Here is a 57,671-nt window from a genome sequence, read left to right on the forward strand (position 1 = left end):
AGCGCCTACGGTTTGCTTCGCTGCACCTCCTCTCGCTGTGTTTGGCTTCGCCAAACGGTCGCTGCGCTCCCCCCCCGGATCAACCCCTCCACTCAGCCTTCCGACGTCGCCCGTGGATCAAGATCAAGAGCTGCAGCCGAGCTAACGCTCATCCTGTTGAGTGGGGCGGCATGCGCCGCGTGCGGGTTGTACTTAATTTTCCCTTTAGGAGCTGCCGCAGGCTGCGATCTTTTGATCTTGATTTTGTGGGAGCTGGCTTGCCAGCGATGGCGGCCTGACAGCCGGCCATGTTCTGGCTGAATGCACTCAATTGACCTGTGGGAGCGAGCCTGCTCGCGAAAGCGGTGGGTCAGGCACCTTAAATATTGAATGTGCTGGCGCCTTCGCGAGCGGGCTCGCTCCCACAGGGGATTAGTTGTGTGTTGGAGATTGCGAGATTTCGTGGTTATCCAGCACTCGGTTCACCGCCAGTTCGGCGAGCATGATGATTTGCTGAATGGCCAGAATCGTCCGGCGCTGCGGGATGTCGATGTACGCGGCGATGTCGCTGGTCATGAGGCTGGCTTGGGCCAGTGATTCGCAGGCGTGGACCAGCAGGCTTTCGTTGTCCATGTCCGGGGCGACCTGGAACATGCTGCTGGGTTTGTGGAATCTCACCGCGGCGACGGAGGGTTTCAGGTAGTGATCCAGCGCACGCTCGGCGGCGTCGTGGAGTTTTCTAGAATCGAGGGATTCGTAGGGGGAGGTTTCGGGGGGATTGGGTGTGGGTTTGATCATGGTGAAGCTCCGAATGAGAAGTGGGGCTGTCACTCTCAATCGCCGCGACGCGACTGAGGGTGGCAGCTGTACGCGGGTTCGCGGACCGAGCCATTCGGCAATCTCGGCATACCCGAAGGTATCCCGCGCACAGCCACCATCAAACCAAACGAAAGCACCTGAGCGCTCCAGTTCGGGCCGGCGATTATGCATTAAATCGAATGAACTGCTCGGGCCGCGACGCCCGGCCGCTGAATTTCCAGCGACCACCAGAGCCTATCCAGCCAACTTCCGAGGCACAACCGACGCGACCTGTCGGAAAACTCCGCGCAATCACCAGCATTTGTAGGACGAACACATTTCCCATAGACCAGCACATTTTCCTGTAGGAGCTGCCGAAGGCTGCGATCTTTTGATCTGGCTTTTAAAAATCAAAGTCAAAAGATCGCAGCCTTCGGCAGCTCCTACAGGGATATTGGGTGGGCACAAAAAAGGCGATGCCCCTCACGGAGCATCGCCTTTCTATTACCGCCGCTAAAACTTATTCCGGCAGTTTGTACGCAATCACGTAGTCACCCATTTTGGTGCCCAGCGAGCCGTGACCGCCCACCACGAGCAGGACGTATTGCTTGCCGTCCTTGCCGGTGTAGGTCATCGGAGTCGCTTGGCCGCCAGCCGGCAGACGCGATTTCCACAGTTCTTTACCGGTGTTCACGTCGTAGGCGCGCAGGTACTGGTCGAGGGTGCCGCTGAGGAAGCCGACGCCGCCCGCGGTGACCATCGAGCCGCCCATGCTTGGCACGCCCAGGGTGAAACCGATCGGGATTGGCGAGCTGTCGCGGCTGGTGCCGTTCTTGCGTTTCCACACGACTTTGCCGGTGGTCAGGTCGATACCGGCAACGTAGCCCCAGGCTGGGGCCTGGCACGGTACGCCCAGTGGCGACATGAACGGGTGCATGATCACCGCGTAGGGCGCGCCAGTGTTCGGCTGCACGCCAGCGGTTTCGCTTTCGCGTTTGCTGCCGGCGGCGACTTTCTCGCGTGGCACCATTTTCGAAACGAAGGCCATGTAGTTCGGGCTGGTGAACAGCATCTGGCGAACCGGGTCGACCGAGACGCCGCCCCAGTTGAACACGCCGACGTTACCCGGGTAGATCAGGCTGCCCTGTTCCGACGGAGGCGTGTATTGGCCTTCGTAGCGCAGTTCCTTGAACTGGATGCGGCACAGCATCTGGTCGAACGGGCTGGCGCCCCACATGGCTTTTTCGGTCAGTTCCGGGGCCAGCAGGTTGAGGTCCGAACGGGCCTGGGTCGGTGCGGTGTGGTCGCCTTTCACGGCGCCTTGCGGAACCGGGATTTCCTTGATCGGGATGATCGGCGTGCCGTCACGACGGTCGAGGACGTACAGGCTGCCCTGTTTGGTCGGAGCGATCAGCGCCGGTTTCACGCCGTCGGCGGTTTTCATGTCGAGCAGGGTTGGCTGGCTGCCAACGTCCATGTCCCACAGGTCGTGGTGGGTGAACTGGTAGTTCCAGCGCACTTTACCGGTGGCCAGGTCGAGGGCAACGATGCCGGCGCTGAATTTCTCGGCGCCTGGGGTGCGGTCAGCGCCCCACTGGTCGGGAGTCTGGTTGCCCAGTGGCAGGAAGACCATGCCGAGTTTTTCGTCGACGCTGGCCAGCGACCACATGTTGGCCGAGTTGCGGCTGTAGATTTCGCCCGGGGCCAATGGCTCGGTGGCGTCCGGCTTGTCGCTGTCCCAGTTCCACACGAGGTGACCGTCGCGCACGTCGAAAGCGCGGATCACGCCCGATGGCTCGTTGGTCGATTCGTTGTCGGTAACGTGACCGCCCATGATCACCAGATCACGGGTAATCGCCGCCGGCGAGGTGGAGTAGTAGCCACCGGCGGTGAACGGGCCGATGCCTTGGGTCAGGTCGACCACGCCGTTGTTGCCGAAGCCTTCGCAGATCTTGCCGGTGTCGGCGTTCAGAGCGATCAGACGGGCATCGGCGGTTGGCAGGTACAGGCGACGCGGACAGGCCTGAGCAACGGCTTTGCCGGCTTCGGAGATGACGGCGGACGCGGCGTTTTCAGACTTGGCGTAAGCCGCTTCGTCGTAGTACGACACGCCACGGCAGGTCATGTGGGCGAAGCCCTTGAAGCCCACCGGGCTCTTGATTTGCGGGTCGAAGCGCCAGATTTCCTTGCCGGTATCCGGATCCAGCGCCAGCACTTTGCTGTGCGCGGTGCACGCATAGAGCATGCCGTTGGCTTTGAGCGGGGTGTTTTCGTTGGTCAGCTCGACCGGGTCATCGGCCGTCGGCAGGTCGCCGGTCTGGATGCGCCAGGCTTCTTGCAGCTTGCCGACGTTGGCCGGGGTGATCTGCTTCAGCGGCGAGTAGCGGTCACCGAATTCGGTGCGGCCATAGGCCTGCCAGTCGCCGTCAGGCATTTGCGGCGCGGTGCTGGTCATGTCCGCGGTGTCGCGGCCCAGTTCGCCGAAGGTTTCCCCCGGGTGGGTGAACAGGCTGGCCAGAGCGGTGACACCGGCCAGAACCACGGCCACGCTCAGGCCACCCGTGCCCATCGGCGCAGGGCCATCGAGCAGCAGCGGACGACGGAACCACGGCAGCAACATCACGATGCCGAGGACGAACCACAGCGCCAGACGCGGCACCAGTTGCCACCAGTCCAGACCGACTTCCCACAGGGCCCAGACCGTGCTGGCGAACAGCACGATAGCGTACAGGCCCAGCGCTGCACGGCGGCGCAGCAGCAACAGAATGCCGCTCAGCGCAATGCCGATACCGGCCAGCAGGTAGTACAGCGAGCCGCCGAGCATGCTCAGCTTGACCCCTCCGGCCAGCATGGCCAGGCCCATCAGTAGAAGCAGAATGCCGAGCAGGCTCGGTAGCAGACGGCCCCGACTCGAAGCACTTTCGGTGCTCATAGTGTGATTCTCCGTGACGTTTATGTAGTCCCGCGCTGTAGTCACTTTAGATGACGATTGGGCGCGGGTATGGTTCAGATAAAAACTTGTCTAGCTAACGAATTTTTCCCGATCCCTGTGGGAGCTGGCTTGCCAGCGATGGCGGAGTGTCAGCCGACGATAATGGCGAATGTGAAATCGCATCGCTGGCGAGCCAGCTCCCACAGGTTTCTTCAGTGTTTTTTAGAATGACGACTGGATCTTGATCCCCGCGATCAGCGCGTCATCGACGTCGTTCACGCCACCGGGATGGCGGATGTATTGCAGGTTCGGGCGCACGGTCAGCCAGTTGGCGAGGTGCACGCCGTAATACAGTTCGGCACTGTATTCGGTGTCCTGCGGTGGCAGAAAGGACGGGTCGTCGTAGTCGTAGACCGCCTGCGCCTGATTGCTCGCTTCGGCGTTTTTGCGCAAGGCCGGGTTGACGTGGACGCGGGCCAGGGCGAAACCGATGTCGTCTTTGGCGCGGGCATCGAACGGGCCTTTGTAGACGACGCCGGCCTGCACGTAGTTGTCGATCGCGTTGGTCTTCTTGTCGTGCATCGTCGCGTTGGCGAACACGCTCAAGCCGCGCGAATGATCGCTGGCAATGCTGGTGACTTGCTGCTGCGCGCCGAACCACACGCCGTGTTTGCTCGACGCGCTGCGGTAGGCTTCGCCGCTCAGCGCGGCAGGCTGGCCGTTCTGGTCTTTATAGACGTCAGAGGCCTTGGCGCTGCTGTAGTAGTAACCGGCGCGGTATTCGCCCGGCAGGCCATTGAGCTTTGGCGTCCACACCAGCTCCACCGGCAGCACGGCGCCCTGAGTGCCGCTGCCGCTGAGTTTGAAACCGTTGCCGCGATCGAGGTTCGACGGGTTCTGCTCGTAAGCGCCGACCTGCGCGTACAACTCTGGGGTCAGGTGATATTTGACCCGCAGCGCCCACTGGCTGACCGGCCAGTTGTACCAGATGCCGCCGACCCAGTTGCCGACCTGCGAGCCGCAGAACGCCAGATTCTGGAAGTCGCACGGGAAGCTGTTGAAGTCTTCGCCTTCACCGAAACGGCCGACCTTGATGTCGAGCTTCTGATCGAAGAATTTCTGCTGGTACCACATCTGCGTCAGGCGCGTGGTCTGGCCACGGCCCCAGACTTCCTGGGCCGAGGTGAAGCCGCCCACGCGCGGATCGTTGATCCGGTCGTTGCTGATGTTGTTGCCGCTGCGTTTGGTGATGGTCAGCTGAAACTCGGCGTCGTCCCAGCCAAGGATTTTTTGCAGGTCCAGGTGCGTGCCCAGACCGAACTGATCGCTGTAACGCGCGGTGCGATCGTGGTCGTAGCCGCCGTGCAGGTTGCTGCCCATTTCGCCGGTGTAATCGAGTTTGAAGTCGTAGCCTTTTTCCGCGAGTTCGGTACGCGTGCCGTTCCAGTCACCGAGCATCCACGGTGAGTCGCTGTCGAAGGCGGGGGCTGCCTGGGCGTAAGTGGCGAAGCCGAGCGCGGTGCAGCCGCCGAGCAGGCGCAAGGCTGAGATAGCGCTGTCTCGGGAGAAGGAAAAATCAGGCATGGGTCAGTCTTTTTTTGGTGTTTTACGGGGGTAAACCGAGCGCTTCAATTTGACGCAGGCAGTGAAGCGATTCAGCTGAAGGGCGGCAGGATAATGATCTGTAACAAAAAGACAAAGGGCTTTTGCAGACATGCAGCATTTCGGATTCGGTAACAGTGCGTCAAACGGGCGCATTGTGGCGCGGACCACAGGCTGAGATCTTCTCGGGTTGGCCTACATTTGATGCAAGGCCTTCCACCTGACCGGCCCCTCGGCTAAGGTGCGCGGCTTGTGCATTTTCACTCCGTCCAAAGGCTTGGCATGAACGACCACTCTCCTGATCCGCTGCATGGCGTCACCCTCGAACAGATCCTCAATGCGCTGGTGGCGCATTACGAGTGGTCGGGGTTGGCCGAGCGTATCGATATCCGCTGCTTCAAGAGCGATCCGAGCATCAAGTCGAGCCTGACGTTCCTGCGCAAAACGCCTTGGGCACGGGAGAAGGTCGAGCGCTTGTACGTGAAACTGATGCGCACCAAGCGACCGCTCTGAGATGGACGCCGTTATGCGGCGACGCCTGATCACGGTCATCGCCAGCCTCGGTTGGGTCGGGCTGAGCATTCAGCTGTACCTGATTTTCCTCGCACGGCTGAGTGTCGACGCCAGCCTGCTGGGTGGGCTGGTGAGTTTCTTCAGCTACTTCACCGTACTGACCAACACCCTGGTGGCGACCGTGCTGACCTGCGCGGTCACCCGGCGTGAATCCGCCGCGCAACGCTGGTTTCTGCAGCCGTGGGTCAGCAGCGGGATTGCCGTGAGCATCGCCGTGGTCGGTCTCGCCTACAGCATTCTGCTGCGGCATTTGTGGCATCCGCAGGGCTGGCAGTTTATCGCTGACGAACTGCTGCACGACGTGATGCCGCTGCTGTTTCTCGGCTACTGGTGGTTTTGCGTACCCAAAGGCACGTTGCGCCTTTGGCACCTGCCGCTGTGGCTGATTTACCCGTTGGTGTATTTCATTTACGCGTTGCTGCGCGGGCATCAGCTCGGCGCGTACGCGTATCCGTTCATTGATGTGGCACTGCTCGGTTATGCACAGGTGTTCATCAATGCCGGGGGGATATTGGTGGGGTTTGTGCTGATTGGCTTGCTGGTGATCGGCCTGGATCGCTGGCGTGAGGCTGAAAAATAGCGTGTAAACCTGTGGCGAGGGAGCTTGCTCCTGCTGGGTTGCGAAGCAACCCTCAACCCGGACAACAAGATGCGTCAGGCACATCGCGACCACAGGTTTTGCGACTGCTTCGCAGCCGAGCGGGAGCAAGCTCCCTCGCCACAAAGGTGTTCATCTTAACGGTGGAGTGAACGTCATTCCTCTTCAGAAGAACCCTCGACCCGCCAGTAGCCCACGGCTTTGACGAACTGTTCATTGAGCCCATGCTCATCCAGCAGCACTCGGCGGATCTGCCGCGAGACTTTGGTCTCGGTCGCTACCCACGCATACAAATTGCCCTTGGGCACCTGCAGCTGTTTGACGGTGGTCAGCAGGTTGTCCTTGCCACCTTCACGCAGCACCCAGATCACGTTGACCTGCGCCGCGCTCTCCAGCACCTGTTGCTCGGCACCGTTCTCCACTTCGATCACCACCAGCGCCTTGCGATTGGCCGCCAGACCTTCGAGGCGCCGGGCGATGGCGGGCAGGGCGGTTTCGTCGCCGATCAGCAGGTAGCTGTCGAAGATGTCCGGCACGATCATCGAGCCGCGCGGGCCGCCGATGTGCAGGAATTGCCCAGGCTGGGCCTGTTCGGCCCAAGTCGAGGCAGGGCCATCGCCGTGCAGGACGAAGTCGATGTCCAGCTCGAGTTTTTCCAGGTCGTAGCGACGCGGGGTGTAGTCGCGCATCTCGGGCATCGGGCCATTGTCCTTGCCCGCGCCGAGCACCATGGTTTCCAGCGCTGCAGCCTGTTCGGCGTTCTGCGGGAACAGCAGTTTGACGTGATCGTCGGTGCCCAGGCTGATGAACCCGGCCAGCTCCGGGCCGCCAAGGGTGATGCGGCGCATGCGCGGGGTCAGGTCGACCACGCGCAGCACTTCGAGCTTGCGGCGTTTGATGTCGTGCATCACGCGGTGAATGGTTTGGGTATCGACTGCAGTCATTCGGCTTTCTCCGGGGCAGATTGAACGGCGGGGCCGTCGACGATGGCTTTGGCGGTGTCGTTGAGCAGGTCACGCACACGCAGGATTTCTTCGGCGCTCCAGCGCCCGTGGTGCATTTGCAGGGCATGGCGCAGGTTGTGCACGGCCTCGTGGATTTCCGGCGGCCGGTCATGGCCGCGCAACGAACGTTTGCTGACGTCGATGCGCATGCGCACACCGTCCAGTGCGACGGCTTGCTCGCTTAACGACAGACGACCGGTGTCGGTCACGCTGTAGCGTTTTTTGCCAGCCTCGGCGTCGCCACTGATCAGGTCGCTTTCTTCGAGGAAAGTCAGGGTCGGGTAGATCACCCCGGGGCTTGGGCTGTACGCGCCGTCGAACATGCCTTCGATCTGGCGGATCAGGTCGTAGCCGTGGCAGGGCTGTTCGGCGATCAGCGCCAGCAGTAACAATTTCAGGTCGCCCGGGGCAAACACCCGTGGGCCGCGTCCGCCGCGTTCACGGCCGGGGCGTTTTTCGAAGCCGTCACGGCCGTCGCCGTGTTCGCGGTGGTGATGGGGGGCATGATGGTCTCTCATTTTCCTTCTCTCTCGTCGTGTTTAGATACAACTTAAGATATATCTTATCGCTCATGCAAGGGGGCCTGACCAACGGTGCACACCTGATCGATCGAATCTGCGGCCAAAAAAACCGGAAAATGATCAAGAAAACGCAGTATTAAATCCCCCGACAAAGGCGCAGATTAGTGCTGAGTCTCTAATGTTCTGTTTCGCCCTTTATTTCCGGCAAAGTGTCGTACATGTCTGACGGAAGTTGCTGCAAAGTTGTGGCGCGTACAGTCACTCGGGTGGCGCGCTGTAGCCTGTATCTTACAGTCGGACAGGAACTTTCCTGAATTTCGCGGTTTTTTCTTTCTCATCTAATGGCGTCCAGGCTACAAGGTCGCAGGACGTTGCCTGCTTACTTTGAAGATAAATTGGTTGAACATGCTTCGGCGTTGAAAGTTAACGGTGAATACGGACTGCTCGTGACTGTTCTGTTCGCCTTGACGGGTCGACGACTCAACTAATTTATATAAGACAGGTATTCAATGATGTTCAAGAAACTCGCCTTTGCCGCCCCTCTGACTGTATTGGCCATGAGCGCCTCGATGGCGTTTGCCGCGACCGAAGCCAAGCACTCGATCAGCATCGTGGCGCACGTACCGGCTGACGACTTTTATGCGGTGCCGGTGGATGCCGATCTGGTCAACAAGGATCAGGACATGAGCTACAACCCGGCGACCGCTTCGATGCGCGAAGTCAATGGCCACTTCGATGTGCTGCATACCGCAGGCAAGGTTCATGCGCGTCTGGAAGGTGTACCGAAGCTCATCGCCGGCAACCAGACCATCGATCTGAAGGTTGAACTCAACGGCAAGACACTGACCACCACTTCGCAGGAAGTGGTGGGTGATACCGAGTCCAATACCCGTTATCGCGCACCGTTCAAGATCAGCGCCACCGGTGCCAAACCGGCCGCAGGCGACTACACCGGTGTGGTCATGCTGGTCGTCGAACCTTCGGTTTAAGTAAGAACGGCAATACCTGACGTTACTTGTTCAAGTGGCGTAACCGGTCGGCGATTTGCAACTTGCAAGTTGCCCGGCCGGGCTTTTACTTCCGGTAATCAGAGTATTAATTCATGTATCCGATGACGCCCATCGCGACTGCGCTTGCGTTGCTTTTGAGCAGCAGCGTACTGGCGGCGCCGCCTCCAGTCGATAATACCCCGCGAAGTTTGCTGGCTCAGGCGAAAGGTCTACCGGCGGACTTCGAAGAGCATTTCTTTGATGTGCCTTTGGCGGTTCGTGTCGAACTTGATCAACAACCGCTGGGCGAGGCAATGATTGTGTTGTCACGCGATGATCGCATTACCTTGCTCGACTTCACTGACACCAGTGACAGCCGTTTCAGCGCGATCGAACAGCAAACGTGGGCCAGCATTCTCAAACCCGGTGTGGCCCTCGGCAAATGCAGCGGACAGTGCCCCGAGCAATTGCTGGAGTTGCATTACAACCTGCAAAACTCGCTGCTGTCGATCGCCACTGCGAACGCCGAGCGCGATCTGCAGGTCCAGCGTTTTCATGAACAGCCGGAAGGTGGCAGCCATGGCTTGATGTTGCGCAATCAACTGAACCTCAACGGCGGCCAGGATCAGGATCTGGGCGGACGTTTCGGTCTGGAAGCCAGTGCCAGTCTCGGCAACTGGAGCCAGTCCTTCAATATGCAACTGGCGCGCCTCGGCGGGCCGGACACCAAGACCTATCACGCGGTGCACGAGCTCTACACCCAGCGCGAACTGCAGGGCAGTTTTTTCCGTCTGGGCTATTTCACCCCCAATTCCGAAGGCCTGACCCGCCAGCCCCGTTCGTTCGGCACCAGCCCGGACACGGCGGTCGGCGTGATGTATGGCAGCTCCGACAGTCTGGCGGTCGATAGCCCGCGGCCCAGCGTCTACCCGATTTTCGTCACGGCCAATCGCCAGGCATCGGTGGAGATCTATCGCGATGGACTGTTGATCAACACCCAGTCAGTCACTGCCGGTCTGCAGACCCTCGACACCCGGCCGCTGCCCGGTGGCATTTATGAGGTGGAAGTGCGTCTGATCGAGGATGGCCAGACCACCTCGACCACTCAGGAGCTGGTCTACAAACCGGTCAACTGGCAAAACCTCGACGAGCGCTGGCGCTACAACGTGTTCGCCGGGCAGGAAAGCAAACTGCTGAGCAATTGGGAGCAACAGCAAAGCGGCGATCTCACCGCCGGCGCCGCGCTCAACTATTTGTTGCACCCGCGAGTGATCCTCGGCCTGTCGGCGCGCCAGGTCCGCGATACGTTGCAGTACGGCAGCTCGATCGACTGGAGCCTGGCGGACAGCATCAGCCTCTACGCCAACCTTTACCAGACCGAAGATCACGGCACCGGCGCCGATGTGCAGGGCTTGTACAACTATGGCGCCGGCAGTCTGGTGGTCAGCCACAACCGCAGCTGGCTCGACACCCGCAACAGCTACGACACGCTGCCCGATGGCACCCGCGTACGCCAGCGCAACGTGTTCACCGGCGAAACCAGCAACTCGTCGCTGGCGCTCAACCATCGCATCAGTCGCAAGAACTCCCTGAGTGCGCGGGTCTCGCACAGCGAAGGTAACGTCGAAGGCGTGGGCATGGACCTGGGCTGGACGCAACGCACCGAACTGTTTGGCAGCGACGCCAATTGGCGCCTGTCGCTGTTCGATCGGCCGGGCAGTTACAGCAGCGGCGATGCACGCAATCGCGGGATCGACCTGAGTATCAACATGGCGCTGGGCGGGCCGAGCCAGCAATTGTCCGCCAGTATCGGCAGCCGTACCGCCCGTGATGGCAGCCGCGACAACAACGGCTCGTTCGGCTATCGCAAAGACCTGCAGGACCATGTTCTGCAAAGCGTGTCGGTCACCGCGCTGACCGACACGTACGGTGTCGGCCTGGCGAGTCTGGCCAACTTTCGCACCGATCAGGTCAATGGCGACGGCTTTCTTCAGCGCTCGTCCTACAACGGCAACTTCACTGGCGGCCTCAATCTCGACAGCACGATTGTCATGGGAGGCCAGCAACTGGTCATGACCAGCCAGCATCTGGGGCGCGGCGCCGGGATGATCGTCGATGTCGAGTCAGACATCGACGACATTGCCTTGCGTGCCGACGATCTCGGCGCAGGCAGCGCGGCGTTGCGGGTGGGGCGCAATTTCATCCCGTTGACGGCCTACAAGAACAGCTCGGTGAGCTTTGACTTCGAAGGCAATCACGCCCCCGCCGCGAATATCGAACCGGCATGCACCCGCTACCACCTGAACAAGGGCGGCGTGGAGTACCGCAAGGTGCGCGTGATGAAAACCGTGACCGTGCTTGGACGCTTGCTCGATCCGCAGGGGCGGCCGCTCAAGGGCCACCACGTGATCAACCACGCCAGCCGTGGGGTGAGCGAGGTCGACGGGTTCTTCTCGATGGAAATGCATGTTGGCTCACCGACCCTGGAAGTGCGCTACGCCGACCAGTTGTTGTGCCAGTTCCGGCTCGATACCGCCAAACACCGCAGTGAAAGCAACGTGCTGATGATCGGCGATCTGCGCTGCTCGCCGGATACGTTGGCGGATGTCTCCGTGAATCGACAGGAGGCTGGTTGAGTGGTGAATCTCAAGACATTTCTACCGCGATACTTTTGCTGGTTGGTGCTGTTTCTGGCGCCCACGATCGAGGCGGCGACACAGGACATCAGGGCGCTGTTCATCCCTGATCCAGATAATCCGCAGAGCAACAAATTCGTCAACAAGACGCCCTCCAGCGGCTATTGCGTGAGTTATCCCGAGCAGTGTCAGGCCTACAACATGTTCAGCATCCGGGTGCCGCTGCGTTTCAACTCGGTCAAGGCTCTGGAGCCCAATGCAAGTGCACGTGACACTGCAATGTTCAGGGTTCCGTCGGATTGGCGCGGGCTCAACGTGACCAACGCTGAAACGGGAGAAACGGAAAGGGTTGAAGTGCGGATCGCCGGCATTGGTTCGCAATACCGGCTCAGTGATACGGCCGTCAGACTGACGGGGGCTGACAGTGTACTCGAAGGGCATCAGGCCCTGTGGTCGGGTGGCAGTTGGGTCTATGCACCGTCGCCGTGCGAAATCAGTGGCGTGGGTGCCTATTCGGATGATTTCTACCGGTTCTTCTGGAAGACCCCGCGTCAGGGTAACTGCGTCAAACCGGCCATGTTTCGAATCCCGGCCATGACCTACGAGTATCTGGACTTCGCCTATGAACTGCGCACGCCCAATCCGTTGCACATGTCCACCGGGCTTTATACCGGCCAGGTCCTCTACACGCTTGGTCCTGGTGCCGATTTCGACATGGGGGACGTCATGGTGCCCGACGACACCTTCCTGGCGCTGCATTTCACTCTGGATGTACAGCACGCCCTCAAGGTCGAGATCCCGCCAGGTGGCGAGAAGGTTCAGTTAGTACCGGCCGGTGGTTGGCAGAGCTGGCTGCAGGCCGGTCGCCGGCCCGTGAGCCTGTTCCGTGACCAGATCTTCAATATCTCGGCGTCATCGCGATTCAAGATGCAATTGAGGTGCGAAATGAACCTGGCGCCCGACTGTGCGCTGGAGAATCGAGAAACCCATCGGCGAGTTCAGATAAACGTCAGCGTCAGTCTGCCTCCTGGCTTGACGGACATGGCCGGGCAACCGGTCAGGCACAGGCGATTGAGTCCGGGGGCGGAGAACGCGCTGTATTTCCAGCCTGGTTTTTATGTGGACCGTGCGCCGGCCACGCTGCATTTCGAGATACCGCCACACCAGATGGAATTCATGCTGCAACCCGGTGTTGCCGGCACTTACGCCGGCGCGGTCTACGTGATCTGGGATTCGGAAATCTGATGCGCCGCCGAGCGAAGCTTCGAGCCGGCACTGTGTTCAACGACCAAGGATTCAAGGTAATGAAACGTCTGTTGTTATTGATGGGTTTGAGCGGTTTTTCCTTCGGCCTACATGCCGGCCCGCAGATCAACGTCGGTACCGTCTACGACTATCTCGACAGTGACAAAAGTACCTACCTGAAACGGGTATTCAACAGCGGCGACAGCACCGCGTTCGTCAAGGTCGACATTCTCGAGATCGTCTACGACGCCGACGGCAGCGCCCGGGAAATCGAGGTCAAGAGTCAGACGGACATCAGCCGTCGTGATGGTCTGATAGCCAGCCCCGCACGGTTGATCGTCCCGGCCAACGGCATGCAGGGCACTCGCTTGCTGCTGATGGGCAACCGTGACACCGAGCGTTACTTCCGCGTGCGCTTCATTCCCGTGGTCCCGGAGAAAGAGGACGAGTTCGCGATTTCCGCCGAGGAACGCGACGAATACAAAAACACCCTGTCGGCCGGGGTCAACGTCATGACCGGCTTCGGCACGGTGTTCTTCGTACGTCCGAAAGACAGTCGCTTCGACAGCGTGATCGAGGACCAATCGAGCACGTATCGCATACGCAACAACGGCAACACCGTGGTGTTGATCGACGAGTTCCGCAATTGTGCCCTGAAAGAGGAAACCGCCTGCGAGCCGATCACCAAACACCACATCCGCGGCGGCGGCAGTTTCGAGTTCGTCAAGCAGCCCGGGCGCGAGTACCGCTTCAATCTGGTCGAGGGCGACAGCAAGAAAGCCTTGCGAGTTGTCGGCAACTAATCACGGGATGACCTGAGATGATCAAGCAATCGTTGATTGCCGTGGGCGCGGGTGCGCTGACGTTGTGCAGTGCTGCGCTGTTTGCGGCGCGTGAAGAGCACCGATTCGAGGTGTCGGTGGATATTCCGACCCTCGGTTTTTACGTGATTCCGGCCGAGACGGACTGGATTCATCGCCCGCAGATTCTGCCGTGGAACGTGACAACAAAGAGCCTGGGCGGATTACGCAAACAGTTCGACGTCAAGCACGACACCAGTGCCATCGAGGCCCGCCTGGACAGCGAGCCGTATCTGTCCAATGGCCGCGACGAACAGAACATTTATCTGCGCGTGAGCTTTGCCGGCACCCAACTGACGCATGAAACGCCGCCACGGCAGGTGGTCACGGCGGAGCAGGCGAGGGTCGGCGGGCGTTATGCCTTGGACATCCAGCCGATCGTGCCTGCCGGTGGTTACAAACCGGGGAGTTACTACGGCAACGTGCACCTGATATTCAATGCGGTAGCGCCGCAATGAGCAGCGTTGGGAAGCCATTCATGATAGTCATCCGTTGGCTATGCGGTGCTCTGTTGCTGGGTTTGTCGGCCGAGCGTACGAGTGCCGAACAGGTCGAGATCACGGCGCTGTTCAAGCCTGACTCGGCACAGCCGCAAAGAAACCGGTTTATCAATACCACGCCGTTGAGCGGCTATTGTGCGAACAATCCGGGGCAGTGTGCAGATAACGAAATGTTCAGTTTGCGCGTTCCGATCCAGTTTGAATCGCGGGGGCCCATTCGTGCCAATCATGATTCACCGCGCCAGGGTGCGATGCTCAAGGTGCCGGCGCAGTGGCGCGAGTTGACGGTCTATCACGAACACACCGGCAAGCCGGAAAAGGTGAAGGTACGGATTGCCGGCATTGGCTCCGAATACATCACTGAAGATGTCATGAAGCTGGTAGGCGGCGCCGCAGACTATCGCGTCGCGCACAATCTTTTATGGGGATTGAGCTGGGTCTATGCCCCGTCACCTTGCCAGTACAGTGGCGTCGGTTGGTTTATCCCCACCGCTTACAGTTTTTTCTGGAAAACCCCGTCGCAGGAAGCGTGTGCCAAGCAGGCAAAGTTCGACATCCCGTGGTTGCGCCTGGGCTACCTCGACTTCGCCTATGAACTGGAGACTCCGGATCCTTTGGGCATGTCGTCGGGCAGGTACCTTGGCTCGCTGACGTATACCGTCGGTCCCAATGGCGATTTCGATTTTGGCGATGTCATGCTGCCGAGCAGTTCGACACTGGCGCTGAGTTTCAATCTCGACGTGCAGCACACCCTCAAGGTCGATATCCCTCCCGGTGGTGACAAGGTCCGACTGGTGCCCGAGGGCGGCTGGCAGAGCTGGCTGCATTCAGGACGTCGGCCGGTGCGCTTGATCCGCGATCAGACGTTCAATATCTCGGCATCGTCGCGGTTCAAGATGCTCATGAGCTGCGGGCCCGGGCTGAATGGCGAATGTGCTCTGGAAAACCGGGAAGAGAATCGTCGAGTCGAGCTGTACATCAGCGTCAGTATGCCCAACGGCATCACCGACCTGTCCGGTCAGCCCGTGCGGGATTTACGACTGCGGCCCGGGACGGGGAACGAGCAATATTTCAAACCTGGTTTCTATGTCGATCAGGCACCGGGAACGCTGCATTTCGAGGTTCCGCCACATTCAATGGTCAGCATGCTGCGGCCCGGTGCAGGCGGCACCTATTCCGGGGTTGTCATTGTGATCTGGGATTCCGAGGTGTAAGGCGCGAGGCCGTCAGGTGTCTTGTGTCATGCCGTCATTACAAACCGGCGCGTCTCATGGCATCACGAGTCAAGCGTCTGGACAGACCCTTTTCCTCATCCACCAAATCGATCAGCACGCGGTTATAGGTCGCTTCGCTGATCGGTGTATCAGCGAACAGCACGGTGTCGGGGATCGGCAGATCGGCAGCGAGTTCGCGCAGTCGGCTGCGCCGCTCGGCGCGCTGTTGATCCGTGGTCGAAGCCAGCCATTCCTGCTGCACTTCGCGTAAGGTTTCCAGTTGTTCGAACAGCTTCAGGTAGCGATGCTTGTTCGAGGCCAGGCGCGCTGGAAACTGTTCTTGCAGGTAGTTCTGCCAGAAGTCCTGTTCGAGCATCTTGTCCACCAGACCATCGCCTTCACCCAGTGCCAGCACCGTGTCGTACGCCGTATCAATCATCGCGTCAGTCACGCCCGACACCGGTCGGAACAACATGGACTCGGTCTGCCAGGGCAGGCCCAGGCGTCTGGCCAGGCCGGTCTGATACGCCAGATAGACTTCGACATCGTCAGGATTGCCGCCGCGACTGTCGACGTCCGCACGGGCAATGTCGTTCACCTGTTCCAGGCGCGCCGCGCCCTGGGCCAGGGTGACCAGTCTGTTTTCCAGTTCCCGGGGGCCGATCGCGTAGGCATAGGCCTCGGAAGCCAGCACGTTGATGCCCATGTGGTTGAACAACTGAGCGCCGGCGTCCGCGCAGTCCACCGGAGCGACCACCATGGTGAAGAGTTTTTCCCGCAGCCGACTGTCGTGGTGCACGGCATCGAGCATGCGCCACACACGCTGCATCAGTTGCTGGCGCAGTTCACCGCCGGCGCGGTAGTCGGCGAATTCGCGTACACCGAGCAGCGTCGCCATGAACGGTTGCGCGGCCGGTTCCTCCACCAGCTCCGACCAAGGCGTTTCACGGTTGATGCCCCAACCGGGCACGTCGCTCCAATAATCGGCGCCAAACGCGGAAATGATCGAGAAGTTGCGCGTGGGATCGGCCGGCAGAACCGTCTCCTCGGGCAGGCCCACTGCGCGTCGATGGGTCTGATAGATCACCTGATTGACCTCAGACAGGCTGGCCACGTCCAGGCGCGTACGTGCCACCAGCCACTGTGCCTCGGAGCCGCTGACCACCTCCGGAATTGTCGTCAGCGGATTGCCGCGCAGGTCAAGTAATAAGCCACGGGGACGAGGTCTGGCCAGAATGCCTTCAGGCCAGGCGGTCAGCCCGGTGTTCTTCAGGCCCACCACCTTGAGCCTGGGCATGCGTGACAGGTTCGGCGACAGCCCCAGCGGGTTGTCATCGAGTTTCAGCACTTCCAGGTACGTCAGGCTGCGTAAACGCTCGACGGTGGCGGCATCCAGCACAATCTTGTTATCGCTCAGACGCAAACGTTCGAGCCGGCGCAAGGACGTGCCGATGCGCTCTGGCAAACGGGGCAGGTCGCAGCCTTTGGCGCTCAGTTCGATCAGGTGCGGGAAGTCCTTGAGCAAGCCGCTGGAATCAGTGGCAAAGCGTGTGTTATCGAGTTTGAGCACGGTGACCTTGTCGAGGAATTTTTTCAGCTCCGGGCGTTTGGCCCACCAGGTTTCCAGGTTCAGGGAAAGCATCTCGCGCGACAGATCCAGCGCGTAAGAGGATGGATCGCTGCGTTGTCCCAAGTGTTCGGTCTTGCGTTCAAAACAAGCCAGCAGACGTTCGTGAATGTGTAATCCGCCGCCATCGCGAAAGCCATGGCTGCCCGGTCCCCAGGTGTCCGGTTGCTGATAGCGCCAGCGATTGACCGTTTCACGCAGTTCATCCAGATCGTTCTCCATCGCCTCGATGGCTTTGAGCGGTTCGCCCTGTTCGGTCAAGGCCTGGGCGAAGGCATCGACCTCGCGCGCAGTGAAGTGCGGATGCAGATCTTCGATGCGTTCGTGCAGGCTCGCGCCGTCTCGGCTCAAACCGCCTCCGCGCACCAACAGTTGGGTGTCGAATTGAACAACGGGGCGGATCGGCGGTTCGGCCAGCACCGTGCGCCGTTCGCTCGGGGCGGTGGTTTTGGCAATGATCCATTGCTTGAGCTGCTCGGCATCGCGGGTGCTGTAACCCAGTACGCTTCGGCCCTGATGTTCGCTCGCGTAGAGAATCGCTTCATACAGACCGCAAGCCCGGCGCAGCAGTTGATTCGAGCCATCGCGCACCTGATAAAGGTTCTCGCCAGTGCGCACCAGCACCCGGACCCGCTCGGCCGACTCGGCGCCGGCACTGCTGCGCAGGGGGCCGTCGAATGTTCCGTCACGGATGACGATCCGCAGCGCGCCAAAGGCATCGCTGTGATGACGCAACGCGCCCAAGGCCAGGCGTTCGCTCTCGACCGTGATCAGCGCTTCGCGTTGCAGCCCTTGCGCCGCTCGAACCGACTGCACCTCAAACTCCAGCTCGCGGGCCAGGGTTTTCAGACGCAACGGCACCTGCCGTCGCAGGGTAACCCGCTGCATCTCCAGCGGACTGGCCTGGCTAATAACACGTTCGGCCAGCACCGGCGTCAGTTGCGGGCAGTCACGCAGTACCCGGGCGGCCGGGGTAGAAAGAGCCGGCGCCGCGTCCTCCGGTGCCGGCTGGCTTGCCAGGCGCAGCAGGGTATCGGCCAGCAGAGGCGGGGGCGGCGCGTTTTCCACATGCATGCGCCGCAGGATGTTCTCATCGGTGCCGGTCAACTGGCGAATCTGTTCCAGTTGCGTATCGCTGAATCCATCGGTGGCGTGGCCGATTCGGCGCATCAACTGCGGGCCTTGCCACTGGCGCGGGTTTTCCGATTCACAGACCCATGCGCCATGGCTGTTGTGCCTGAGCGTCGGCGCGTAGGCGTCGGGGCGGCGTGGATGACGAATCCGGTGTTCACCGCTCAGCGGATCCCGGGTCACCTCGAACACCTGCTGATCCAGCTTCACCAGGTGCTTGCTGCCCAGCGGGTGCAAGCCTTGCGCATCGGGACGGGTGGTGGCGGGCAGTATCTGGTCGGTCACGCGATACGGAGTGAGGTCGGGGTTCCAGAGGCGCGTCTGGCCGTCGCTGAGTTTTACCGGCTTCAGGCTTTCAAAAAACGGCGAGAGCCTGACCAGTGCCGCGCTGCCCAGCTTGGCACCGGCAGCGAAAATCCCCAGTTGCACGATACTTTCCAGCACACCGATGGCTTGAGCACCGGCTTGTGCCAAGTGACCTTCGGCCAGGTCGACGATTCCTTCAACAATCTGATCGGTGACCTGATACGCGGTATAGGCCAGCATCAACACGCCCAGCTCGGGAACGAAGGGCACGGCCACCAGCATCGCCAGATTGAGCATGTCCGTCAGGATTTTTTCCAGGTTGTCCCACCATGCCCAGCGGGCCATGCGGTCGGCGTACTCGGTGGATATGGCGATATCACGGGCATCGCTGAGAATCTTGTTGAGTTTCTGTTGGTAGAGGTACTGCCACAGGTCACCGGTAAAGCGTGTTTCGCGATCCTGTTGAACCGGCGCCACGCGAAATTGCAAGTTGGGATGATCCACAGGCGTATCGCGCCAGTTGGGCAAGTTCGACCCGGAGGGCGTCGCCTGCCATGTCACATGGCTGAGGCGCTCGTTCAGTCGGGCGAAGAAATAGCCTCGCTGGCGCTGCGGGACAAACTGACTGAAAAACCGCTGGTAAGACGAGGACGGAGAGGTGTCGCGCAACTGGCGGGTCAGCTCGGCCATGAACGCCAGTGAATCGGGATATTGCTTGAGTGGGTGTTCCGGATCGTGGGGCACATAGGCCAGAACGGGGACGGGCCGCGTGGCGGCAAGCGGGTCGACGCTGATCAGTACAATGCCTGTCAGCGGTGTGTCCATCATCGTCAGCGTGTGATAGCGCACAGCCTTGCCGTGCCACAGTACTTGTGCACGGTCTTCGAGCATGCCTTGCACCACTTCAAATGCCTGACGGTCGATGTCGCCCTTGAGCAGGGCCATGCGCGCGGCGACTCGCAGTGTCTGTTTCTGGCTGTGCGTCACCTTGAGCTGCAGGTACTGACGGGCCACCTGGTTTTTCGAAAGCACGAATTCGTGCAAGTGGGTCTGGTAGCGCGCGCCGATATCCAGCTCGCGACACAATGCCTTGAACTGCTCGATGCTGATCTTGTGCTTGAGTGCCTTGACCGAAAACTGCCCGAGCGCATCGGGACGGGTGATAAAGCAGGAGTCGGCAGTGAACGTTTCGTCGCTGGAAAAGTTATGCAATGCCGCGTCCAGCAGCGACACCGTGCGACTCTGCGTGCCTTTGGCAAAGTCATGCGCCCACCAAGACGTTTTGACTGGCATGTACAGCCGCACCCAGGTGTCCTCGACATCGTCCTCGACACCGAAGCGCGTCTTCAAGGCCTGTTGCAACAAGGGCCTGGCGAAGGTGCGCGCATCTTGCAGCTTGCTCAGCGCGCGATCGATGTTGTTCTGCGCGGTCCATGCCTGGCTCATTTCATCCTTGAGCCGTTGATGCTCGCTGGCCGCAGCGCTGCGATGCCATGCAGGCATGGTCAAGGTGACGTTTTTCAATGATTCGACCCGTGCTGCCGAAGCCTTGTACAGCCAGTCGGGAAGGGCATCTTTAACCAGATCGTGATGGACACTTTTATGACCTTGGGCAGAAGGCGTCTGCTGCGATCGATACAGTGTCAGGGAAGGGTTGGGCATGGCCTGATCGTCCGTTGATCAAAATGGAGCGATCAGACTAAGAAATGACCCGGCGCGAAAAAAGCGCAAAAACAGGTTGGAAGCGCGGCGTGTTTACGCCGCGAAACAGCGGAAATTCAACGGCAAAAAATACTCCGTTACCACCCAGGCGCCAGCCTAACGTGCTGCGGTCATCGGATCGGGCTGGCACAGGGTATGCGTACCCGGCTGCAGATACGGCGAAAGGATCGGTGCCATGCCCTTGAGCACCTGCACCGGCAGCGCCGAGGTGAACTTGAAGTTCTCCGCCGAACGCCCGGGGACGAACGCGGTAAGCGTGCCGAAGTGGTTGTTGCCGATGTAGAACACGAAGGTCGCGGTGCGGTTGATCGACTTGGAACTGAGGATCCGCCCGCCGGAGCCGATGGCTTCGATACGGTTGTCGCCGGTGCCGGTCTTGCCACCCATCACCAATGGCGTGCCGTCGGCGGTTTTGAAACTGCCGGAAACGCGTTTCGCCGTGCCCGAGTCCACCACTTGCGAAAGGGCTTCGCGCATCGCCGTCGCGACCTCCGACGGCATCACCCGTTTGCCGACATGCGGGTCGTTGGTCAGGCGGGTTTCATAGGGTGTACCAGCGGCAAAGTGCAGGCTGTCGATGCGCAGGGTCGGCATGCGCACGCCATCGTTGAGGATGGTGCCGATCAGCTCGGCCAGCGCGGCAGGGCGATCGCCGGAGCTGCCAATGGCGGTGGCCAGCGACGGCACCAGATGGTCGAACGGATAGCCGACTTTCTGCCAGCGCTGGTGAATCTCGAGGAACGCTTCGATTTCGAGCATGGTGCGGATGCGGCTGTCACGGGCGCCCTTGTGTTTACTCTTGAACAGCCAGCTGTAGACTTCCTGGCGCTCGAACTGGCTGGCCTTGACGACCTGACTGAAGGTGGCATCCGGGTTGTGCAGCAGGTAGCCCATCAACCACAAGTCCAGCGGGTGGACCTTGGCGATGAAGCCCTGATCCGGCAGATCGTAGGTGCCCGGGCCGTAGGCGTCGTACAACCGGATCAGGCGATCGTCGGTGAGTTTCTCGGTGAGCTTGGCGCCTTTGAGGTGGGCGCGCACGAAGCTGTTGAAGTCTTCCTGACTGGCGTTGGGCAGCAGGTAACGATGCACGGCGGCCATGCGGATCGGGGTCGGGCGCATGCTGTCGAGGAAGGTGTCGAGGCGCGCCTGGGTGTCCTTGTTCTTGTACTTCTTCCAGAACTTGAGCAGGAACGAGGTGCCTTCGCGGTCAGCGAAACTGGCCAGGTATTCCTGCCGCCGCGGGTCGCGGTCGTCCTTGAGCAGTTCGGCGCTGCTGTTGGGGCCGGAGTAGGTGACGTAGCGCACCACATCGCGCATCAGGCGAATGAACGGCAGGTTGATCGATTCGCGCAGGGCGTCGCGCAAGGTCGGCATGCGGCCGTTGTCTTCCTTGCGAAAGTTATGGAACACATGGAGGCCGCCACCGGTGAAAAACGCCTCGCCGGGGTTGGCGGAATATTTGCGGTCGAGCGCGGCACCGAGCATTTTCGACAGGTCGTGATCCTTGTTCTGGATCAGGTAATCGATCACCCACTGGCTGAGACGATCCTGATCCGGCACCTCGACTTTCTTCAGTTCCGGTACGCTCATGGCGCCGTACTTGTCGTGCAGTTCGGAGATGATCTGCAAGTAAGTGGTGAGCACGCGCATTTTCGCCGTCGAGCCGAGCTCCAGCTTGCTGCCCTCGTTAATGTCGAACGGCTGATCGGTGCTGTCAGTCTGCACGCGTACCCGCGAGCCGTCCGGGGTCAGTTCGAACAGGGTGAAGCTGTAGCGCACCTGAGTGGTGCTGGTGGGGGTGAGCAGGCGTTCGCCAATCAGACCAATCTGCCCGGCGAACGCGGGATCGGCGAGCTTTTTCAGGTAGTCAGTGGCCTGGGTTTGCAGATCGCCCTGCAAGGTGCTGGTGGCCGACAGGTCGAGCCGATCGAGGTCGTACAGCGGGCGATTGAGCATCGTCGCCAGACGGCTGCGGGCAACGCTGATGCCCTTGTTGGTTTCGATCGGCTGGAGGGTCGGCTGGGTCTGCCAGTCGCGGTAAGTGACCTTGCTCGCCAGCGCGGCATCGGCCAGGGCGCTGTCGATCACGCCGTTCTGCTTGAGCAGGCGCAAGTGGCTGTCGGTGAGGTCGGCGAGTTCTTCACGGCCCTTGGTCAGGTAATGCGAAGGACGGCGCTGGGCGATCATCAGCGAGAGCATCTCGCGCAGGGCCAAGCCTTTGTCGGCCATGGTTTTCGGGTCGGTGGCCGAGCTGTTCAGCTGTGCATTGGCCTGGTTGAAATCGCTGCCGTACCAGACCCGCAAACCTTCGGCCATGCCATGGACCTCACCATGCCCCGGCACGGCGGAGAGGGGCACGCTGTTGAGGTAGTCGCGGATGATGTTCTGCCGCGCGCCGAGGGTTTGCGGCCCGGGCTGATAGGCGCGCACGCTGGCGGAAATCATCTGGCGGATCTTCTCCGCACCGGACACCGTCAGGCCATCGGGCGAGTGCCGGTACTTCTCCAGTTGCGTCGCCAAAGTGCTGCCGCCCGCCGATTGCCCCGGCAGGTGCAGCAGCTTCGCCACCTGCGACCAGGCGGCCATGCCGAAGCGCGGCCAGTCCACCGCCGGGTTGGCCAGCGGTTGCTTGGGGTCGAGCAGAAAGCGGTTTTCGATGAACAGCAAACTGCTGACCACCACCGGCGGAATGGCTGCAAAACTCGAATACAGCTGCTGCGGGTACTTGTACTGATACAACGGCGCAGCGCGGCAATCGGTGATCGACAGCCCGGCCTGGATCTTTTCCGAATAGGGCACGAACAGGCCTTTGTCGGTGTAGCTCAGCAGCGCCGGAGAAAACCGCGTCTGCTCGGTGATCACGTAGTCGCGCTTGAGCAGGCGCGGCAAGAATTCATCGAGAGAGCTGTAACCCAGACGCAGATCGAACGGCCCGTTGCCCGGGTAGCGGATCGCTTCGCTGGGGCCCGGTTCCAGCTGATATTTGAGCGAGGCGGCGTACTGGCTCAGCTCCCGGGCCTGAAAACGCGAGGTGCGCATCTCCTTGCTCGCAGCCAGACCCACGACGATGGCAATAATCAGCAGCAATAACCAGAACGCCTTCCAGCCATGCCGGTTGCGGCGTTTTTTGGGGGGGACAGGCGCTTCATCCACACGTTCAGTCGGAACCACGGCTTTACTCGAATCGGTTTGCCACAAAGCGCCCATAGTCGATTGATCCATTCACGCAGATTGATCGGACTTGACTGAAGCTTAGACGGTGGTTGGTGATGGGGAAAAAAATGTGCGGGGTTTGAGTGGGGGTGGTTTCTGAAGAAAACTGCACCTGTGGCGAGGGAGCTTGCTCCCGCTGGGTTGCGTAAGCAGCCCCAATCCCTCTAATCGCGATCTGTCTGAAACACCGCATGCGCGGGTAATACGACGGCTTCGCCGCCGAGCGGGAGCAAGCTCCCTCGCCACAGGGGAAGTGGGAGCTTTAGAGCCAGCAGGCGTTCCAAAGCGGGTAATCGCCAATCCGCTCCACCAATCCTGCTCGTAGCGGATTAGCAATGATGTAACGGGCGAGGGGTTTCAAGTCTTTACCATCACGGATGGCGCGGTCGTGATAGCCTGTTTGCCAAAACGCGCCTTTTCGGTTCAGGGCGCGATTAATCGACAATGTGCTGCGGGATTTCACCGCTTGCATCAGACGTTCAATATGCATTTCTTCCAGCTGGACCAACCAATGTAAGTGGTCAGGCATCACCACCCAGGCTATCGAATCGACCCATCGCTGGTCATGAGCTCGCCTGAGTTCCGCTATCAACAAACGCCCCATCTGCCAATCGCTGAATATTCTGCGGCGCTGATGCACCACAGTAGTTATGAGATAAGCACGTCCTAACTCCGAACAACGCCCTCGGCGGAGCCGATGTGAATTTGGGGGTTTACGCATTCCGTTGCGTCCTTTGCGAGTTCAATCCTTATTCACGCTAGTCGCAGCATTCAAGAATTGGGTCTGCGATGGCTGTACGAAATTTCCGAAAATTTGCAGATGTCGCCTTCTCTGTGGCGAGGGAGCTTGCTCCCGCTGGGTTGCGTAAGCAGCCCCAATCCCTGTATTCGCAATTTGTCTGAAGCACCGCGTGCGCGGTAATACGACGGCTTCGCCGCCGAGCGGGAGCAAGCTCCCTCGCCACAGGGGAATAGACAGCCAAGCACATCGAAACAGCTGTGCTAGAGCTATCACCTACGCAATACCACCAACACAGGGGCATGACGGTGCACCAATGCTGTGCAATACTCGCCGGCCTTTTTAGTGGGGAAAAATCCTACGGAGTCCAGGTAATGCCTCTCCGTAAACCGGCGGAATGCCGAGATTTCCCGCTGAATGTTGTTGCTTATAGAGTGAAAAGCCCTGTCACAAGCTTTTTATACTGCACGCCCCGCTGATCTTGCAGGTCGGGACCTGCGAGACGCGTTTGCCCACGAGGCCGGCGCGGTTTCGGGAAGTTCAGGCCTATCGGTCGACGCTTCGCCACTCGGTGGTCATATCCAATAACAAGACGAGGTTGTATCCCTATGCCAGTCGGCAATCACCTGCCCCATGGCGAGACCGCTCACGGCGGTCCGCTCAAACGCGAACTCGGTGAACGGCATATCCGCCTGATGGCGCTCGGCGCCTGTATCGGTGTCGGCCTGTTCCTGGGTTCGGCCAAGGCCATTGAAATGGCCGGTCCGGCGATCATGCTCTCCTACATTCTCGGCGGCCTGGCGATCCTGGTGATCATGCGCGCCCTCGGCGAGATGGCCGTGCACAACCCGGTGGCCGGTTCGTTCAGCCGCTATGCCCAGGACTACCTCGGCCCGCTCGCGGGCTTTCTCACCGGCTGGAACTACTGGTTCCTGTGGCTGGTGACCTGCGTCGCGGAAATCACGGCGGTCGCCGTGTACATGGGCATCTGGTTCCCCGATGTGCCGCGCTGGATCTGGGCCCTGGCGGCGCTGGTCAGCATGGGTTCGATCAACCTGATCGCGGTAAAGGCCTTCGGTGAATTCGAGTTCTGGTTCGCCCTGATCAAGATCGTCACCATCATCGCCATGGTCATCGGCGGCGTCGGCATCATTGCCTTCGGGTTCGGCAACGACGGCGTGGCGCTGGGGATTTCCAACCTGTGGGCCCATGGCGGCTTCATGCCCAACGGCGTGACCGGTGTACTGATGTCTCTGCAAATGGTCATGTTCGCCTACCTCGGTGTCGAGATGATCGGCCTGACCGCCGGTGAAGCGAAGAACCCGCAGAAGACCATTCCCGATGCAATCGGCTCGGTGTTCTGGCGCATTCTGCTGTTCTACGTGGGCGCGTTGTTTGTGATCCTGTCGATCTACCCGTGGAACGAAATCGGCACTCAAGGCAGCCCGTTCGTGATGACCTTCGAGCGTCTGGGCATCAAGACCGCTGCCGGCATCATCAACTTCGTGGTGATCACGGCGGCACTGTCGTCGTGCAACGGCGGCATCTTCAGCACCGGGCGCATGCTCTACAGCCTGGCGCAGAACGGTCAGGCCCCGGCCGGTTTCGCCAAGACTTCCAACGGCGTGCCACGCCGGGCACTGCTTCTGTCGATTTTCGCGCTGCTGATCGGTGTGCTGCTCAACTACCTGGTGCCGGAGAAAGTCTTCGTCTGGGTGACGTCGATTGCCACCTTCGGCGCGATCTGGACCTGGGTCATGATCCTGCTGGCGCAACTGAAATTCCGCAAAGGTTTGAGCGCCAGCGAACGTGCCGGCCTGAAATACAAAATGTGGCTGTACCCGGTCAGCTCTTATTTCGCGCTGGCGTTCCTGGTGCTGGTGGTCGGTCTGATGGCGTACTTCCCGGACACCCGCGTGGCACTGTACGTGGGGCCGGCGTTCCTGGTGCTGCTGACGGTGTTGTTCTACGTGTTCAAGTTGCAACCGAGCGGTGCGTCCCAGGGCGCGGTGCGTTCGGCGTCGTAAATGAGCCACTGCTGAAACCTGAAAGCCCCGGTCGATTGGCCGGGGCTTTTGCGTTTCAGAGACCTTAATGCATCGCTCTGACTGTTAGTTCTAACAGTAGACCAGGTTCTAAAAATGGGATTAGCGTGTTGGATATCTGCTGCCATACACACAGGAAGTCTGTATGCAATCCTCCAACAAGGAAATGAAGAGTGCCGCACTGGAGGCACGAGGGTTGTGGGCCGTGGCCTTGTTGATTCTGATCCTGGCGACTGTCGTTCGTTTAAATGACATCAACCTCCCGTATTTCTGGACGGATGAAGCCTTCAGCGCGTTGATCAGTGTTCAGTCTCCCGCAGCGATCCTGTTTCACACAGGGCACGATGTTCATCCACCTCTTTATTATTTGCTGCTCCATATCTGGATCCAGGTTTTTGGCGACAGTGTGCTGGCACTTCGCACCATGAGCGCGGTATCAGGTGTGTTGGCTGTGGCATTGGGAATGTGGTTGATGTGTTTGATCGGTACGGCGCGGCAAGCGCTCCTGGCAGGCCTGTTCATGGCATTGCTGCCGATCTCTGTGCGTTACAGCCAGGAGGTTCGGATGTATTCGTTGGAAGCGGTCTGGTTGCTGGGGGCAACTATTGCGCTGGTGTATTGGCTCAGAAGTGCTCGGGACCGCTACCTGTTAGGTTACATACTGCTGCTGATTTCTGCATTGCTTACTCACTATCTGGCGATTCTGTGTGTAGGGGCGCATTTCATTTACCTCGTCGCCCTGAGGTTTCAGGGTGATAAAACATTACATGTGCTCTCTCGGGCGAGGATCTGGGGCGCCTGGCTGATTACCGCAATGGCCTGCGTTCCCTGGCTGATGGTCCTGGCAGATGAAGTGATCGTACACAATGAGGCCTTCAGGGCCGGCGGTGAAATCTTCTGGATTCCCGATCCGACCATGTACACCTTGCCATCGGCTATCTGGCGGTTTTTAACGTTGCGCAGCCACACCGAACTCTTCACGCCGGTTTATCTGTTGCTCCCGGTGCTGGTCGTGATGTCGTCATTGTGGGTGGTATTCGCGGATCGCAGTCGGCTGCGAGTCGGCCAGCTAGTTTTTCTCTACAGCTTTTTTCCCGTCCTTGCGGCGTTCCTGGTGTCGTTCAAATTGTCGATTTTCGTTGAACGTTACATGGCTTTTGCGGCGATTGGTCTGATGATGCTGCTCGCCATGACGGTAGAAAGGCTCGTCAGCCGAAACCCGATTTCGGGAGGTGCTGTGGTGGTGGTGATTCTCGGTCTTGAATGCCTCGGCCTGAGTATCGTGTACACCCAACAGGACGATCTGGATGACCCACGCAATGCCACGCTGCATCCATTGGATCAAGTCGTTGCCAGTATCAACGAGCGGTCGATCCCCGGTGATTCGATCATCGTCAATAACGGGTACTGGTATTACAGCGTTGCCTATTACAGCCGGCTCGGTCTCCAGCCATTGTTGTATGAGCCACCGTGGGACAACTCTCATGCAAATCGTCCCAATGGCTATGGCTCTTCCACCCTGATCTATCGGGACCGCGACAGACTGTTTCTTGAAGATCTGTCCACATTACCTGCCTCCGTAAAGAGAGTGTGGTGGGTGTCTTCCGGGCCTTCATCAGGCTTCGACAAGCGCATACCCGAAAGTTGGCAGTGTCTGCTGGTAGAAGACGCTGGCGAGATGAAACTGCATCTGTATGCCATCCAGGCTCCAGACTCTGCTCGACGGGGCGTGACGGACAACCGCTGTCCAAGGTCGGGGGAAAATGGCCTGGCTCTTGACCGTCAGTCTGAAACACCCTGATGTCGACAACTCCGTCGTGACAGCAAACTCCAATTTTTAGGCAATCCATGGTCCCCGGGATTGCATGGAGTTCTGTGTAGATGTGAGCAGAGGCGTCGACATGAGGGCGAGTGCATTTTTCGATCGAGAGCTAAGTCAGCGTCAGGTCGTACTGTTTTTCCTGTTCGCCACGACGCTGTACATCCTGCCGCTGCTCCTCGCCGACTTCCCCTACATCGACGACAACTGGCGCACTTTGGCTGCCGGCAACGTGTGGGCCGGGCAGGGGCGCTTGTTCATGGACTGGCTGTATAAAGCGCTGACGTTCACTGGCGCTGCGCCGAACATTTCTCCACTGACGATGTTACTCGCCACGCTGGCCATGTCACTGGCTCTGACCCGAATGACCTTTCACTATTTTCCCGAACCGACCCTGGCCTGTTGTCTGGTGCCTTTGCCGCTCTGGTACAACCCGTTCCTGTTGCAGAACCTGTCCTATCAATACGACGGAGCCGGCATGGCGCTGAGCCTGGTCGCTGTGATTTATGCGATCACGTTTGGCGGCACTTCCCGGATACAACGATGGTTGGTGGCTTCGGTGTTGCTGGCGCTGGCGATCGGGCTGTATCAGATCAGCCTCAATGTGTTTCTCGGGCTGTGCTGTGTGGAATTGCTCAGGGCTGTTCATCTGCGCCTGCCTTGGGCAGAGCTCTGGAGGCTGGCGGGCTGGAAGCTGGCGCAACTGGTGCTGGGTATTTCGATCTACGCAGTCACGGCCTATCCGTTCACGGATTCAACACGCACCGAATTGCTCGACTTCAGTGCTTATCCACTGCTGCAGATCGGCATCAATCTTGGCCGGGTCATGGAGAAGGTGGCGCTGCTGTTTCACAGTGGCTACACGGCAGTGTTCGTCGTGTTACTTTTTTGTGCATTGTTCGGTGGTGTGCGGATGGGACGGCAGATTCGCCTGTGCCGGGAACCACCCGCAAAGGGCCTGCTCCTGAGCGTTGGCTGCCTGCTGACCTTGCCACTGCTTGTGCTGCTGGTGCCGGGAATGACACTGTTGTTTCGCGACTTCAACGAAGGTGCGCGAACCCTGATGGGGTTCGGCGTGCTGTTGATGTTGCTGTTCTATCTGGCCTCTATCGAATTGAAGTCGCTGCACTCGCGGCTGCCCCTGTTGTTGGCGATTCCGCTTCTGGCCACGCTGTCGCTGTCCTTCGCTTACGGGCGGGTACTGACGATGGAAAAAACCTTCGCCAGCAGCGCTCTCTACAGCCTCAGTCACGACATTTCTTCCCATCGCGAATTGCGCGACGCCAAGCGGATTTACATGTCGGTCACTTACTCCGACCGCTGGCTGGCGAGTGCGACGGGCACATTCAAACAGTTACCGGTACTGCGCTATTTGCTGAACATCGACTACTTCATCCTCGCGGAAAATCTGCCGTCGGCAGGCATCACCAACGTGGTCGCCGAACGCGAACGGCGTAACGCCACGCGCGTTGGTTATCAGGGTTTTCCTGCGTTGGTGGACAGCCTGTATTACCGGATTTACCTGATTGGCGATTACGGTTTCATCGTCATGAAGGAACCGCCTCACGGCAGGTTGCTGCAGTGGTAACCCTGACCGTCCGTCGCAATCCACCCCGCACCTGTAATTTCTGACAGTAGACCACTCAAGCGCCTTGCCCTAGCTTCGAAAGTCAGCCGGACCAAGCCATGGCAAGGAACCGTAATGAAAGGATTTCCTGCGCTGACAGTGATTGGCATCGCTGATGCACTTATCCACTGGCAGATTTTTTTCGTCCTGTGCAGCGCCATCGGGTTGACCCAGGCAGCCAGTAACTTCGCCGCATTCTGCGTGGCGGCGGCGTTCTCGTTTTACGTGAATATGCTCTACACCTTCGACAGCAAGACGCCGGTATTCGGCTACTTGCTGTTTGTTGGTCTGATGGGGGGCGCGAGTTTTGGTATCGGCAGGATTGCCGATGCGCGTGACTGGAATGGTCTGCTGACGGTCACGGTGTTTACCGCACTGAACCTGGTGTTGGGGTACTGCTTTTTCCGGTTTGTGCTGTTCTGGAGAAAACAGACATGAAACCGTTGCTGACAACTTCTTTTTCTACCAAACCTCAGACATCCGTGATGATCGACCGGCTTGCGCTGATGGCGGTTTTGCTGCTCGCAATGTCCTTGCGTTTCTACGCTTTGGAACGCCCGTTTTTCTGGCTGGATGAGGCATTCAGCCTACGTCTTGGTTCCATGTCGGTTGACCAGATCTGGTACTACACAGGTCGTGATGTCCACCCTCCCTTTTATTATTACGTTTTGCATGTCTGGTTTTTGATATGGGGTGATAGTCCATACGCTGCGCGTGCACTGAGTGCCGTTGCGGGGAGTATGGCCGTTATTTGTAGTGTCTATGTTGTAGGAGCTATAGCCGGGCCGAGAGCCGGTATTGTATGTGGCCTACTCACTGCATTTTTGCCCATCGCTATTCGTTATAGTCAAGAAGCCAGAATGTACGCGCTTCTCTCATTTTTATTACTTGCATCCTTGCTGGCGCTGACAGCGTGGGTCACTAATCCAGATCGTAAAAAATATCTCTTTTGGTATGTTTTTTTCTCGGTACTGGCGATATATACGCATTATTTTGCTGCGTTGGCGATTGCATCAAGCTGGGTGTATCTGTTTTTTTTGAGTGTCAGAAGCACTCGTGGGCATAAATACGTCCTGCATCCTCTATGGTGGTGGGCAAATCTTTTTATTGCCATATCGTATGTTCCTTGGGCTTTTAGTCTTCTGCACCTGCTATCAACGGTTAATCTTATCGGCCAGAATGGCCTGTTCGCTTGGATAGCCCCCGTGTCCTATCAAACGATTCCGTCATTATTTTGGGCCTTTTTCACGCTGCAGAACGTGCACGTAAGTGATGTTCTGGGTTGTTGGCTATTGACGTTTTTAGTTCTGTCGCTGTCTTGGTTTGTTGTTTATCGGGATAAGAACCAATTTTCGCTTTGCATGCTGGTCGTATCGTACCTATGGACGCCCATGATTGTTGCTATGAGTATTTCATTTGTGGTTCCCATGATAACGATTCGCTATCTGGCCTTTTGCTCAATGGCGGTGCCGATGATAGTTGCTGTTGCAATAGCTTGTTCGAACTGGCGTTATATGGTGGCTGTTTTGGCTTTGATGTTGTTGGTAGAGGTTCCGGGTGTCTTGAGTGTTTATCAACAAGTAGATGACTTGAATTATTCACGTTCTCCGCAGGATTTCCCAATGGAAAAGTTGGGTAGGAAGTTGAAAAGTTCCATTGCCTCGGGGGATAAGATAGTCGTTGAAGGAACACTCTGGTATTACTCCTTGGAGGCGTATGGTTTTTCTGATCGGCAACCGATGTTATTTGAGCGAAGCTGGGTACATGACACTGCCTCTCGCCCGACAGGCTTCGGTTTTCTTTCGTTACTCGATCCTGTACGTGATGAGGTTTTTTTGTTCAGCCTGAGCAAGCTTTCAAATGAATCACAAAGGGTTTGGTGGGTTAGCGGCCATTCGGGCTCAAACATGGATGAAAGTATCGAGTTTCCGAACAACTGGGTTCAGAAAGGTAGATGGGACTTCGGCAACCTTAATCTGCGGCTTTTCAATATATTCGCATCGTCAAATGAAAAGCGTCAGCCTTCAATTATGGCTGACGCTATTCAGTAATCTACGCAGCAGCCACTTCCTGCGCCTCAAAACTGTCCGCCCGCGCCATCTGCCACATCCGCGAATAAAACTCGCCATTCACTTCTCCGGTGAGCAATTCCCCCGGTTTCAGAAACACATGCAGCTGCGAGAACAGCTTGATCTCGGTCGCCGACATACGCCGCACCAGGTGCTTGGCCGACAGTTGCGACGGATGCTCGAGGCCGGCGGCGGCGAGCATTTCTGCCAGTGCCTTGAGCGTGTTGCGGTGGAAGTTGTAGACGCGCTGGGCCTTGTCCGGGACGACGAGGGCGCGTTGACGCAGGGCATCCTGGGTGGCGACGCCGGTCGGGCATTTGTTGGTGTGGCAGCTTTGCGACTGGATGCAGCCGATGGCGAACATGAAGCCGCGCGCCGAGTTGGCCCAGTCGGCGCCGATGGCCAGCACGCTGGCGATGTCGAAGGCGCTGACGATCTTGCCGCTGGCGCCGAGTTTGATCTTGTCGCGCAGGTTCAGGCCGACCAGGGTGTTGTGCACGAACAGCAGGCCTTCGCGCATCGGCACGCCGATGTGGTCGGTGAATTCGACCGGCGCGGCGCCGGTACCGCCTTCCTTGCCGTCGACCACGATAAAGTCCGGCAGGATGCCGGTTTCCAGCATGGCCTTGGCGATGCCCATGAATTCCCACGGATGCCCGAGGCAGAACTTGAAACCCACCGGTTTGCCGCCGGACAGCTCACGCAGTTGCTGGATGAACTGCATCATTTCGATCGGCGTGGAAAACGCGCTGTGGCGTGACGGCGAAACGCAGTCTTCGCCCATCAGGATGCCGCGGGTGTCGGCGATTTCCTGGGTAACTTTGTGCTTGGGCAAGATCCCGCCGTGGCCGGGTTTGGCGCCCTGGCTCATCTTGATTTCGATCATCCGCACCTGCGGATTCTGCGCCTGGGCGGCGAAGCGTTCCGGGTCGAAACGGCCATCGCTGGTACGGCAGCCGAAATAACCGCTGCCCAGTTCCCAGGTCAAGTCGCCGCCGTGTTCGCGGTGATACGGGCTGATGCTGCCTTCGCCGGTGTCGTGGGCGAAGTTGCCGAGTTTGGCGCCCTGGTTCAACGCGCGGATGGCGTTGGCGCTGAGCGAGCCGAAGCTCATGGCCGAAATGTTGAACACCGACGCCGAATACGGCTGCGTGCATTGCGGGCCGCCGACGGTGACGCGGAAACTGCTCGGGTCGCTCAATGGCGCCGGGCGCATCGAGTGGCCGATGAATTCGAAGCCCGATTGATAGACGTCGATCAACGTGCCGAAGGGTTTGTCGGCGGTTTCGTTCTTCGCCCGCGAATAGACCAGCGAGCGCTGGGCGCGGGAGAAGGGCAGGGCGTCGCTGTCGGATTCAAGCAGGTACTGACGGATCTCCGGGCGGATGCCTTCGACCAGATAGCGGATGTTGCCCAGGATCGGGTAGTTGCGGCGCACCGCGTGCGGGCTCTGCAGCAGGTCGAACAGACCGAGCAGGCTCAGCACGCCGGTGACGGCGGTGATCGGCCACAGCCAGTCGTGTTCGAGAAAGGGCAGGCTGGCGAGGGTGAAGATCACGCAGACGGCAAAGAAGGCGTAGCGGCTCAGGAGTGACAGGCTCATACGGTTTCCTTGGTTCGGACTCAATGATTACCCATGGCGCGCAGACTGGCTTGTTCTTGTGGCGAGGGAGCTTGCTCCCGCTGGGTTGCGCAGCAGCCCCAAACCTGGCCATCACGGTCTGTCTGATGCATCGCGTGTCCAGGTTTTGCGACTGCTGCGCAGTCGAGCGGGAGCAAGCTCCCTCGCCACAAGGAATTCCAAGCTTCAGATGTCTCCTGCATGCCAAGGCTTTTCAGGCGTTCTGCGCCTGGAGAAAAATCGAAAACAGCTCCGACTGGGATTTGATCCCCAGCTTGCTGTACATGTGTTTCTTATGGACTTTCACGGTTTCGACGGAGATTTCCAGCTTACGGGCGATTTCTTTACTGGAGCAACCGCTGAGCATCAAACGCCCGACATCCAGCTCCCGGGCAGTCAGTTGCGCACCCTTGAGTTGCTGCACCGACGCTTCCAGTTGCACCCGCCAGTCGGCCGGTGCAGGCGCGGCAGCGAGGGCCACGGTTTCGTTGATTTCGTACGGCAGGCGCTGGCGCAACAGACCCAGCACCCACGGCTGGATCAATGACAGCAAAGCGATCTGTTCGCCAGTGAAACGTTGTTCACTGCCCAGCGACAGGCACAGCGTGCGTTCGCCTTCGAGCTGGCAATTGAACTGGATTTCGTCGGCGACCACATTCAGACGAAAGTATCGCTGGTAATACTCGGTCAGCTCGAAATGCTCCGGCGCCACCTCCGACAGGCGATACAGCCCGGTGCGCGACTGCTCGCGGCAGGCGATGTAGAACGGATCAAGCAGATACAAACCGCGCAGATAATCCTGAAACAGCGGGTCGGGACTGCCGTCCTCGGCGGGGCATTCGGCGAACACTTGCGGGTGCTGATCGGCACTGAACAGCAACACCACCCAGCTATCGAACGCCACGTACTGGTCGAGCAGACGCACCAGTTGTGCCCAGAAATTCGGCTTGTCCAGTGCGTCGATCAACTGCCCGACGGCGCGGTGCCAAGTGATGTCATCAAACGAAACGGTCATGAATCTACCCCTATCGGGTTACCCCGGCCGCGTGATTCCCTGCCGGTTGCTTGCTGCGCATACTGGCCCACAGACAGCCACCGGGCAATCTTTCAGCGCCCGGCCCTGACCACAAGGACTCGCAATGAAAGTCGAACTCGCCCAACTGGCGGGCCGTGACAATGGCACCGCATACAACCTCGAACGCGCCCTCGCGGCGATTGCCGCGTGCGGTGCCGACACGCAACTGATCGTATTCCCGGAAACCCACCTGATGGGCTTCCCGACGGCTGACACCGTGGCACAGATCGCCGAGCCGCTGGATGGCCCGACCGTCCGCGCGGTGCTGGCCGCTGCCCGCGAGCGCAACCTCGCCGTGGTGATCGGCATGGCTGAGAACGACAACGGTCGCTTCTACAACACCACGTTGCTGATCACCCCCGAAGGCATCGCCCTCAAATACCGCAAGACCCACCTCTGGGCGTCGGATCGCGGCGTGTTCGAGGCCGGCGACCGCTACGCCACCTGCGAGTGGAACGGTGTGCGCGTCGGCCTGCTGATCTGCTACGACATCGAGTTCCCGGAGTCCGCCCGCGCGTTGGCGCAACTGGGCGCCGAGTTGCTGATCGTGACCAACGGCAACATGGACCCGTACGCCCCGACTCACCGCACCGCGATCATGGCCCGTGCTCAGGAAAATCAGGCGTTTGCGCTGATGGTCAATCGCGTTGAGGCCGGGGATGACGGCTTGATGTTTGCCGGCGGCAGTGCGCTGGTCGATCCGCTGGGGACGTTGCTGTTCGAGGCGGGGCGCGAAGAAGGGACGTTCAGCGTCGAGCTGGATTTCGACCGGTTGCAGGTCGCGCGCCAGGATTACCGCTATCTGGATGATCAGCGGTTGAAGCTGCCGGGGGAGGTGGTGGAGCACGCGTGCGGATTGCGTGAGTTGCTGATTCCTGCGCGCTGAAGATCAAAAGATCGCAGCCTTCGGCAGCTCCTACACCATTGCACTGCGTACTCCTGTAGGAGCTGCCGAAGGCTGCGATCTTTTATCGATTCATCTGACTCACCCAAAAAAACAAAGCCACACCCGAAACATTCGCCGAACTCGGCTCTGCCATAAATCCAATAACATTCGGAGTAAGTCGCCCATGGCTCGTTTGCAACGCACCCTGTCATTAGGGTCGGTGGTGCTGTTCGGCATCGCCTACATGACGCCGATCATTGTCCTCGGCACCTTTGGCATCCTCGCGCAATCCACCGCCGGCATGGTCCCGGCAGCGTACCTGGCAGCACTGGTGGCGATGTTCTTCACCGCTATGAGTTACGGGCGCATGGCCGCCGCGTTCCCGGTTGCCGGTTCCGCCTACAGCTACGTGCGCAAGGCGATCAGCCCCAGGCTCGGCTTCATCGCCGGTTGGGCGGTGTTGCTCGATTACCTGTTTCTGCCGATGGCGATCTGGCTGATCGGCGCGGCGTACCTTGCTTCGGCATTCCCGTCGATCCCGCAGTGGATCTGGGTACTGGCGTTCATCGGCATCACCAGCGCGATCAACATCGTTGGCCTGAAACTGGCCAACGGTATCAACGCCTTGCTGATGCTGGTGCAATTTCTGGTGCTGATCGCCTTCGTCGCGCTGTGTGTGCACTACGTCGGCGGTGATGCGCGCACGCCGTTGTGGTCGATCAAACCGTTCTTCAACGGTGACATGCAAATGCCGCTGATCATGAGCGGCGCGGCGATTGCCTGTTATTCGTTCCTCGGCTTCGACGCGGTCAGTACGCTGACCGAAGAAACCCGCGACCCACGCCGCACCATTCCACGGGCGATCATGTTGATCACCTTGATCGGCGGGCTGATCTTCGTCGGCGTGTCGTACTTCGTGCAGATTGCCCACCCGTCATTCCAGTTCGACAGCGTCGACTCGGCGGCCTATGAAATCGCACGCAACATCGGCGGCGACCTGTTCGTCTCGATCTTCCTCATCGGCCTGATCGTCGGCCAGTTCGCTTCGGGGCTGTCGGCTCAGGCCAGCGGTTCGCGCTTGCTGTTTGCCATGGGGCGCGATGGCGTGTTGCCCAAGTCGTTTTTCGGCACCTTGCATGCGCGCTTCGGCACGCCGGTCAACAGCATCCTGCTGTGTGCGGTCGTGGCGTTGCTGGCACTGAAACTCGATGTGACCACGTCAACCTCGTTCATCAACTTCGGTGCGTTCCTGGCGTTCAGCCTGGTCAACCTGTCGGTGATTTTTCATTACTGGATCGGTGGCGAGAAAAAAGGCCCGCGTGAGCTGGTGCTGTTTCTGGTCTTCCCGTTCATCGGGCTGCTGGCGGACGTGTGGCTGATGGTCAGCCTTGATCATCTGGCGGTGTATCTGGGCTTGAGCTGGCTGACGATTGGCGTGGTGTATCTGGCGGTGCTCACTGGCGGCTTTCGGCGGCAGCCGCCGGAGATGGATTTTCAGGAAGCGACCTGAGGCGCCTCAGGCCGCGGGCCGGCTCTGACGCATCGGCAACTCGACGCGGAAGGTCGTGCCCACCCCCGGTTCGCTGCGGACTGAAATATCACCACCGTGTTTTTTGACAATGCCGTAGGACAGGGACAGGCCCAGCCCGGTGCCCTGGCCAACCGGTTTGGTGGTGAAAAACGGATCGAAGATTTTCTGCAGGATGTCCGGCGCAATCCCGGCGCCGGTGTCCTCGACTTCCACCCAGGCCGTGTCCTGCTGTTGCCCGGTGCGCAAGGTGATGGTGCCGCGCTCGGGGCCCATGGCCTGAGCCGCGTTGACCACCAGGTTCATGATCACCTGATTGATTTGTGACGGCAGGCACTCGATGTCCGGCAGCGGCTGATACTCCTTGATCAGGTCAGCCTTGTACTTGAGTTCGCTGGCGACAATATTCAGGGTCGACTCGATGCCTTGCTGCAGATTCGCCCACTGCCATTGCTGATGGGTATCGACCCGGGAGAAATCCTTCAGATCCTTGACGATCTGTCCGACCCGGCCAATGCCTTCCTTGGATTCGCGGATCAGTACCGGAATGTCTTCGAGCAGAAAATCCAGATCGGCGTCTTTGCGCAGCTGCTCAAGCCGGGCCACGGATTCGCTGTCTGGCGTGGCGCCCAGCGTCTGCCAGGCATCGAGTACGCTGAGCAACTGATTGAAGTAGCCGTCGAGGGTGCCGAGGTTGGAGGAGATGAAGCCGATCGGGTTGTTGATTTCATGGGCCACGCCAGCCGCCATTTGCCCCAGTGAAGCGAGCTTTTCCGACTGCACCAGCTGACTTTCCAGTTGCTTGCGTTCATCGATTTCGCGCTGCAGAGCTTCGCTGGCCTGCTTGAACTGGGCGGTGCGCTGATCGACCAGATGTTCCAGGTGATGCATCTGCAAGGAAGCGCGTTCGGTCATCTGCCATTTGGTCAGCAGGGTGTTGGCCATTTGTTGCACTTCAATGTTGTCGAACGGCTTTTTCAGAATCAGTAATCGGTCATGCGCCTGCAGCCGTTCGAGCAGTTCATCCCAGGAGTAATCCGAGTAGGCTGTGCAGACCACCACCTGCAACAGCGGATCCTGTTGCCAAAGGTGTTCGATGGTTTTCGCGCCGTCCCAGCCGTCGGGCATGCGCATGTCGACGAAGGCCAGTGCGTAGGGGCGTTGTTCGTGCAAGGCCTGCATCAGTTTGCCCAGGCCTTCCTCGCCGCCGTAGGCCGAGTCCAGCTCGAACGGCGGACGTTCGGCGCGCACCTGTGCACCAAACAACGCCGCCTCCATCTCGTCCAGTTCCACTGACTGCGCCGCCGGTGGCGCGAGAATCTTGCGGAAGTCTTCATGAATCGACGGCATGTCGTCGATCAGCAGAATACGGCGGTTCGACAGCTCGCTCATGCGTTCTCCGTGACGCTGATCAGGGGAATCTGCAAGGTGAACAGCGCACCTTTGCCCGGTCCGTCGCTGTGCGCGGTGAGGTGCCCGTTCATCTCGATGGCCGCCAGGGCGCAGCTGTGCAGACCGAAGCCGTGGCCTTCCTTGCGGGTGGTGAAGCCGTGGGCAAAGATCCGCGTCATGTTTTCCGGCGCAATGCCTTCGCCATCGTCCTTGACGCTGATTTCGAGGAAGCTGTCATCGACGATTTTTACCGCCAGCGTCATGGTGCGAGGGCGGTTGCTGAGGTCGGACATGGCGTATTTGGCGTTGCTGATGAGGTTGATCAGGATCAGCAGCAAACGGTGTTTATCGCCCATCACCTGCGGCACCTCGGCATACTCTCTGACCACCGTGACGTGGTGTCGGGTCAGCGCTCCGGCGTTCATGCGCAAGGCGTCTTCGAGCAATTCATTGATGAACAGCGGTTCAGTCATGCTGTTGGCGCCGGCGTAGGACTGCTGGGTGGCGACGATGTCCTTGATGTGATCGACGCTTTTGTTCATCTGGTTCAGTTCGTCGACCATTTCCTGCTGTTCCTGGGCAATCGCACCCACCAGCTGATTGAGGTAACCGGGAAGCAATTTGCCCTTGGGGTCTTCGCACAGAAAGGCGCCGAGGTCATGCGGGTGTTCGTTGATCAACTGCATGGCCTTGCCCAGGCCCTGGGTCTTGCTGTTGCGCAGCTTGCGCGTGATCAGGTCGCTGGAGATGTTCACGCTGTTGAGCACGTTGCCGACGTTGTGCAGCACGTTGGTGGCGATTTCCGCCATGCCGGCCTGACGCGCCGCGTCGAGCAGTTCGCTCTGGGCGTCCCTGAGTTCGCGGGTGCGTTCCTCGACCCGTTGCTCCAGGGCATCGTTGGCCGTTTGCAGGGCCGTGTTGACCCGATTGATCTCGGCGAAACTGCCGATCAGGCGGATCGCCAGCCACACCAGCGAGAGCATCAGCAACACCGAAAACAGCAGCAGGTAGAAGTGGTATTGGCGGTCGACCCGATCGGCGCGCTGTTGATCGCGATCGAGCAGGGTGGTGAGGGTGTCCAGGCGCTCGGCCACGGGAATGTTTTCGATGCTTTCGAGCAACTGATTGACCAGCGGCTGCTCGCGCGCGATCAGGCTGATGTGGTTGCTCATGATTTTGATCGGGGTTTCAAACGCCGGCGGCAGCCGTTGCGCATTGACCTTCAGTTTGTTCAGGCCGACCTCGATGTCGGCGGCCCTGTCGTCGGAAGTGACCTGGGCGAACTCCAGGGCACTGAGCAGCAGGTCGTAGGTGTCGGTGGTGATGTTTTGCAGCTGTAATTTATCCAGGTCCGACAGGTTGGCGAGTTGCTCCTGAATGTCGTCTTCGGCGGTGGGCAAAAAGGCCAGGGAATTGCGCAACAGTGCGTTGTGCGATTTGAACTGTTCGACCAGGCGGATCTTCTCCTGCATCGCCTGCAGAAAACCCTCGTGGGCGTCGTTCCATTGCGCCGAGTCGTTGCGGCCATGCCTGGCCTCGATCGCGTCGAAGCGCGCCCAGAGCCGGTTCATCTCGGTCATGGGTGACACCAGCGGATCATAATTGTGGGTGAGCGCCACTCGCGCCTTGAGGATCTCGTTTTCCCACAGCGAATTCTGCTGTTTGATCTGCCGGATCAGATCCCGCGACTCGGTATAGGTCATGGTCTGGTCGGAGCTGGACTTGAAGTACAGAAACAGCAGTATCGAAGCCAGCACCAGAGCGACCAGCGTGAGCAACAGCAGACTGCGCCGACGGGAGATGTTGATCATGGCTTGCCTTCCCTTTGGCCGGTCAGGGTCTCGAGAAACAGAATGATCAGCCGTTTGTCCTCTTCGGTCGGCGTGCGTCCCAACTGATACTGGAACATCACATCCACCGCCTTTTCGAGGGTGTCCGCCGAGCCGTCGTGAAAGTAGGGCGCGGTCAGCGCGACGTTGCGCAGGCTCGGCACTTTGAAAAATTCACGATCCGCTTCGTCCCGGGTGACGTTGAAGCGGCCTTGATCAGCCACGGTCGGGTTGCCGCGATCGGCAATGTAATCGCCGAACACGCCAAACTTCTGGAACATGTTGCCGCCGATGTTCACCCCTTGATGGCAGGCGATGCAGCCGTATTCCTTGAAGCGCTGGTAGCCGTACTTTTCCTCAAGGGTGAGGATGTCGGTGTTGCCCAACAGGTATTGATCGAAGCGCGAACCGGGCGTCAGCAAAGTACGTTCGAAACTGGCCAGCGCCTGCTGGACATTGGCCTGGGTCACGCCGTCCGGGTAGGTGGCGGCAAAGTCGCGACGGTAGTCGGGGTCGTTCGAGATCCGCTCGATAACCGTGCGCCAGTCGCTGCCCATTTCATGGGGACTGGTGATGACGACGTTGCTTTGTTCCTCCAGCGTTTCGACACGGCCGTCCCAGAACTGGCGGAAATTGAGGGCGGCGTTGAACACGGTCGGCGTGTTGACCGCCACCGGTTTACCGTCGAAGCCCAGCGACAGAGCGCGGCTGTCGGCACCGTTCTTGTCCAGTTGGTGGCAGCTGGCACAGGACAGCGTGTTGTTGATCGATAACCGTGGTTCATGGAACAGGCGCCGACCCAGTTCCACGCGGCGGACGTCCTGCTGCGGCACCGCGGGCAACGGTTTGAGCGGCTCGTCCAGCGGCTCGGCACTGGCCCCGGCGCAGAGCCCGCAGAGCAGCAACACGATGGCGTGGTGGAAAAGACTCATCGGCAATCGTCTCCCTGACTCAGGACCGTTTTCAGCGTGTTGATCAAATCGCCCACGGCGTGGGTTCGCTGCCGGCCAGCAAGCGCGCAAACGCGTCTGCCGGCAGGGCCTTGCTGAAAAAGTAGCCCTGACCTTCCTCGCAGTGATGCGCCTTGAGAAAGGCCAGTTGTTCGGCGGTTTCAATACCCTCGGCAATGACGTTCAGCCCCAGACTCTTGCCCAGATGGATGATGGCGCTCACCAGTGCGGCATCGTTGGGGTCGTTGCACAGGTTGCGAATGAACGACTGGTCGATCTTCAGCACATCGATGGGAAACCGCCGCAGGTAACTCAGGCTGGAATAGCCGGTGCCGAAGTCATCGATGGCCAGGCGCGTGCCCAGCGTTGTCAGGCGCTTGAGCGCGGTCATCGTCGCCTCGACGTTTTGCATCAGCACGCCTTCGGTGATTTCCAGCTCCAGGCAGTCTGGGGCCAGGCCCGTCTGCTCAAGCACGCGCTCGATGCCGGCGACGAAGTCACGCTGACGAAAATCGATCGGCGAAGTATTGACCGACATGCGGATCGGCGGCAGTCCGGCGACTTGCCAGTCGCGGGTCTGACGACAGGCCTCAGCCAGCACCCATTTGCTCAGCGGCACGATCAGACCGCTGTCCTCGGCCACCGGGATGAAGTCCGAAGGATAGACCCAGCCGTGTCCCGGTTTCTGCCAGCGTATCAGCGCTTCGGCACCGACCACTGTGGCCGTGCGCAAGTCGATTTTCGGTTGGTAGTGCAGGACGAATTCGTGCTCATGCAGCGCGCGGCGGATGCCCGACTCGATGCTGTGCTGTTCCCGGGCGTGCTGGTTCATGGCTTCGATGAAGAAGCCAATGGTGTCAGGGCCGTGCTCCTTGACGTTGCGCATCGCCGTCTCGGCTTTCTTGATCAGCTCGATGGCTTCGAGGCCGTCAGCGGGATAAACGCTGATGCCCAGACTGGCCGTGACGCTGACGTCGTGGCCAGCAATCGCTTGTGGCAGGCGAATGGCGGCCAGCAGTTTTTCCGCGAGGCCGTGGGTTTGCTGGGGATGGATGATGTCGCCAAGGATCACCACGAACTCGTCCGAGCCATAACGAAACACCGAGTCGGAATCACGTACGCAGGACAGCAGTTGCCGGGCGACCCGTTTGAGCATCTCGTCGCCCGCCGGATGGCCCAGTGCATTGTTGATGCGCTTGAAGCGATCCAGACCGAGGAACATCACCACCAGTTGCTTGTCATGGCGCCGGCACACCGCAATCGCCTGGCTCAGACGATCGCCCAGCAGGGTGCTGTTGGGCAGCTCCGTGAGGCTGTCGTATTGCAGCAGATGCGAGACTTTGAGCAATTCGTGCACCCGCGCCTCGATGGTCTGCTCGAGGCTGAGCATCTTCAGCGCCGCGTCCTGCGCCAGCTGCCACTTCCAGGTCAGCGCGTTGGCCATCTGGCGGATTTCCAGGCTGTCGAACGGCTTTTTCAGGATCAGCAACTGGTCGCCGAACTCCAGCCGTTCGGCCATCGCCTCCCAGCTGTAGTCGCTGTACGCGGTGCACAAGGCAATCTGCAGGTTCGGATCGACCCGCCATAATTGTTCGATGGTTTCCAGGCCATCCCAGCCGGGCGGCATGCGCATGTCGATGAAGGCGAGGGCATACGGGTTGCCGTTGACCAGCGATTGTTTGACCAGAGCCAGAGCTTCCTGGCCCTGATAAGCAGAGTCGAGCTGGAAGCTCAGGTGCGGCGTCTGCTGGGTGCCGAACAGCGTCTGTTCCAGTTGATTCAGATCGACGGCGTCCTGAACCTGTGGGGCAAGGATCTTGCGAAAGTCGTCGTGAATCGCCGGCGTGTCGTCGATGATCAGGATGCGCCGGTTGGTCTGGGGGAACGGCGTTTTCATCACTCGTCCTCCTTCGGTGCCGGGTGAGCACTGTCCTTGAGCAATTGCCCGGCCTGTTCGGCGTTGACCGCCGCGCTGAAATACAATCCGCGCGCGCTGGGCAGCGGGGCTGCGGCAGGTGGCGCGCACGGCTGATCCGGCGACGGCTGGCCTTCAGCGATGATGCCGATGTCCAGGTCCCGGGCGAAGTTGACGATGGCGCGCAAGGCGTTGGCACCGGCCACATCGTGAGCGGCATTGTCGATGACGCTCTGGGCCAGTTTGAGCTGATTGACCCGGTAGGTCTTCAGGTAATCGAACGAGGAATATTCGGTGCCGAAATCATCGATGGCGATGGTCACGCCCAGTTCACGCAGGCGCGGCAACGCGTCGTTGTGCGTCCACTTGGTCTGGGCCAGCGTGGCCTCGGTGACATCGAAGCGCAGGTCCCAGGGGGCGAGCTCCCATCGGGCGGTGGTGCGCAGCACGGTGTAGATCAGTTCCGGGCCGCTTTTGAGTTGCGCCAGGGAAATCTTGATCGCCATCACGGGCGGCGCCACCCCTTGATTACGCCACAGATGCATCTGATGGCAGGCGTGATCCAGCACCCAGCGTCCGAGCGGAATGATTGCGCCGGTTTTCTCCGCGATCGGCACAAAGTCCGCTGCCGGCAGCAGGCCGCGCCGGGGATGCTGCCAGAGGACTTGTGCCTCCATGCCCAGAATCCTGCCGCTGTGCAGATCAACTTCCGGTGCGTAATGCAGCCGCAGTTGATTGCCTTCAAGGGCGGTTATCAATTCGCTGACCAGGGTCATGCGCTCGGCCACTTCCCGTGAGATGTCCTCGGAGTGGAAGTGATACTGGTTGCGGCCCATTTCCTTGGCGCGGTACAGCGCCATGTCGGCCTGCCCGAGCAGGCTGTCGGCGTCGAGACTGAGCTCGCTGTAACTGCTGATGCCAATGCTCACCGAAATGTGCAGTGCATTGCCGGCCAGGTTATACGGCGCCAGCAACGCGTCGCGGATGTTGGCGGCCATCGCCGCCGACTGGGTCGGGTCACTGACGTCCAGTTGCAGGACCGCGAATTCATCGCCACCCAGACGCGCCACCACGTCGCTTTCGCGGACACCGGACTTGATGCGCCGGGCGACCTCCTGCAGCAGCAGATCGCCAACCGGGTGACCCAGCGTGTCATTGATCCGCTTGAAGTGGTCCAGATCCAGGTAAAACACCGCAAACGGCGTCGCGCCGCGTCGCGCAGCGGCAAACGCCTGGTGCAGGCGTTCGATCAGTGTGGCGCGATTGGCCAGGCCCGTCAGGCCATCGGAGCGGGCGAGCAAGGCCAGTTTGTCCTCGGCCTGGCGACGTTCAGTGATGTCGAGGATGATGCCTTCGACTTCCAGCAGACGGCCGTCCTGATCGCGTACCGGGATGTAGCGGTTCTCCACCCAGCGCCAGGTGCCCTGGCCGGTGCGCATGCGGAATTCGATGGACGCGCCCGACGCATGCCGATCCAGTACCCGGGCCATTGCCGCGTCGACGCTGGCCTGATCGTCCGGGTGAATCAGGACCTTCGCCCAGTCGGGCGAACCCACCAGGTCGGCGGCGACATGGCCGTAGCGGGTGATGTTGTGGGAGATATACATCAGCGCGAACGAGGGCTCGCCACGCAAGCGGTAAAGGATGGTCGGACTGTTCTGCACGATCACGTTGGCGTCCGACAGCTCCCGGGTCCGCTCCTGCACTGCGTGCTCCAGCAGGCTCATTTTCAGCTCGGCGTCTTTGGTCATTTGCCATTTGACCGTGAGGGCGCTGGCCATCTGCCGAATCTCGATCGCGTCGAAAGGCTTTTTCAGAATCAGGAGCCGGTCGTTCAGTGCCAGGCGTTGGTCGATGTCTTCCCAGGAGTAGTCGGAATAGGCCGTGCACAGTGCGACTTGCAGTTTGGGGTCGACTTGCCACAGCCGTTCGATGGTCTCCAGGCCATCCCAGCCTGGCGGCATGCGCATGTCGATGAAGGCCATGGCGTAGGGGCGGTTTTCAGCCAGCGCGGCTTTGAGTTTTTCCAGGGCTTCCTGGCCCTGAAAGGCCGAATCCAGCTCGAAGTGTGGGGTGTGCCGGACAGACGGGGTGCCGAACAACAGGTTCTCGGTTTCGCCCAGGCCATCGTCGCCGGGAACGACGGGGCTGAGAATCTTGGCAAAGTCGTCATGGATCGCCGGACTGTCGTCGACAATGAGCACGCGGCGATTGATCGGCGCGGTGGGCGGGTTCATGCCGCGCCCTCCTCGGGAAGGCGTGTTGTGATCATCCGGGGCATCCTTTTCCCTCGCCATTGCCTGTTTTGTAAGCCGATGGAGTTCTTTGCCGTGTACAGCATAGTCGGCCCCTCGGTACTGCGCTGGCGACGCCGGACGAAGATTTACGTGAATGCACTGAAAAATCATCTAGCCTTGGACTCAGGCGCGGGCCAGTGGGGCGGTCGGTCGGTGTGTCGTTAACTCTGTTTCGCGTGAGGCCATGCCATGCAAGAGCAATCCGCGCCGATGCCGTCGCATCGCCCCACGGTGCTGCTGGTCGATGATGAGGAATCGATCCTCAACAGCCTGCGCCGCCTGTTGCGGGGGCAACCTTATGACGTCCTGTTGGCGACCAGCGGTGCCCAGGCGCTGGAGATGCTGGAGCAGCAGCCCGTGGATCTGGTGATGAGCGATGCGCGCATGCCGAACATGGATGGCGCCTCGTTACTGGCGCATGTCCGTCAACGCTATCCGGCGACCGTGCGCATCATGCTCACCGGCTATGCCGACCCATCGGCCATCATCAAGGCGATCAACGACGGGCAGATTCATCGCTACATCAGCAAACCGTGGAATGACGAGGAGTTGCTGCTGATCCTGCGCCAAGCGCTCGACCATCAGCATTCCGAGCAGGAGCGTCAGCGTCTGGAGCGCCTGACCCAAGTGCAGAACGACCAGCTCAAACTGCTCAACAGCACCCTGGAAAAGCATGTCGCGGCGCGTACCGCCGAACTGCAACAGACCGCCGACATGCTCGATCTGGCCTACGAAGAACTCAAACACAGCTATGTCACCGGCACCGAAGTGTTTTCGCTGCTGGCCAATCTGCGTCTGCCGCCTGCCAAGCAGACCAATCGGCAGATCATCGAACTGGTGCGCAGCTACTGCAAACAGCATGCTCTGGACGAGGCCACCAGCCGCGATCTGACCATGGCCGCCGCGCTGTACAACATCGGCAAACTGAGCTGGACCGACGGCATGATGACCATGCCTTCGGATCTGCTGCGTCATACCGATCGCGAGCGTTATCGCAGCTATCCGAAGCAGAGCGAATCGCTGCTGATGACGCTGGACCCGATGAAGGACGCGGCCCGCCTGATCCTGCATCACCAGGAACGCTGGGACGGCAGCGGCTTTCCCGACCGGCTCAAGGGCGAGGCCATTCCGTTCGGTTCGCGCCTGCTGAAACTGGCGGTGGATTTCGTCGAGTTGCAACGCGGCCTGATCCTCGAGCGGCATTTGAACAGCGATGAAGCGCTGCTGTACCTGCGCCAGTACGCCGGGCGCTTGTATGACCCGCAACTGATCGAAGATTTCATTCAGGTGTGTGCGGCATTTCTGGGCGACATCACCCTGGCCGACCCGTCGGTCAAGGTCCTGACCACCCGGGACCTGGCAGCGGGGATGATTCTGGCGCGCAATCTCAATGCCGATAACGGCATGTTGTTGCTCAACGCCGGCAAAGTGCTCAGCGCGCTGTTGGTGGAAAAGCTGATTGCCTTTGAAGCCATGGAGGGCGGCAAGTACCAGATTTTCGTCAAGCTGCCGGAGGCGGATGAAACTGCCCTCAAGGCGTTGGGAGAGTGACCTGTGAGGTGACGTGATCAGCCCGGGCATGGGATCCTTGCGCTTTTTCCAGGCCGGTGGCTGACCCATGACCTCTGCATCCGTTGTCGCTCCAAACCTCATTCGTATTGCCGCTGCGCTGTTGCTCAACCCTCAAGGCCAGACCCTGCTGGTGCGCAAGCGTGGCACCACGGCGTTCATGCAACCGGGCGGCAAGATCGAGGCGCATGAGTTGCCAGTGCACGCGCTGGCCCGCGAGCTGGAAGAAGAGCTGGGGCTGACGATCGATCCGGCACAGGCGTCTTTTCTCGGCCAGTTCTCGGCGCCCGCCGCCAACGAGCCGGGGTTTGTCGTGCAAGCAGAGATCTTTCAATTGACCATCGATGCCGATGTGACGCCCGCTGCCGAAATCGAGGAAGTAATCTGGATTGATCCGGTCAGTGATCCTGCTGTCGTTCTGGCGCCATTGACACGCGACCTGATCCTGCCGTTTTATCGCCACTCGCTGACCGCGATCGCCTGATCCCCCACGCACAGGACGTCCACCATGATCCCGCTTCAAGACCTGTTGATCTTCGCCGCCGCCGCGTTGTTGATGGTACTGACGCCGGGGCCGAACATGATTTACCTGATCTCGCGTTCGATCTGTCAGGGACGCAAGGCCGGGGTCACCTCGTTGCTCGGTGTGGTGGGTGGTTTCTTCGTGCACATGTTTGCCGCGGCTGCCGGTTTGAGCGCGGTGTTTCTGGCGGTGCCGATGGCCTACGAGGTACTGAAGTGGGCCGGTGCGCTGTATTTGCTGTGGCTGGCCTGGCAAGCGCTCAAACCCGGTGCGCGTTCACCGTTCGAGGCGCAGCAATTGCCCCCGGACTCGTCGCGCAAACTGATCACCATGGGCTTTCTCACCAGTGCGTTGAACCCGAAGATTGCGGTGTTCTACCTCTCGGTGTTTCCACAATTCATCAGCCCCGAACACGGCTCGGTATTCACCCAGAGCATCCTCCTCGGCCTGACCCAGATCAGCGTCAGTTTCAGCGTCAATCTGCTGATCGCGCTGTTCGCGGCAGGCATTGCTTCCTGGTTCGTGCGCAACCCGACATGGCTGGCGCTGCAGCGTTACTTCATGGGGTTTGTACTCGCTGGTCTGGCGGTGCGCCTGATGCTTGAACAACGCAGGACCGCCTGAGCATGTGGATCGAACGCCTCGACGCCAGCCATGCGCTGGCTTACCGCGAGCTGATGCTCGAAGCCTACGACCGCCATCCGCAGGCGTTCACCTCCAGCGTGCGCGAGCGCGCGGTGATGCCGCTGAGCTGGTGGGAAGCGCGGCTGACCAGCAAGCTGGATGTGGTGCTCGGTGCGTTCGAGGCAGGCACACTGGCCGGCATCGTCGGCCTGGCGTTCGAACCGCGAGAGAAGGCCCGCCACAAGTCGACCTTGTTCGGCCTGTACGTCTCAGCCGATTTTCGCCAGCACGGCCTGGGCCATCAGCTGGTCGAGGCTGCCATCGCTGAAGCCCAAACCCATCCCGAACTGAAAGTCCTCCAGCTCACCGTCACCGCCGGCAACGACGCCGCGCTCAACCTGTACCAGCGCTGCGGCTTCATCCAGTTCGGCCTTGAGCCATTGGCGGTGCGGGTGGGTGAAGACTACTTCGATAAGATTCACATGTGGCGCCAGCTCTGATCCTCCCCCTAAGTGAGAGGTTTTTGTGGCGAGGGGATTTATCCCCGATGGGCGGCGAAGCAGCCCCAAATCCTACAAACGCGGGCTATCTGAAACACCGAGTGCACAGGTCTCAGGGCTGCTGCGCAGCCCATCGGGGATAAATCCCCTCACCACAATGAATCTTTTTGTCTCGCAAATGCTCTCGGTTTACCGTCAGTCATGAGGCACCTTGGTGTCAGCGCACCGCGCTAACCCCATCCAGTGTCGAGAACGAGGTGTCCTTGGCGGTCAGCAGGAAATCGCGCATGTACGGCGCATCGAGCATGTCGGCGCGGATCGCGGCGTACAGTGTGGCAAACAGACCTTTTTCGCCCAGGCGCTTGGCTTTTACATAGCCGCGCGAGCTGTATTCGTGCAGTGCCCAGTGCGGCATGCCGCACACGCCACGGCCGCTGGCGACCAGTTGCATCATCATCACCGACAGCTCAGAGGTGCGAACCTGCGCCGGTTCGATGTCGGCTGGTTCGAGGAAGCGGGTGAAGATGTCCAGCCGGTCGCGCTCCACCGGGTAAGTGATCAGCGTTTCAGTCAGCAGGTCCTCGGGAACGATGTACGGTTTGCTCGCCAGCGGATGCTGGTTCGCCACTGCGAGCATCGCTTCGTAAGTGAACAGCGGCACGTAGGTGATGCCGGCGATGTCCAGCGGATCGGAAGTCACCACCAGATCCAGGTCACCGCGGGCCAGCGCCGGCAGCGGGGCAAAGGCGAAACCCGAGGCGAGGTCGAGTTCGACTTCCGGCCAGGCGTCACGGAACTGGTCGATGGTCGGCATCAGCCACTGGAAACAGCTGTGACATTCGATCGCCATGTGCAGGCGTCCAGCGGTACCGCCGGCCAGACGACTGATGTCGCGCTCGGCGGCGCGCAACAGCGGCAGGGTCGCGTCGGCCAGTTGCAACAGGCGCAGACCGGCGCTGGTGAAACGCACCGGTTTGGTCTTGCGCACGAACAACGGCATGCCCAGGCGTTCCTCCAGTTCCTTGAACTGGTGTGACAGCGCCGATTGGGTCAGGTGCAAACGGTCGGCGGCATCGACCAGACTGTCGGCCTCGCGCAGGGCATGCAGGGTTTTCAGATGACGGATTTCAAGCACGGCTGGCCCCATGAGGAAAACTTGTGACAAATTCGAAGGCGGTGAGTTTGTCTCATGTTGACAGTGCTGTCGACCACTCGAGCAGAAGCGGGGCATCGCCATGCCCCGCTGCTTTTCGCCCTAGAGGTCTGCGAAATGCCGGATACCCAGCGGTTTACCGATATCGCCGCGCCAGATCGCCTCGACCTGTGCACCGCTGGCGGCCTGAACCTGCTGCCATTGCAGGCCGAGGTTGCGTTGCTCCGGCAATTTCAGGTGCGCCTTGACGAAGTCAGCAAACGGCACCTTGTCCGAGGTGTAGTGAAAATGCGCGTACCACAGCGTGCGCGGCGGCGTGGAGGTGAGGTCGCGCACGGCGTATTCCTGAAGGAAATCCTTGCGTCCATCAGCCCTTTTGCCCAGTGCCCGCAGCGGACCTTCGCGGCGGATATCCACCACTTGCTGTTGCAGCAGATAATCCAGATAGCCTTCAGTGGGCGTCTTGCTGCGCAGTGACTGATCAATGCGCAGCGTACGACCGGTACGGCGCAGTTCGCGGGCCTTGTCGTGCAGTTGCAGCACCACCGGTTCGGTCGGCGACAGTCGCTCGATGGCCTGGGCACGGGTGCTCAGTTCAATCGCTTCGCTGCTGAGCATGTGTTCCAGATCCACCGGCAGCATGTCCTGGCGGGCATAGCCCTGCACCTTGTTGCTGTAAACCGGAACAGCTGCCAGACGTTTGCGCGCTTCTACCAGCAGTGGCTGAACGTCAGTTGGCAACGTTGCTGGCGTCGGGGCGGTGCGCACTTGCAGATGGTATTTGCCACCGGAGCGCGGCAGCCAGGTTTCGCGGAATCCGTCGATGCCTTCAATGGTGATGCGTTTTTCCCGGGTGCCGGCGTCGATGCTTTCCGTGCCGATCAGCAACTGGTTGTCCTCGGTTTCGAACAGTTGCTTGCCGCCAGGCTCTTTCGGCTTGATTGGCGCACGTTGTCTGATCGCATGCCGCGCCTGCGCTTCGACCTGAGTCAGTCCCTCGAGGAACAGCCCGACCTGTTCCAGATCCAGATGCTGTGCATAACCCAGTGTCCAGGCGTTCAACTGACGACGGAAATCGGCATAGATTTGCAGGCAGTCCTCAAGGACCCGATTGCGCTGAACCAGGCTGGCGCTGACCTCTGGCAGGTGATGCTGGGTCAGCAACGCGCGCCCGACCTTGGTCCGGGCGTCTTTGAGCTGGGTATGGAAATACGCCCAGGACAGGTCAGTGACCGCATCGTAGCGGGCAATGATCTCCAGCAGATGCGCAGTTCTCAGGTAGTGATGCGTGTTGTCTCCCAGATTGCGGTTGATAGCGGCCATGTCTTTCGCCATCCGGGCTTTCTGCGCGCGGTTGCTGATGCGGTTGTTCCACAGTCTGGCCTGCTCGGTGATCGCATGCAGTTGATCGAACTCCTTGAGGAAATCCTCGCGCGCCTGCTTGCGCCGGGCCATGAGTGTGATATGGACGCTGGTGTGGTCGAAGGGCACGGCATCGGACTCGGCGACCAGTGCGTCGATCCGGTTCAGGTGTTCCAGCAAGCGGTCGCGGGCTACGGTGACGCGCTGCACGGCGCGGTCGACCACGATCCAGGCGCAGCGGCTCTGGATGGCTTCAATCTGCAGACGTTTGCGGCCGTGGCTCAAAGGTATTAATTCGACAAGGTTGTCGTATTGGGCGATCGCGACGTCGATGTCATTCAGGCAGGCTGTGTCAACGGCTGTCTGCAGGGGCTTGCGCTGGGCAATATCGAGGTTCTGATAGTTCTCCAGCAACTGGTTGGTGGCGCGGGTCTGAGCATCGAGGCGCCGGGTGTAGTTGTCGGCGGTGTTGGTCAGGGTCATTTGCCGGCGCAGTTGCCGATCGGTCCACCAGCGCGGTAGCCACTGGCGGATCGGCGCAGGCCAAAGCGGATCCAGGCCGTCGACCAGATGTCCGAGCACTGCGCCGCCGCCAGGACCGCCACCGTCCATTACCGTGCCGTGCACCGCATAGTGGGTGTTCCACTGACCGCTGTCGTCGAGGGCGATCGGTTGTTTGTAGCCGCGCATCCATGTGCCGTAAAGCCTCCAGCCACGCGGTGCATCGCTTAGCTGAACCCGATAAATGCGGCCCTGACGAACGATGAAATCGCCATCGGCGTGACGGTAGACGTTGCGATAGACACCGTGGGTGGCCGGGTGCAGGCCGGCCAGGGAAATGTCGAATTCGTACTCGTAACCCTTGAAGCGGTCGAGCGACTGCCGGGCCCGTTGCCAGGACGACGACATGGTGGCGAATCCGCCCAGGGCCGCGCCTTGCCGCTGACGGGTGGCCAGACGTGCTGCTGCGGGGGCCGAGACGGTTCCGGGCAGCACATCCATTGCCGCGTCGATCAGTGACAGCAGCACCGCTTCCACCTCGGCCAGACCATGCCCGAGCTCGCCGCGCAAGAACGCCGCGACGGCCAGATTGGCGCTGTTCCAGGCGTCATACAGGGCCACTGCCGCCCCCACGAACGGCACCATGCCGATGGCCATTTTCAGATAGTTGAACAATGCCCCGGATTTCAGTGCACAGCGTTCCAGATACAACGCATCGTTGGAACGCGAACTGCTGCGATGGGCTTCCAGCAACCGACCCATGTGCACGTTCAATAGATGAGTGGCCAGCGATGTGGTCGCCGGCCAAGCCATTCCGACGCCGATCAGGGCATCGAAATTGCGCAATTGCGCCTGATTGATACGGCTGACATGGCTGGCAAAATCGCCGCTCACGGCGCGTCCGGCCAGGTAATTGACCATTTTGCTGTCCATACAACGCCTGAACAGATCCATTCGGGCCTGTTCCAGCGTCGGGTACTGCCGCAGGAAGATGGCGTCGGTGCTGTCGGGCAGGTAGAGCAGGGTCAGGCCATTGTTCTGTTCGACAATGAACGTCAGCCCGGCGAGCGTGCTCGGTCCCTGATGCGCGGTGTCCTCTCCACCAACCGTCAGCTGCACCGGCAGCAGCGCGATGCGCTTCCCATCAACGGCATACGCTTGGGGTGAAGTCGCATCGATGGCGACCTTCAGTACGGCATGGCCGGCACTGTCGATGTGCCGTTGCAGCAGGGCGAATTCACCTTGCAACCTGAGCATCAGCCGCCATGGTTCGCTCAGGCATTCGCGACGCCAGGCCTGCTGAAACGCAGGTTCTGTCGGCGCGCCGAAAAACACTTGGCGAATCTGTTCTTCGTAACGTCCGGGCAGATCGAGCTCGGTCACCAGTTTGCGCAAGTAGACCGGGTTGAGTCCGGCTTCGACGCGCTGCCGATCGGTTTCGTCCTCGGCACGGATCCTGGCCTGCATGAACGACAGTCGCCACCACATGGCTTGATCGATGTTGTGCTGTGCCAGTTGTTCGAGGGCGAGATCGCTGCGCTTGTCGCTCGCGGTCAGGACATTGCGTTGCGGCGTGCCAGGCGCAGCCCCTTCCATCACGGTTTTTTGCCAGACCGTCGAATCGGGCAGATCGAGGCTCACGCTCACGCTGTGTTTGAGTGCGAAGTCCGCGCGCAAGCGGGCGTCGATGCGTTTTTCGGCGAAGGCCTGACGCGACGGCAGCTCCCGTTCGAGCAGCGCATGGGCGCGATGCATGGCGCCGAGGTAGTGGCTGATCAGCGCTTTGAGCGTGGTCCGGTGCGCCGCGTCGAGGTTGTCGAACCACTCGGGCAGGCTGCCGGCCAGCGCGGCGCTGCGGTCTTGCGCCTGACGTTCGGCAAATGCCCGTTCGCGGGCCTGCGCGATCGGCACGGTCAGGCGTGGCAAGTGTTGTTCGCGCAACTTTTCCATCTCGGCCTGACGCTCGCCGGCACGGCCGGGCAGCGGGTTGTCGCGCAGGATCTGTGCGGCCTGTTGTTCGCATTGATAGAGCTGCTGATCGAGTGACCAGGCGAGCGGGTCATCGGTCAGTGGTGTCAGGTGCAGGGTCAGCCCGCCGTCCTGGGGCGAGCGTTTGAACACGTTCTGCTCCAGTGCCGCACGCGAAGCAAAACGTTGCAGGCCGCCAAACTCGCCGGGCCAGTAAAGCAGCAGGCTGTCGGTGGAACCGGGGGCTAGCGCTGCAGGAGGGGCGATGATCAGTACACCTGGCAGCTCCTCGACGACGCTGATGTTGTCATCTGAAGTGGCCAACGATATGCGGGCGATGACCCCGTCCGTTGGCGGCAGGTGGTGTCCCGGTGCATCCAGCATTGCGGTGACTCGCCGATGTTCGGCGACGGACAGTTGCTCCAGCGTCCGTTGCAGTTCGACCTCCGCGCGCAGCCCTGCGATACGCGCCTGCAGCAGGGCCTGGTAATGCTCGTTTGAGCGGCGGCGTAACTCGAGCAGGGTCAGCGGATTGTGGCTGTCGAGCAGGGCCGATGCCGCGTCATGACTGGCCTGCTGAGCCTCGCTCAAGGCGACGAGTCGTTGTGCCAGTTGTTGACGTTGCGGACTGTTCGGCTCGGCGTCACCAAACAAGCGGTCAAGCGCGCGCTGTTCAAGCGCCAGCGTCTGCCGGCGCAGATCCAGGGGAATGTCGGCCATCAGCAAACCGAAGGGCGCAACCTCATCGACGCTTGGCCCGGCACTTTGCGACAGAGCGGGCGTGATCGGGAAAAACTTGTCGAGTGCGATCCCGTTGTCGCCAGTGACGGGCGAACTCGACAGCAGCGGTTCAACGCCGCGCTTGAGCGGATCACTACCGAATTCGATGAAGTCCAGCGAGGAGACTTGCAGTCGCTCCGGTTGCTGATCCATCAGCCAGCGCTCAAGGTCGGCCTGTTTTTCGAAGCGGAGCAACGGTTGTGGGTGTGCGGGCAGGTAAAGCAGCAGCGTTTCCTCCAACTGAAGCAGCAGCGTGCCGTACAGGCGCACCCGGCTGTTATCGACACGATTGAGTACCGGTTGCGCGACCCGCAGATCCGCCGCGACCTGGCTCGACGGGGTGAGAAGCTGCTCAAGCCTGTGGCGTTGTGAGGTGTCGAGCTTGCCTTCGGCAGCCGCCCATTGAAGCGCGGCCTCAAAGTGCTGCTGATAGAGACTCAAGGCATGCTCGCGCCGTGACAGCGCAGTGCCGGGCGCGCGGGCATCCCACCAGGCGCTTTCGGGTTGCCCGGGATGCCGGGCCATGAGGTCCAGCCATTGCTGGTGACAGTCGTTCAGACGAGCCGTGGCCAACAGGTGCAGATGTTGATCGACGTTGGGCTGTAGCCGCTGATCAAGGCCGAAGTCGGCTGTTACAAGGGGAGGCGAATGGGTCATGCGACAGGGTTCCAGAGGGTATGCAGACCGGGTGATTCCGGTTTTCATGCCTATTAGAGGCGCGCTGTCACAAGCCCATGCGGTACATGGTTATCGCTGGGGGAGTGGTTTTGTTGCAGAGGATGTACAGACCGTTCCGGCCTGATTCGTTGTCGGAGAATGACCGCTCGGCAAACTTCATCAAACTGTCACGCAACTGTGGCAGCGCGCTTGAACAAACTTCATCAGACTCGCGCTCTACTGGGGTTCTGCGTTTCGGTGTTTCTTCATGCGTTTATTTTTTCTGTTGGCCGCGCTGTTGTTCGGCCTGCCGTCGATGGCGGCTTCGCGTTGCGACGTCAATGTACCGACTGAACGGGTCGATCTGGCCCAGGTGAGCCTGGCGTACCAGAGCATCGGCCGTGCTTCGGATCCGGCGCTGTTGCTGGTCATGGGTTTGGGCGGCCAGTTGATTCACTGGCCGGACGAGGTGGTGGTTGCGCTGTGTCAGCAGGGTTTTCGGGTGATCCGCTATGACAACCGCGATGTCGGCCTGTCGACCTGGCGGCAGGCCCCGGCCGGCGCCAACCTGACCTTTGAAGTGCTGCGCTACAAGCTCGGATTGCCGGTGTCGGCACCGTACTCGCTGAGCGACATGGCTGACGACGCGCTGGGGTTGATGGACGCGCTGCACATCGAGCAGTTTCACGTGCTGGGTGCCAGTATGGGCGGGATGATTGCCCAGCACTTGGCGGCGATGGCGCCACAACGGGTGGAAAGCCTGACACTGATCATGACCAGTTCCGGCGCCGAAGGCTTGCCGGCACCGAGTGCGGCGCTGGTGCAACTGCTGGCGCGGCGTGGCGCACCGAATCGCGAAGTGGCGCTGGAGCAGCAGGCCGATCTGCTGGCAGCGCTCGGCAGCCCGGCTGTCACGGATGACCGGCAGGCGTTGTTGCATCAGGCGGCGGTGGCCTACGACCGGGCGTTCAACCCGGAAGGTGTGAAGCGCCAGATCATGGCGATCCTCGCCGAGCCGAGCCGGGTGACGTTGCTCAATCAACTGCGGGTGCCGACCCTGGTGGTGCACGGCACGGCGGATCCGCTGTTGCCGGTGATGCACGGCGTGCATCTGGCGGCGCATATTCGAGGCAGTCAGCTGAAGCTGATTCCGGGGCTGGCCCATCGTTTTCAAGAGGCGTTCAAGGCGCCGTTGCTGGCAGCGGTGTTGCCGTATTTGCAAGCGCATCGTGAAGACACGTCGCACTGGGCGCAGATCGAGCCGGTGGCAAGCGGCAACCTGCTGTAGCTGAGGTTTTGACGGTGTTGATTCGGGCCTCTTCGCGAGCAAGCCCGCTCCTACGTTTGCAATGCGGTTCCCTTGTGGGCGCGGACTGTGATCAGCTGTGCAGGCGTACCCACACCGAGACCAGCACGGTCGCCGCGATCAACCACGCGACCACCGCCACCGCCAGTGACGTCTCCAGGCGCATGCGGTCGACCATCACGTACAGCGTCGCCAGATAGATGAAGTAGGGAATGATCGACCACATGCCGAACACGATGGTCGCCTTCAGATCATCGACCGAACGGCCCTTGCCGACGATGTAGTGGGCAATCAGCGCGAAGGTCGGAAACAGCGGCACCAGCCCGGCGATGTAATAGTTTTTGGTCTTCGACAGCGCGGCGAGAATCAACACCACTGCTGCGCCGAGGGCGGCTTTGAGAATCAGATCCATCAGTGGCTCAATCCGTATTTTTTCACTTTGTCGAACAGCGTGGTCTTGGCCATGCCCAGCTCCAGACTGGCTTGAGTCAGGTTGCCGCCGCTGCGTTGCAAGGCATCGTTGAGCAGATTGCGCTCGAAGGCTTCCACCGCTTCGGCGAACGCCAGCCCCTGACCGCCGCTGCTGGCGCCGGACTTCTTGAACGCCGGCAGGCCGAGGGCAAAGCGCTCGGCGACGTTACGCAGTTCGCGCACGTTGCCCGGCCAGTCGTGGCTCATCAGGTTTGACAGGGTCTGGTTGTCCAGCTCGGGCAACGCGCGGTCGAAACGCAGCGCCGACTGCTGGGTGAAGTGTTCGAACAGTTGCAGGATGTCCTCGCGGCGCTCGCGCAGCGGCGGCAGTTCCAGCGTCACCACGTTGAGGCGGTAGTACAAGTCGCTGCGAAACTCGCCGGCCTTGCTCGCTTCGTCGAGGTCGGATTTGGTCGCCGCAATCACCCGGCAATCCACCGCCACGCTCTGGTTCGAGCCGAGGCGTTCGAGGGTGCGTTCCTGCAACACGCGCAGCAGTTTGATCTGCAACGGCAGTGGCATGCTTTCCACTTCATCGAGGAACAGCGTGCCGCCGTCGGCGTGTTCGATCTTGCCGATACGCCGTTTGCCGGCGCCGGTGAAGGCGTTGGCTTCGTGGCCGAAAATCTCGCTTTCGAACAGGTTCTCCGGCAGGCCGCCACAGTTCAGCGCGACGAATTGCTTGGTGTGGCGGCGGCTGAAATCGTGCAGGCAACGGGCGACCAGTTCCTTGCCGGTGCCGGTCTCGCCTTCGATCAGCACGTTGGCCGAGGTGTCGGCGACGTTGGCGATCAGCTCGCGCAAGTTCTGCATCGCGGGGGAACGACCGATGATCCGGCCTTCGAGGGAGTCGCGTTCGGCCAGTTGCCGACGCAGCGACGAGACTTCGCGGGCGAGGCTGCGTTGCTCCAGTGCGCGGCGGGCGACGTCGACCAGACGCTCCGGCGAGAACGGTTTCTCCATGAAATCGTAGGCGCCTTTCTGCATCGCACCGACTGCCATTGAGATGTCA

At 60.2% G+C, this 57,671-nt stretch carries 39 protein-coding genes (1 of these 39 running past the window's edge); 20 read left to right on the top strand and 19 right to left on the bottom strand.

All coding sequences use genetic code 11. The annotated features are described in order from the left end of the window. Positions 1 to 411: 411 nt before the first annotated feature. From OC71_RS10310 to OC71_RS10320, 3 genes are all read right to left on the bottom strand, one after another. Positions 412 to 777 carry a DUF6124 family protein gene (locus tag OC71_RS10310; protein ID WP_041068256.1) on the bottom strand — a complete coding sequence of 122 codons (366 nt, stop codon included), beginning with the start codon at positions 775 to 777 and terminating at the stop codon, positions 412 to 414. A gap of 520 nt (positions 778 to 1,297) precedes the next feature. Continuing rightward, positions 1,298 to 3,709, bottom strand: coding sequence for a glucose/quinate/shikimate family membrane-bound PQQ-dependent dehydrogenase (locus OC71_RS10315; RefSeq protein ID WP_041068258.1), 2,412 nt, complete (start codon positions 3,707 to 3,709; stop codon positions 1,298 to 1,300). 222 nt (positions 3,710 to 3,931) lie between these two features. Beyond that, positions 3,932 to 5,293 carry a carbohydrate porin gene (locus tag OC71_RS10320; RefSeq protein ID WP_041068260.1) on the bottom strand — a complete coding sequence of 454 codons (1,362 nt, stop codon included), beginning with the start codon at positions 5,291 to 5,293 and terminating at the stop codon, positions 3,932 to 3,934. Positions 5,294 to 5,593: 300 nt separating this feature from the next. Here OC71_RS10320 and OC71_RS10325 point away from each other — a divergent pair, with 300 nt between their 5' ends. Continuing rightward, entirely contained in the window at positions 5,594 to 5,824 is a 231-nt protein-coding gene (locus tag OC71_RS10325) for a VF530 family DNA-binding protein (protein WP_041068262.1), read from the top strand. Between the two features lies 1 nt (position 5,825). Then, positions 5,826 to 6,464, top strand: a complete 639-nt coding sequence (locus OC71_RS10330; RefSeq protein WP_041068264.1) for a Pr6Pr family membrane protein — start codon at positions 5,826 to 5,828, stop codon at positions 6,462 to 6,464. 173 nt (positions 6,465 to 6,637) lie between these two features. On the opposite strand, the gene OC71_RS10335 is transcribed toward OC71_RS10330, so the two are convergent. Further along, complete coding sequence (locus tag OC71_RS10335) at positions 6,638 to 7,426, bottom strand: siderophore-interacting protein (RefSeq protein ID WP_041068266.1); 789 nt, start codon at positions 7,424 to 7,426, stop codon at positions 6,638 to 6,640. Then, positions 7,423 to 8,004, bottom strand: coding sequence for a PadR family transcriptional regulator (locus OC71_RS10340; RefSeq protein ID WP_041068268.1), 582 nt, complete (start codon positions 8,002 to 8,004; stop codon positions 7,423 to 7,425). The genes OC71_RS10335 and OC71_RS10340 overlap by 4 nt, the downstream gene beginning before the upstream one ends. Before the next feature lie 515 nt (positions 8,005 to 8,519). Between OC71_RS10340 and OC71_RS10345 the strand changes: the two genes are divergently transcribed. From OC71_RS10345 to OC71_RS10370, 6 genes are all read left to right on the top strand, one after another. Then, complete coding sequence (locus OC71_RS10345; RefSeq protein WP_174376817.1) at positions 8,520 to 8,996, top strand: CS1 type fimbrial major subunit; 477 nt, start codon at positions 8,520 to 8,522, stop codon at positions 8,994 to 8,996. A gap of 113 nt (positions 8,997 to 9,109) precedes the next feature. Then, a complete protein-coding gene (locus tag OC71_RS10350; RefSeq protein ID WP_041068272.1) occupies positions 9,110 to 11,632 on the top strand; it encodes a TcfC E-set like domain-containing protein in 2,523 nt (840 codons plus the stop codon). Beyond that, positions 11,633 to 12,877 carry a hypothetical protein gene (locus OC71_RS10355; protein ID WP_041068274.1) on the top strand — a complete coding sequence of 415 codons (1,245 nt, stop codon included), beginning with the start codon at positions 11,633 to 11,635 and terminating at the stop codon, positions 12,875 to 12,877. A 59-nt stretch (positions 12,878 to 12,936) separates the two neighbouring features. Then, on the top strand, positions 12,937 to 13,680 hold the full coding sequence (locus OC71_RS10360) for a pilus assembly protein (RefSeq protein WP_041068276.1): 744 nt from the start codon (positions 12,937 to 12,939) through the stop codon (positions 13,678 to 13,680). A 17-nt stretch (positions 13,681 to 13,697) separates the two neighbouring features. Next, a complete protein-coding gene (locus tag OC71_RS10365) occupies positions 13,698 to 14,195 on the top strand; it encodes a CS1 type fimbrial major subunit (RefSeq protein ID WP_041068278.1) in 498 nt (165 codons plus the stop codon). A 20-nt stretch (positions 14,196 to 14,215) separates the two neighbouring features. Then, positions 14,216 to 15,451, top strand: coding sequence for a hypothetical protein (locus tag OC71_RS10370; protein ID WP_041068280.1), 1,236 nt, complete (start codon positions 14,216 to 14,218; stop codon positions 15,449 to 15,451). 37 nt (positions 15,452 to 15,488) lie between these two features. Here the strand turns inward: OC71_RS10370 and OC71_RS10375 are convergent, their stop codons facing one another. The 3 genes from OC71_RS10375 to OC71_RS10385 all read right to left on the bottom strand — a co-directional run bounded on the left by OC71_RS10375 (position 15,489) and on the right by OC71_RS10385 (position 24,174). Beyond that, the gene (locus tag OC71_RS10375; protein WP_041068282.1) at positions 15,489 to 20,177 is read right to left on the bottom strand and encodes a dermonecrotic toxin domain-containing protein; all 4,689 of its coding nucleotides are present in this window, start codon (positions 20,175 to 20,177) and stop codon (positions 15,489 to 15,491) included. A 156-nt stretch (positions 20,178 to 20,333) separates the two neighbouring features. Then, a complete protein-coding gene (locus tag OC71_RS10380; RefSeq protein ID WP_041068284.1) occupies positions 20,334 to 23,447 on the bottom strand; it encodes a transglycosylase domain-containing protein in 3,114 nt (1,037 codons plus the stop codon). A gap of 268 nt (positions 23,448 to 23,715) precedes the next feature. Then, the gene (locus tag OC71_RS10385) at positions 23,716 to 24,174 is read right to left on the bottom strand and encodes a transposase (protein ID WP_041068286.1); all 459 of its coding nucleotides are present in this window, start codon (positions 24,172 to 24,174) and stop codon (positions 23,716 to 23,718) included. Positions 24,175 to 24,800: 626 nt separating this feature from the next. Between OC71_RS10385 and OC71_RS10390 the strand changes: the two genes are divergently transcribed. From OC71_RS10390 to OC71_RS10410, 5 genes are all read left to right on the top strand, one after another. Further along, entirely contained in the window at positions 24,801 to 26,219 is a 1,419-nt protein-coding gene (locus OC71_RS10390) for an amino acid permease (RefSeq protein WP_041068288.1), read from the top strand. 163 nt (positions 26,220 to 26,382) lie between these two features. After that, positions 26,383 to 28,038: a glycosyltransferase family 39 protein gene (locus OC71_RS10395; RefSeq protein WP_052510591.1), complete on the top strand. Its 1,656-nt coding sequence runs from the start codon at positions 26,383 to 26,385 to the stop codon at positions 28,036 to 28,038. Between the two features lie 100 nt (positions 28,039 to 28,138). Then, the gene (locus OC71_RS10400) at positions 28,139 to 29,644 is read left to right on the top strand and encodes a glucosyltransferase domain-containing protein (RefSeq protein WP_041068290.1); all 1,506 of its coding nucleotides are present in this window, start codon (positions 28,139 to 28,141) and stop codon (positions 29,642 to 29,644) included. Between the two features lie 114 nt (positions 29,645 to 29,758). Continuing rightward, positions 29,759 to 30,121: a GtrA family protein gene (locus tag OC71_RS10405; protein WP_041068292.1), complete on the top strand. Its 363-nt coding sequence runs from the start codon at positions 29,759 to 29,761 to the stop codon at positions 30,119 to 30,121. Beyond that, positions 30,118 to 31,734 carry a glycosyltransferase family 39 protein gene (locus OC71_RS10410; protein WP_041068294.1) on the top strand — a complete coding sequence of 539 codons (1,617 nt, stop codon included), beginning with the start codon at positions 30,118 to 30,120 and terminating at the stop codon, positions 31,732 to 31,734. The genes OC71_RS10405 and OC71_RS10410 overlap by 4 nt, the downstream gene beginning before the upstream one ends. Before the next feature lies 1 nt (position 31,735). Here OC71_RS10410 and OC71_RS10415 read toward each other — a convergent pair whose 3' ends face one another. Next, positions 31,736 to 33,355 carry an FMN-binding glutamate synthase family protein gene (locus OC71_RS10415; protein WP_041068296.1) on the bottom strand — a complete coding sequence of 540 codons (1,620 nt, stop codon included), beginning with the start codon at positions 33,353 to 33,355 and terminating at the stop codon, positions 31,736 to 31,738. Between the two features lie 232 nt (positions 33,356 to 33,587). Further along, entirely contained in the window at positions 33,588 to 34,388 is an 801-nt protein-coding gene (locus OC71_RS10420; protein WP_041068300.1) for a LuxR C-terminal-related transcriptional regulator, read from the bottom strand. Positions 34,389 to 34,512: 124 nt separating this feature from the next. Here OC71_RS10420 and OC71_RS10425 point away from each other — a divergent pair, with 124 nt between their 5' ends. Together OC71_RS10425 and OC71_RS10430 are read left to right on the top strand one after the other, a co-directional pair. Continuing rightward, complete coding sequence (locus OC71_RS10425) at positions 34,513 to 35,334, top strand: carbon-nitrogen hydrolase family protein (protein ID WP_041068302.1); 822 nt, start codon at positions 34,513 to 34,515, stop codon at positions 35,332 to 35,334. Between the two features lie 184 nt (positions 35,335 to 35,518). Further along, positions 35,519 to 36,844, top strand: coding sequence for an APC family permease (locus OC71_RS10430; RefSeq protein ID WP_041068304.1), 1,326 nt, complete (start codon positions 35,519 to 35,521; stop codon positions 36,842 to 36,844). A 6-nt stretch (positions 36,845 to 36,850) separates the two neighbouring features. Here OC71_RS10430 and OC71_RS10435 read toward each other — a convergent pair whose 3' ends face one another. The 5 genes from OC71_RS10435 to OC71_RS10455 are packed head-to-tail and all read right to left on the bottom strand — an operon-like array spanning position 36,851 to position 45,185. Beyond that, positions 36,851 to 38,254, bottom strand: coding sequence for an ATP-binding protein (locus OC71_RS10435; protein WP_041068306.1), 1,404 nt, complete (start codon positions 38,252 to 38,254; stop codon positions 36,851 to 36,853). Then, positions 38,251 to 40,065, bottom strand: coding sequence for a DAHL domain-containing protein (locus OC71_RS10440; protein ID WP_041068308.1), 1,815 nt, complete (start codon positions 40,063 to 40,065; stop codon positions 38,251 to 38,253). The genes OC71_RS10435 and OC71_RS10440 overlap by 4 nt, the downstream gene beginning before the upstream one ends. Continuing rightward, positions 40,062 to 41,015 (bottom strand): cytochrome-c peroxidase, encoded by a 954-nt coding sequence (locus OC71_RS10445; RefSeq protein ID WP_041068310.1) that lies wholly within the window; start codon positions 41,013 to 41,015, stop codon positions 40,062 to 40,064. Before OC71_RS10445 ends, OC71_RS10440 begins: the two co-directional genes overlap by 4 nt. A 43-nt stretch (positions 41,016 to 41,058) precedes the next feature. Beyond that, positions 41,059 to 42,930: a bifunctional diguanylate cyclase/phosphodiesterase gene (locus OC71_RS10450; protein ID WP_041068312.1), complete on the bottom strand. Its 1,872-nt coding sequence runs from the start codon at positions 42,928 to 42,930 to the stop codon at positions 41,059 to 41,061. After that, the gene (locus OC71_RS10455; protein ID WP_041068314.1) at positions 42,930 to 45,185 is read right to left on the bottom strand and encodes an EAL domain-containing protein; all 2,256 of its coding nucleotides are present in this window, start codon (positions 45,183 to 45,185) and stop codon (positions 42,930 to 42,932) included. Before OC71_RS10455 ends, OC71_RS10450 begins: the two co-directional genes overlap by 1 nt. 249 nt (positions 45,186 to 45,434) lie before the next feature. Here OC71_RS10455 and OC71_RS10460 point away from each other — a divergent pair, with 249 nt between their 5' ends. The 4 genes from OC71_RS10460 (at position 45,435) to OC71_RS10475 (ending at position 48,461) form a co-directional block, all read left to right on the top strand. Continuing rightward, positions 45,435 to 46,796 (top strand): HD domain-containing phosphohydrolase, encoded by a 1,362-nt coding sequence (locus tag OC71_RS10460; RefSeq protein WP_041068316.1) that lies wholly within the window; start codon positions 45,435 to 45,437, stop codon positions 46,794 to 46,796. 67 nt (positions 46,797 to 46,863) lie between these two features. Continuing rightward, positions 46,864 to 47,298, top strand: coding sequence for an NUDIX domain-containing protein (locus OC71_RS10465; protein WP_041068318.1), 435 nt, complete (start codon positions 46,864 to 46,866; stop codon positions 47,296 to 47,298). 24 nt (positions 47,299 to 47,322) lie between these two features. Continuing rightward, positions 47,323 to 47,961, top strand: a complete 639-nt coding sequence (locus OC71_RS10470; RefSeq protein WP_041068320.1) for a LysE family translocator — start codon at positions 47,323 to 47,325, stop codon at positions 47,959 to 47,961. A 2-nt stretch (positions 47,962 to 47,963) separates the two neighbouring features. Continuing rightward, the gene (locus OC71_RS10475; protein WP_041068322.1) at positions 47,964 to 48,461 is read left to right on the top strand and encodes a GNAT family N-acetyltransferase; all 498 of its coding nucleotides are present in this window, start codon (positions 47,964 to 47,966) and stop codon (positions 48,459 to 48,461) included. A gap of 217 nt (positions 48,462 to 48,678) precedes the next feature. Here OC71_RS10475 and metR read toward each other — a convergent pair whose 3' ends face one another. Then, complete coding sequence (metR, locus tag OC71_RS10480; RefSeq protein WP_007968856.1) at positions 48,679 to 49,596, bottom strand: transcriptional regulator MetR; 918 nt, start codon at positions 49,594 to 49,596, stop codon at positions 48,679 to 48,681. Between the two features lie 120 nt (positions 49,597 to 49,716). Beyond that, positions 49,717 to 54,882 (bottom strand): dermonecrotic toxin domain-containing protein, encoded by a 5,166-nt coding sequence (locus OC71_RS10485; protein ID WP_041068324.1) that lies wholly within the window; start codon positions 54,880 to 54,882, stop codon positions 49,717 to 49,719. 268 nt (positions 54,883 to 55,150) lie between these two features. On the opposite strand from OC71_RS10485, the gene OC71_RS10490 reads away from it, so the two are divergent. Continuing rightward, positions 55,151 to 56,170, top strand: coding sequence for an alpha/beta fold hydrolase (locus OC71_RS10490; RefSeq protein ID WP_041068326.1), 1,020 nt, complete (start codon positions 55,151 to 55,153; stop codon positions 56,168 to 56,170). A 91-nt stretch (positions 56,171 to 56,261) separates the two neighbouring features. On the opposite strand, the gene OC71_RS10495 is transcribed toward OC71_RS10490, so the two are convergent. Both OC71_RS10495 and OC71_RS10500 read right to left on the bottom strand, forming a co-directional pair. Beyond that, a complete protein-coding gene (locus OC71_RS10495) occupies positions 56,262 to 56,591 on the bottom strand; it encodes a GlpM family protein (RefSeq protein WP_174376830.1) in 330 nt (109 codons plus the stop codon). Between the two features lie 8 nt (positions 56,592 to 56,599). Next, positions 56,600 to 57,671, bottom strand: the 3' portion of a protein-coding gene (locus OC71_RS10500) for a sigma-54 dependent transcriptional regulator (protein ID WP_041068329.1). The gene runs 257 nt beyond the window's last position; 1,072 of the gene's 1,329 nt are visible here — the last part of the coding sequence; its start codon lies beyond the right edge, outside the window; the stop codon is at positions 56,600 to 56,602.

It is taken from the genome of Pseudomonas sp. W15Feb9B, assembly GCF_000828175.1.
Classification (GTDB): Bacteria; Pseudomonadota; Gammaproteobacteria; order Pseudomonadales; family Pseudomonadaceae; genus Aquipseudomonas; species Aquipseudomonas parakoreensis.

Coding starts and splice junctions, on each gene's coding strand:
- OC71_RS10430 (WP_041068304.1), top strand. CDS start 35,519: ATGGCTCGTTTGCAACGCACCCTGTCATTAGGGTCGGTGGTGCTGTTC.
- OC71_RS10410 (WP_041068294.1), top strand. CDS start 30,118: ATGAAACCGTTGCTGACAACTTCTTTTTCTACCAAACCTCAGACATCC.
- OC71_RS10360 (WP_041068276.1), top strand. CDS start 12,937: ATGAAACGTCTGTTGTTATTGATGGGTTTGAGCGGTTTTTCCTTCGGC.
- OC71_RS10445 (WP_041068310.1), bottom strand. CDS start 41,015: ATGAGTCTTTTCCACCACGCCATCGTGTTGCTGCTCTGCGGGCTCTGC.
- OC71_RS10425 (WP_041068302.1), top strand. CDS start 34,513: ATGAAAGTCGAACTCGCCCAACTGGCGGGCCGTGACAATGGCACCGCA.
- OC71_RS10470 (WP_041068320.1), top strand. CDS start 47,323: ATGATCCCGCTTCAAGACCTGTTGATCTTCGCCGCCGCCGCGTTGTTG.
- OC71_RS10370 (WP_041068280.1), top strand. CDS start 14,216: ATGATAGTCATCCGTTGGCTATGCGGTGCTCTGTTGCTGGGTTTGTCG.
- OC71_RS10335 (WP_041068266.1), bottom strand. CDS start 7,426: ATGACTGCAGTCGATACCCAAACCATTCACCGCGTGATGCACGACATC.
- OC71_RS10405 (WP_041068292.1), top strand. CDS start 29,759: ATGAAAGGATTTCCTGCGCTGACAGTGATTGGCATCGCTGATGCACTT.
- OC71_RS10345 (WP_174376817.1), top strand. CDS start 8,520: ATGTTCAAGAAACTCGCCTTTGCCGCCCCTCTGACTGTATTGGCCATG.
- OC71_RS10390 (WP_041068288.1), top strand. CDS start 24,801: ATGCCAGTCGGCAATCACCTGCCCCATGGCGAGACCGCTCACGGCGGT.
- OC71_RS10400 (WP_041068290.1), top strand. CDS start 28,139: ATGAGGGCGAGTGCATTTTTCGATCGAGAGCTAAGTCAGCGTCAGGTC.
- OC71_RS10350 (WP_041068272.1), top strand. CDS start 9,110: ATGTATCCGATGACGCCCATCGCGACTGCGCTTGCGTTGCTTTTGAGC.
- OC71_RS10450 (WP_041068312.1), bottom strand. CDS start 42,930: ATGAAAACGCCGTTCCCCCAGACCAACCGGCGCATCCTGATCATCGAC.
- OC71_RS10440 (WP_041068308.1), bottom strand. CDS start 40,065: ATGATCAACATCTCCCGTCGGCGCAGTCTGCTGTTGCTCACGCTGGTC.
- OC71_RS10330 (WP_041068264.1), top strand. CDS start 5,826: ATGGACGCCGTTATGCGGCGACGCCTGATCACGGTCATCGCCAGCCTC.
- OC71_RS10395 (WP_052510591.1), top strand. CDS start 26,383: ATGCAATCCTCCAACAAGGAAATGAAGAGTGCCGCACTGGAGGCACGA.
- OC71_RS10490 (WP_041068326.1), top strand. CDS start 55,151: ATGCGTTTATTTTTTCTGTTGGCCGCGCTGTTGTTCGGCCTGCCGTCG.
- OC71_RS10310 (WP_041068256.1), bottom strand. CDS start 777: ATGATCAAACCCACACCCAATCCCCCCGAAACCTCCCCCTACGAATCC.
- OC71_RS10340 (WP_041068268.1), bottom strand. CDS start 8,004: ATGAGAGACCATCATGCCCCCCATCACCACCGCGAACACGGCGACGGC.
- OC71_RS10485 (WP_041068324.1), bottom strand. CDS start 54,882: ATGACCCATTCGCCTCCCCTTGTAACAGCCGACTTCGGCCTTGATCAG.
- OC71_RS10435 (WP_041068306.1), bottom strand. CDS start 38,254: ATGAGCGAGCTGTCGAACCGCCGTATTCTGCTGATCGACGACATGCCG.
- OC71_RS10320 (WP_041068260.1), bottom strand. CDS start 5,293: ATGCCTGATTTTTCCTTCTCCCGAGACAGCGCTATCTCAGCCTTGCGC.
- OC71_RS10465 (WP_041068318.1), top strand. CDS start 46,864: ATGACCTCTGCATCCGTTGTCGCTCCAAACCTCATTCGTATTGCCGCT.
- OC71_RS10415 (WP_041068296.1), bottom strand. CDS start 33,355: ATGAGCCTGTCACTCCTGAGCCGCTACGCCTTCTTTGCCGTCTGCGTG.
- OC71_RS10315 (WP_041068258.1), bottom strand. CDS start 3,709: ATGAGCACCGAAAGTGCTTCGAGTCGGGGCCGTCTGCTACCGAGCCTG.
- OC71_RS10325 (WP_041068262.1), top strand. CDS start 5,594: ATGAACGACCACTCTCCTGATCCGCTGCATGGCGTCACCCTCGAACAG.
- OC71_RS10420 (WP_041068300.1), bottom strand. CDS start 34,388: ATGACCGTTTCGTTTGATGACATCACTTGGCACCGCGCCGTCGGGCAG.
- OC71_RS10455 (WP_041068314.1), bottom strand. CDS start 45,185: ATGAACCCGCCCACCGCGCCGATCAATCGCCGCGTGCTCATTGTCGAC.
- OC71_RS10380 (WP_041068284.1), bottom strand. CDS start 23,447: ATGGGCGCTTTGTGGCAAACCGATTCGAGTAAAGCCGTGGTTCCGACT.
- OC71_RS10460 (WP_041068316.1), top strand. CDS start 45,435: ATGCAAGAGCAATCCGCGCCGATGCCGTCGCATCGCCCCACGGTGCTG.
- OC71_RS10365 (WP_041068278.1), top strand. CDS start 13,698: ATGATCAAGCAATCGTTGATTGCCGTGGGCGCGGGTGCGCTGACGTTG.
- OC71_RS10375 (WP_041068282.1), bottom strand. CDS start 20,177: ATGCCCAACCCTTCCCTGACACTGTATCGATCGCAGCAGACGCCTTCT.
- OC71_RS10385 (WP_041068286.1), bottom strand. CDS start 24,174: ATGCGTAAACCCCCAAATTCACATCGGCTCCGCCGAGGGCGTTGTTCG.
- OC71_RS10475 (WP_041068322.1), top strand. CDS start 47,964: ATGTGGATCGAACGCCTCGACGCCAGCCATGCGCTGGCTTACCGCGAG.